At 48.5% G+C, this 54,278-nt stretch carries 51 protein-coding genes and 1 pseudogene; 25 read left to right on the top strand and 27 right to left on the bottom strand.

Annotated features, from left to right (window positions below; all coding sequences use genetic code 11):
- The first annotated feature begins 441 nt into the window (after window positions 1-441).
- Entirely contained in the window at window positions 442-1,353 is a 912-nt protein-coding gene (locus ACFQ0N_RS36310; RefSeq protein ID WP_379335052.1) for a TIGR01777 family oxidoreductase, read from the top strand.
- A 4-nt stretch (window positions 1,354-1,357) separates the two neighbouring features.
- Here ACFQ0N_RS36310 and ACFQ0N_RS36315 read toward each other — a convergent pair whose 3' ends face one another.
- The 12 genes from ACFQ0N_RS36315 to ACFQ0N_RS36370 form a co-directional block, all read right to left on the bottom strand.
- Window positions 1,358-2,899 carry a DUF6382 and FHA domain-containing protein gene (locus ACFQ0N_RS36315; protein WP_379335054.1) on the bottom strand — a complete coding sequence of 514 codons (1,542 nt, stop codon included), beginning with the start codon at window positions 2,897-2,899 and terminating at the stop codon, window positions 1,358-1,360.
- 30 nt (window positions 2,900-2,929) lie between these two features.
- A complete protein-coding gene (locus ACFQ0N_RS36320; RefSeq protein WP_379335056.1) occupies window positions 2,930-3,442 on the bottom strand; it encodes a prepilin peptidase in 513 nt (170 codons plus the stop codon).
- Between the two features lie 13 nt (window positions 3,443-3,455).
- Entirely contained in the window at window positions 3,456-4,415 is a 960-nt protein-coding gene (locus ACFQ0N_RS36325; protein ID WP_379335058.1) for a TadE/TadG family type IV pilus assembly protein, read from the bottom strand.
- Entirely contained in the window at window positions 4,378-6,597 is a 2,220-nt protein-coding gene (locus ACFQ0N_RS36330; RefSeq protein ID WP_379335060.1) for a hypothetical protein, read from the bottom strand. Before ACFQ0N_RS36330 ends, ACFQ0N_RS36325 begins: the two co-directional genes overlap by 38 nt.
- Complete coding sequence (locus ACFQ0N_RS36335; protein WP_379335062.1) at window positions 6,594-7,325, bottom strand: TadE/TadG family type IV pilus assembly protein; 732 nt, start codon at window positions 7,323-7,325, stop codon at window positions 6,594-6,596. Before ACFQ0N_RS36335 ends, ACFQ0N_RS36330 begins: the two co-directional genes overlap by 4 nt.
- A complete protein-coding gene (locus ACFQ0N_RS36340; RefSeq protein ID WP_379335064.1) occupies window positions 7,297-7,482 on the bottom strand; it encodes a Flp1 family type IVb pilin in 186 nt (61 codons plus the stop codon). Before ACFQ0N_RS36340 ends, ACFQ0N_RS36335 begins: the two co-directional genes overlap by 29 nt.
- Window positions 7,483-7,551: 69 nt before the next feature.
- Window positions 7,552-8,451: a type II secretion system F family protein gene (locus ACFQ0N_RS36345; RefSeq protein WP_379335066.1), complete on the bottom strand. Its 900-nt coding sequence runs from the start codon at window positions 8,449-8,451 to the stop codon at window positions 7,552-7,554.
- Window positions 8,452-8,472: 21 nt separating this feature from the next.
- On the bottom strand, window positions 8,473-9,291 hold the full coding sequence (locus ACFQ0N_RS36350; RefSeq protein ID WP_379335147.1) for a type II secretion system F family protein: 819 nt from the start codon (window positions 9,289-9,291) through the stop codon (window positions 8,473-8,475).
- A gap of 2 nt (window positions 9,292-9,293) precedes the next feature.
- The gene (locus ACFQ0N_RS36355; RefSeq protein ID WP_379335068.1) at window positions 9,294-10,532 is read right to left on the bottom strand and encodes a TadA family conjugal transfer-associated ATPase; all 1,239 of its coding nucleotides are present in this window, start codon (window positions 10,530-10,532) and stop codon (window positions 9,294-9,296) included.
- Complete coding sequence (locus ACFQ0N_RS36360) at window positions 10,471-11,661, bottom strand: P-loop NTPase family protein (RefSeq protein WP_379335070.1); 1,191 nt, start codon at window positions 11,659-11,661, stop codon at window positions 10,471-10,473. The genes ACFQ0N_RS36355 and ACFQ0N_RS36360 overlap by 62 nt, the downstream gene beginning before the upstream one ends.
- A 233-nt stretch (window positions 11,662-11,894) precedes the next feature.
- Window positions 11,895-12,368 (bottom strand): nucleoside-diphosphate kinase, encoded by a 474-nt coding sequence (gene ndk, locus ACFQ0N_RS36365; RefSeq protein WP_379335149.1) that lies wholly within the window; start codon window positions 12,366-12,368, stop codon window positions 11,895-11,897.
- 93 nt (window positions 12,369-12,461) lie between these two features.
- Entirely contained in the window at window positions 12,462-14,261 is a 1,800-nt protein-coding gene (locus tag ACFQ0N_RS36370; RefSeq protein WP_379335072.1) for a M3 family oligoendopeptidase, read from the bottom strand.
- Window positions 14,262-14,408: 147 nt separating this feature from the next.
- Between ACFQ0N_RS36370 and ACFQ0N_RS36375 the strand changes: the two genes are divergently transcribed.
- A complete protein-coding gene (locus ACFQ0N_RS36375) occupies window positions 14,409-14,603 on the top strand; it encodes a YycC family protein (protein WP_379335074.1) in 195 nt (64 codons plus the stop codon).
- Window positions 14,600-14,833, top strand: coding sequence for a hypothetical protein (locus tag ACFQ0N_RS36380; RefSeq protein ID WP_379335076.1), 234 nt, complete (start codon window positions 14,600-14,602; stop codon window positions 14,831-14,833). The genes ACFQ0N_RS36375 and ACFQ0N_RS36380 overlap by 4 nt, the downstream gene beginning before the upstream one ends.
- A 93-nt stretch (window positions 14,834-14,926) precedes the next feature.
- On the opposite strand, the gene ACFQ0N_RS36385 is transcribed toward ACFQ0N_RS36380, so the two are convergent.
- From ACFQ0N_RS36385 to rfbH, 6 genes are all read right to left on the bottom strand, one after another.
- Entirely contained in the window at window positions 14,927-16,009 is a 1,083-nt protein-coding gene (locus tag ACFQ0N_RS36385) for a glycosyltransferase (protein ID WP_379335078.1), read from the bottom strand.
- A complete protein-coding gene (locus ACFQ0N_RS36390) occupies window positions 16,006-17,157 on the bottom strand; it encodes a glycosyltransferase family 2 protein (protein WP_379335080.1) in 1,152 nt (383 codons plus the stop codon). The genes ACFQ0N_RS36385 and ACFQ0N_RS36390 overlap by 4 nt, the downstream gene beginning before the upstream one ends.
- 97 nt (window positions 17,158-17,254) lie before the next feature.
- Window positions 17,255-19,039: a thiamine pyrophosphate-binding protein gene (locus tag ACFQ0N_RS36395; protein ID WP_379335082.1), complete on the bottom strand. Its 1,785-nt coding sequence runs from the start codon at window positions 19,037-19,039 to the stop codon at window positions 17,255-17,257.
- A gap of 18 nt (window positions 19,040-19,057) precedes the next feature.
- A complete protein-coding gene (rfbG, locus tag ACFQ0N_RS36400; RefSeq protein ID WP_379335084.1) occupies window positions 19,058-20,158 on the bottom strand; it encodes a CDP-glucose 4,6-dehydratase in 1,101 nt (366 codons plus the stop codon).
- Window positions 20,159-20,164: 6 nt separating this feature from the next.
- Complete coding sequence (gene rfbF, locus ACFQ0N_RS36405) at window positions 20,165-20,944, bottom strand: glucose-1-phosphate cytidylyltransferase (protein WP_379335086.1); 780 nt, start codon at window positions 20,942-20,944, stop codon at window positions 20,165-20,167.
- The gene (gene rfbH / locus ACFQ0N_RS36410) at window positions 20,941-22,266 is read right to left on the bottom strand and encodes a lipopolysaccharide biosynthesis protein RfbH (protein WP_379335088.1); all 1,326 of its coding nucleotides are present in this window, start codon (window positions 22,264-22,266) and stop codon (window positions 20,941-20,943) included. The genes rfbF and rfbH overlap by 4 nt, the downstream gene beginning before the upstream one ends.
- Before the next feature lie 213 nt (window positions 22,267-22,479).
- Here rfbH and ACFQ0N_RS36415 point away from each other — a divergent pair, with 213 nt between their 5' ends.
- Both ACFQ0N_RS36415 and ACFQ0N_RS36420 read left to right on the top strand, forming a co-directional pair.
- Window positions 22,480-23,958, top strand: a complete 1,479-nt coding sequence (locus ACFQ0N_RS36415; protein WP_379335090.1) for a glycosyltransferase — start codon at window positions 22,480-22,482, stop codon at window positions 23,956-23,958.
- A gap of 21 nt (window positions 23,959-23,979) precedes the next feature.
- Window positions 23,980-25,473: a glycosyltransferase gene (locus tag ACFQ0N_RS36420; RefSeq protein WP_379335092.1), complete on the top strand. Its 1,494-nt coding sequence runs from the start codon at window positions 23,980-23,982 to the stop codon at window positions 25,471-25,473.
- Window positions 25,474-25,547: 74 nt separating this feature from the next.
- Here ACFQ0N_RS36420 and ACFQ0N_RS38315 read toward each other — a convergent pair whose 3' ends face one another.
- Window positions 25,548-25,685 (bottom strand): alpha-helical endospore appendage domain-containing protein, encoded by a 138-nt coding sequence (locus tag ACFQ0N_RS38315; protein WP_483874993.1) that lies wholly within the window; start codon window positions 25,683-25,685, stop codon window positions 25,548-25,550.
- Window positions 25,686-26,368: 683 nt separating this feature from the next.
- Here ACFQ0N_RS38315 and ACFQ0N_RS36425 point away from each other — a divergent pair.
- Window positions 26,369-27,289 carry an alpha-helical endospore appendage domain-containing protein gene (locus ACFQ0N_RS36425; protein ID WP_379335094.1) on the top strand — a complete coding sequence of 307 codons (921 nt, stop codon included), beginning with the start codon at window positions 26,369-26,371 and terminating at the stop codon, window positions 27,287-27,289.
- A 348-nt stretch (window positions 27,290-27,637) separates the two neighbouring features.
- Here ACFQ0N_RS36425 and ACFQ0N_RS36430 read toward each other — a convergent pair whose 3' ends face one another.
- Complete coding sequence (locus tag ACFQ0N_RS36430) at window positions 27,638-28,531, bottom strand: alpha-helical endospore appendage domain-containing protein (protein ID WP_379335096.1); 894 nt, start codon at window positions 28,529-28,531, stop codon at window positions 27,638-27,640.
- Window positions 28,532-29,339: 808 nt separating this feature from the next.
- Here ACFQ0N_RS36430 and ACFQ0N_RS36435 point away from each other — a divergent pair.
- The 9 genes from ACFQ0N_RS36435 (at window position 29,340) to ACFQ0N_RS36475 (ending at window position 37,516) form a co-directional block, all read left to right on the top strand.
- Window positions 29,340-30,485 (top strand): glycosyltransferase, encoded by a 1,146-nt coding sequence (locus ACFQ0N_RS36435; protein ID WP_379335098.1) that lies wholly within the window; start codon window positions 29,340-29,342, stop codon window positions 30,483-30,485.
- Window positions 30,486-30,493: 8 nt separating this feature from the next.
- The gene (locus ACFQ0N_RS36440) at window positions 30,494-31,594 is read left to right on the top strand and encodes a glycosyltransferase (protein ID WP_379335100.1); all 1,101 of its coding nucleotides are present in this window, start codon (window positions 30,494-30,496) and stop codon (window positions 31,592-31,594) included.
- A 275-nt stretch (window positions 31,595-31,869) separates the two neighbouring features.
- Window positions 31,870-32,181 (top strand): alpha-helical endospore appendage domain-containing protein, encoded by a 312-nt coding sequence (locus tag ACFQ0N_RS36445; RefSeq protein ID WP_379335102.1) that lies wholly within the window; start codon window positions 31,870-31,872, stop codon window positions 32,179-32,181.
- 234 nt (window positions 32,182-32,415) lie between these two features.
- Window positions 32,416-32,739 (top strand): alpha-helical endospore appendage domain-containing protein, encoded by a 324-nt coding sequence (locus tag ACFQ0N_RS36450; RefSeq protein WP_379335104.1) that lies wholly within the window; start codon window positions 32,416-32,418, stop codon window positions 32,737-32,739.
- Between the two features lie 43 nt (window positions 32,740-32,782).
- Window positions 32,783-33,160 (top strand): alpha-helical endospore appendage domain-containing protein, encoded by a 378-nt coding sequence (locus ACFQ0N_RS36455; protein WP_379335106.1) that lies wholly within the window; start codon window positions 32,783-32,785, stop codon window positions 33,158-33,160.
- Between the two features lie 18 nt (window positions 33,161-33,178).
- Window positions 33,179-33,781 carry a hypothetical protein gene (locus tag ACFQ0N_RS36460; RefSeq protein ID WP_379335108.1) on the top strand — a complete coding sequence of 201 codons (603 nt, stop codon included), beginning with the start codon at window positions 33,179-33,181 and terminating at the stop codon, window positions 33,779-33,781.
- Between the two features lie 43 nt (window positions 33,782-33,824).
- Window positions 33,825-34,754, top strand: coding sequence for an MBL fold metallo-hydrolase (locus tag ACFQ0N_RS36465; protein ID WP_379335110.1), 930 nt, complete (start codon window positions 33,825-33,827; stop codon window positions 34,752-34,754).
- Between the two features lie 711 nt (window positions 34,755-35,465).
- Window positions 35,466-36,611 carry an exosporium glycoprotein BclB-related protein gene (locus ACFQ0N_RS36470; RefSeq protein WP_379335112.1) on the top strand — a complete coding sequence of 382 codons (1,146 nt, stop codon included), beginning with the start codon at window positions 35,466-35,468 and terminating at the stop codon, window positions 36,609-36,611.
- A 281-nt stretch (window positions 36,612-36,892) separates the two neighbouring features.
- Complete coding sequence (locus tag ACFQ0N_RS36475) at window positions 36,893-37,516, top strand: prolyl hydroxylase family protein (protein WP_379335114.1); 624 nt, start codon at window positions 36,893-36,895, stop codon at window positions 37,514-37,516.
- A gap of 53 nt (window positions 37,517-37,569) precedes the next feature.
- On the opposite strand, the pseudogene ACFQ0N_RS36480 reads toward ACFQ0N_RS36475, so the two are convergent.
- The 3 genes and pseudogenes from ACFQ0N_RS36480 to ACFQ0N_RS36490 all read right to left on the bottom strand — a co-directional run.
- Window positions 37,570-38,028, bottom strand: a pseudogene (locus ACFQ0N_RS36480) (FAD-dependent oxidoreductase); the annotation flags it as partial.
- A gap of 573 nt (window positions 38,029-38,601) precedes the next feature.
- On the bottom strand, window positions 38,602-39,276 hold the full coding sequence (locus tag ACFQ0N_RS36485; RefSeq protein ID WP_379335116.1) for a DUF2225 domain-containing protein: 675 nt from the start codon (window positions 39,274-39,276) through the stop codon (window positions 38,602-38,604).
- A 7-nt stretch (window positions 39,277-39,283) separates the two neighbouring features.
- Window positions 39,284-39,676 (bottom strand): globin domain-containing protein, encoded by a 393-nt coding sequence (locus ACFQ0N_RS36490; RefSeq protein ID WP_379335118.1) that lies wholly within the window; start codon window positions 39,674-39,676, stop codon window positions 39,284-39,286.
- A 510-nt stretch (window positions 39,677-40,186) separates the two neighbouring features.
- Here ACFQ0N_RS36490 and ylbJ point away from each other — a divergent pair.
- The 3 genes from ylbJ to ACFQ0N_RS36505 all read left to right on the top strand — a co-directional run bounded on the left by ylbJ (window position 40,187) and on the right by ACFQ0N_RS36505 (window position 43,868).
- Window positions 40,187-41,266, top strand: a complete 1,080-nt coding sequence (ylbJ, locus tag ACFQ0N_RS36495) for a sporulation integral membrane protein YlbJ (protein WP_379335120.1) — start codon at window positions 40,187-40,189, stop codon at window positions 41,264-41,266.
- Window positions 41,267-41,331: 65 nt separating this feature from the next.
- On the top strand, window positions 41,332-42,129 hold the full coding sequence (locus ACFQ0N_RS36500) for an NAD kinase (RefSeq protein WP_379335121.1): 798 nt from the start codon (window positions 41,332-41,334) through the stop codon (window positions 42,127-42,129).
- The gene (locus ACFQ0N_RS36505; protein ID WP_379335123.1) at window positions 42,129-43,868 is read left to right on the top strand and encodes an ABC transporter ATP-binding protein; all 1,740 of its coding nucleotides are present in this window, start codon (window positions 42,129-42,131) and stop codon (window positions 43,866-43,868) included. Before ACFQ0N_RS36500 ends, ACFQ0N_RS36505 begins: the two co-directional genes overlap by 1 nt.
- 642 nt (window positions 43,869-44,510) lie before the next feature.
- Here the strand turns inward: ACFQ0N_RS36505 and ACFQ0N_RS36510 are convergent.
- Together ACFQ0N_RS36510 and lipA are read right to left on the bottom strand one after the other, a co-directional pair.
- Window positions 44,511-45,275: a YutD family protein gene (locus ACFQ0N_RS36510; protein ID WP_379335125.1), complete on the bottom strand. Its 765-nt coding sequence runs from the start codon at window positions 45,273-45,275 to the stop codon at window positions 44,511-44,513.
- A 16-nt stretch (window positions 45,276-45,291) separates the two neighbouring features.
- Window positions 45,292-46,185, bottom strand: a complete 894-nt coding sequence (gene lipA / locus ACFQ0N_RS36515) for a lipoyl synthase (protein ID WP_379335127.1) — start codon at window positions 46,183-46,185, stop codon at window positions 45,292-45,294.
- Between the two features lie 115 nt (window positions 46,186-46,300).
- On the opposite strand from lipA, the gene ACFQ0N_RS36520 reads away from it, so the two are divergent.
- The 6 genes from ACFQ0N_RS36520 (at window position 46,301) to ACFQ0N_RS36545 (ending at window position 50,553) form a co-directional block, all read left to right on the top strand.
- Window positions 46,301-47,338 (top strand): M23 family metallopeptidase, encoded by a 1,038-nt coding sequence (locus tag ACFQ0N_RS36520; RefSeq protein ID WP_379335129.1) that lies wholly within the window; start codon window positions 46,301-46,303, stop codon window positions 47,336-47,338.
- 176 nt (window positions 47,339-47,514) lie between these two features.
- The gene (locus ACFQ0N_RS36525) at window positions 47,515-48,546 is read left to right on the top strand and encodes a hypothetical protein (protein WP_379335131.1); all 1,032 of its coding nucleotides are present in this window, start codon (window positions 47,515-47,517) and stop codon (window positions 48,544-48,546) included.
- 131 nt (window positions 48,547-48,677) lie between these two features.
- Complete coding sequence (locus ACFQ0N_RS36530; RefSeq protein WP_379335133.1) at window positions 48,678-49,223, top strand: P-loop nucleotide/nucleoside kinase family protein; 546 nt, start codon at window positions 48,678-48,680, stop codon at window positions 49,221-49,223.
- A gap of 236 nt (window positions 49,224-49,459) precedes the next feature.
- The gene (locus ACFQ0N_RS36535; protein ID WP_379335135.1) at window positions 49,460-49,936 is read left to right on the top strand and encodes a hypothetical protein; all 477 of its coding nucleotides are present in this window, start codon (window positions 49,460-49,462) and stop codon (window positions 49,934-49,936) included.
- Window positions 49,911-50,231 (top strand): hypothetical protein, encoded by a 321-nt coding sequence (locus ACFQ0N_RS36540; protein ID WP_379335137.1) that lies wholly within the window; start codon window positions 49,911-49,913, stop codon window positions 50,229-50,231. Before ACFQ0N_RS36535 ends, ACFQ0N_RS36540 begins: the two co-directional genes overlap by 26 nt.
- Window positions 50,203-50,553, top strand: a complete 351-nt coding sequence (locus tag ACFQ0N_RS36545) for an IS200/IS605 family accessory protein TnpB-related protein (RefSeq protein ID WP_379335139.1) — start codon at window positions 50,203-50,205, stop codon at window positions 50,551-50,553. The genes ACFQ0N_RS36540 and ACFQ0N_RS36545 overlap by 29 nt, the downstream gene beginning before the upstream one ends.
- A gap of 340 nt (window positions 50,554-50,893) precedes the next feature.
- Here the strand turns inward: ACFQ0N_RS36545 and ACFQ0N_RS36550 are convergent, their stop codons facing one another.
- On the bottom strand, window positions 50,894-52,141 hold the full coding sequence (locus ACFQ0N_RS36550) for a TraB/GumN family protein (protein WP_379335141.1): 1,248 nt from the start codon (window positions 52,139-52,141) through the stop codon (window positions 50,894-50,896).
- A gap of 212 nt (window positions 52,142-52,353) precedes the next feature.
- Here ACFQ0N_RS36550 and ACFQ0N_RS36555 point away from each other — a divergent pair, with 212 nt between their 5' ends.
- On the top strand, window positions 52,354-53,634 hold the full coding sequence (locus tag ACFQ0N_RS36555; RefSeq protein ID WP_379335143.1) for a S8 family peptidase: 1,281 nt from the start codon (window positions 52,354-52,356) through the stop codon (window positions 53,632-53,634).
- Between the two features lie 293 nt (window positions 53,635-53,927).
- On the opposite strand, the gene ACFQ0N_RS36560 is transcribed toward ACFQ0N_RS36555, so the two are convergent.
- The coding region (locus ACFQ0N_RS36560) for a hypothetical protein (RefSeq protein WP_379335145.1) at window positions 53,928-54,278 on the bottom strand (351 nt) is incomplete at its 5' end.

Raw genomic sequence — 54,278 nt, forward strand, 5'->3', positions numbered from 1 at the left:
GCGAAGTTAACTTTTGCCGAATTTGATCGGTTATTTGAGCTGGACAAATTACCATCGGAATGGCTAGTTTTGCTTACCAGTTTCTTGAAAATGCGACCCTAAATATTGGATAATCAACAGGCCTGTACTAAATGCAACAATCAGCTCCTCGGATCGTGCTAACCGAAGATGATTGTTGCAGAACGCGCAACATTTTGGGGAATACGGCAGAATCCTGGTTCAAATGTTGTATTCTGTGCAACATTGCGCCTCACTTAGCCTCATCGTCCCTGCCCCGCCACCGTCCGGCAAGGCAATACATAAAGTAAAAATGCCCGGTTGTTGAATCCTGCAGCAGCTGGGTTATTTTTATGTCCGCAGCAGCAAGAGTTCAAACCAGGCAGTAACCCATCAGATATCATTGGCTTTTCCCATTATTAAGTATTCGGGAGGGATGCAAAAATGCATATCGCAGTAACAGGAGGAACCGGCTTTGTCGGCCGCAATCTGATCGAGGCTTTAATACAACGCGGAGACCGTGTAACACTAATTTCACGTTCAGCGGCAAACAAGTCGATACATGCCGGTTTGCAGCATGCAGTAACATGGAAAGAACTGGAGCAGGACCCCAGCATGCTGGAAGGGGTAGATGCAATCGTAAATTTGGCCGGTGAGTCCATTAATCAGCGCTGGACCGCCGCCGCCAAACAACGTATTTTGCAATCGCGGCTGGATGCCGCCGCAAGTATTGCCGCTCTCGTAGACCGGCTGAGGCGAAAACCGGAAGTCGTTATTAATGCTTCCGGCATTTCGATCTATGGCGCTTCAGACAATGCTGCGGTTGATGAGAGCAGCCCGCACCGACTGACTGACTTTCTCGGGACTGTAGTTGAGCAATGGGAAGATGCAGCGGACCGCATTCAGGCTTCGCGATTGATCAAGCTGCGAATCAGCGTAGTGCTGGGCAATAACGGCGGCGCCTTCCCATTAATGGCGCTCCCTTATCGCTTATTTGCCGGAGGCAGGGTCGGCAGCGGACGCCAGTGGTTATCATGGATTCATATCGAGGATATCGTTTGTCTTATTATGTTTTGTATAGATAACAAAGACATTCAAGGTCCGGTCAATGCCAGTTCGCCTGAGCCTGTCACTAATGAAGAATTCGGAAAAACGATCGGAAAAGCTATGGGACGTCCACACTGGATACCGGTTCCAGCATTTGCTATGAAGCTATTATTTGGCGAAATGTCCGTCTTACTGTTGGAAGGACAACAGGCCTTGCCTAATCAAGCTGTGAAGCATGGCTTTCATTTTCTTTATCCCACTCTTGCCGCAGCGGCTAAGGATCTGGTTGGATCACCTGCCAAATCATAGCCCGTTACCCTGCCCGGAAAGCATATTTCGGACCATTCTCCCCTGCAAGCTGAACAATATCTCCATTTTGCAACCGGTATTGCTTGTAGGGGATCATCGCTTCTCCATTGAGTGAGCTGCCATTCCGCGAGCCTATATCCTTAGCCAGCCATTCCTTGTTTTCATATAACAGCTCCAGATGGGCGCGCGAAACGCCGGAAGCATGATCTACATATTGCGCGCTATCCTCAGAACGCCCGATTACAAATAGTTTGCCATTCATCTCAATCCGCTCATGCTTGCCCTTTTCTTCCCTTTCGAGCCATGGCGTCGCATTGCCATCCATTTCCGGCCTTATGCTTGTACTGTCCGTTGAATCTGCAAGCAAGACTGTGGCATCATCGGCAGGCGGCGGAACCGCTTCCTCCCTTGATTTCCCGGCAGCAACAATTGGAGCTCCTCCTTTCTCCTCAAATCCGCTATAGTGATGATGATACACAGCAAAACGCGGCTCAGACTGCCGCTCCCTTTCCACTCCTTCACCTTGCAACGGCACTCCTTGCACGATCTCGGCATTGCTCTCCTGCACCTGTTCCGCCAGATCGGCTAATTTGGCCTTTTTCCAAAACAGAAGCAGCGCGGCAGTCGCAAGCAATGTAAGTCCTGCACTAATAAGCAGCATATGGTCTGCTGTATGCTCCATATATGTAAAACGCCAAATAACTGCCACCGCAATCACGTATCCTAACAGTAAATAAATAGACTTGCGCTCCACCGGCCGCTTTTGCGCCATTAATGGACTATCTCTTAATTCCTCCATCAGGAGCTGCGACATTGCCTCTTCGCCTGGTCGGTAACCGTCATTCATGAATGAGTCCAGCAATGAAGAACGCGACTCGTCTAATAGCGGCTTAGGAACAGGAGGTCGCGCTTCATCCGCATTGGTCTGTTTGTACAACTGCGCAGCACTGCTTTCAGCACTGTTTTCGGCACTTCTCCCGCTAAGGCCCACTAGTGTTTGACGTAGCTGCTCCCATGGGTTCTCCTTCCCATGCAGCTGGCGAATAATCGTTTGCAGGCCCCTGCCGTCCGGAGTGTCTACATAGCTTATCCACTGCACGATCAAATTTTGCAAAGCAGAGGCCACATTCTCTCTGCCATGCAGCTCTTTATTATGCAAGGGTAAATAAGTTAGTGAAATATCCTCAATTCTCTCCCCGATATAAATCGTTTGCTCTTGCAAAATAAATCCTTCCGGCTGCAGCATATAATGTTTGCAGGCATGCAAGATTTCAACAACAGCCAGCAGTAGAGCATAAAAATCAGTCATCTTCAGCGGATTTGTCCGCAGCCAGCTGGATAGCATCCGCCTGCCGGCCAGATGATAGTAAAACCGCACATTCCCGTCAATATCAAGCCATTCTACTGGCAGCAGACCTGTAATTTGTTGAGCTTGAAGCATATGAAGTTCAATTTCATCCAGCTCAGAGCGCATTATCCCTTCTTCTTGCTCGATCACCATCTCATGCCCACGGCGGACAGCAAAATCGATTCGCAGAGCTCTCATGCCTTTCCCCCCTTCATCAAGATGGATGAATTAGCTGCCGGCCATCATCCACACTGTAACAGCCCCAGGCACGGCAGCAATCATAAAAGGAAACTTCAGCCCGGATAATGACAGCTGCTTCATTTGCCCCAATTTATCGCTCCACCTTGAAGGTATAAACAGCATCAGCATCCAGGAGATAAAACGCCGGGCAAACCTGCCTCTCATCGCCAGCAGCGCTAGCCCTACTGCTCCGGCATATAAAATGGCATACATCAGCATCTCTAAAATCCAGGCCGCTCCCATCCACGCTCCTAAAGCGGCAAAAAGCTTAACATCTCCAGCCCCAATGCCTCCCAGCATATAAACAATCAGCAGCGGCCCCGCTCCTGCAATCGCGCCCAGCAGCGCCTGGCCTCCTCCAGCTATACCGTCTATTGCCAGATGATAGAGCAGACCCGCCAGCAAAGCTGGGAGCGTCAGCTTATTCGGTATAAGCATCGTTCGCAAATCTGTGATTAAAGCATAAGCGAGTATAACAGCCGCACATACTGTCGTCAGCATCCGTTAAACCTCCTTACTTTTCGGCAAGCTTCTCCACTACAAAATGTCTTCCGACTGAAGCTCCGTTTTCAGCAGTAATTAGCAGCTCCCATATTCCAGGCGTTGTGTTGCCGGATACGAGCCAGCTCCATTCCGCGTAGCCATGCTCGTCAGCAACCGTTTCTCCCAAATGCTTGGCTTTGCTCGTCCCGCTTTTGTACTGAACAGCCAGTGATACTTTCTGTCCTGGTGTTGTCCGCAGCACCAGGATGGCCTTCCTGCCTGGCCGAAGCGGATCGGGAACAAGCGATACAATCTGCAGCGGAGTTCCATCCCCCTGCTCTAGTCCCCCGCCTCGCTTCGCGGGTACCGTATCCTCCAGCCATACACGTTCTTCTGCCTGCTCGCGAAGCAGAATCTCCGACCGCGTAAAGGGCAGCGCAAGCGGAAACGTATATTCTACTTCTATCCGCACATAAGCATCGCTGTGCCCCGGCAAATCCGGGAGCGTTAGCCTGTGCAGCTTGAGCCGCTCCGGATCGAGCACCTGATCGTCGGCAGAACGACGCAGCAGCGGCTCCAATACGACACGCCCCGCTTCCGCTGCCGTTATACTGCCAATCTCCTGCCAATCCCCTTGAAGCGCAGCTGCGAAAAGCGGACCGGCCGGCTCAGGCATCCATCGTTCAAGCGCTTCTGCTATAGCATCAACTCCAGGCAGAGGCAGCGACGATGCATTAGAAACTCCACTCTTATGCACCTTGCCTGCCGCAAGCGCCACGGGGTACATATGTGATGCAGTTTGCCGAACTACTTGGGAAGCGGCGCCATGCAGTGCCATTTGTACAGTCGTTAAGCGAATCATCGAAATAAAAAAGATGATGACAAGCATTACAATCGGCAATATTAATGCCGCTTCTACTACAATGCTTCCTGCTTCCCTTCGCCAACGGCGGCTAGCTGTATGACAATCCGATTGTTCTTGTCGCCTCATAACGATTGCCGGTCACCTTCCCGCTTAATAATCCGAAGCCGGCCGCCGCACGAATAAGGCCTGGTACAAACCAAAGCTTAATTGAAGCGGTCACTTCGGCACTTAAACCAGTCTCTACAGCAGTCAGATTCATACCGGTATTATGCTCAATGACCGCAATGATCCGCGATATGCGCTGGCTGCCGCCGCTGCCGTGCAGCAATAGAAACAAACGAAGATATTCCTGATAAGTAATGTTGATCTTTGCATATTTGGAAAGCGGCGTTGATCCTGTATGTACCAGAGACAGCAAATCTGCCAGCGCCTGTTCCAGCCCGTATACCAGCGCCCCGGCCAATATAAGCAATGGATGGCCCATTTTTTGGCATTCGATGAGCCCTTCCATCGTGCGAATCGCCAGTCGTACAGCGAATAACTCTCCGTAGGCAGCCGCAATATTGGCAGAGGGCGAGTGAAAGCCGTATAAGATATACTCAGCCTCCTGATTATTTAGACTAAGCGCATGGCTAAATTCGGCACTATCTTTATTTTGCAGGACAGCTCCCAGTTTTCGCGGATCAAACGTTGTGAAGCGCTGAATTACATATTCATTTGTATATAGCCGGTCGCGGGCTCCTGCAAGCATGTCCGCCATGCCATCAAACATCTTTCCCATCGAGGCTATCGCTTCGCCCGCGGCATCTCCCGGTTCTTCAGCATTGTCAGTCCGCTGTGCGGCTTCATCAGACAGCTGATTAAACCTCAAGTTATCCGTAAAGCGGTTCTGCACAGCGTCAAACATCTGCTGATGCTCCTCTAGCTGCGGGATACTCGTAATATTATGCAGTATTGCCCGCACTTCGCCCCATTTGGATTTCGCCTTTTTCTCCTGCCGCTTGCGCTCCTCATCATGGCTAATACGCGCTTCCCTCTCCTGCACACGCCTGCCTATGACTGTCCCATTATTGGCATATTGCCGGTCATACTGCTCATAAGCGATGCGCAGCTGCGCTGCGCGCTGAACAAGCAGCGCCTCGGAGCCGTACCCGCCTAGCGCAGCATTAATGCCATTCTGGAATCCTGCCGCCTCGGAGCTGTAGGAAGCTGTATCTTTCACTTGAGCCTGCCATTCCTCGCTGTATGTGGCAAACCACCCTGCAGGCAGCAACAGCTGTTCCGCCGACTGAGCTGCTTGCCGAATTTGCGCGGCATCATCTGCCGACAATGCATCCGGACTGCCTCCCGGTATATTCTGGCCGCTGACCCGGTCAAAGCCTCCTCCCGCCTGTTCGGATCTCAGCTCATGAATGATCTCCCTCATCTGCTCGTTATACATCTCCGCCCGTTCCAGCTCTGCCGCAATTTTTGCCTCCAGCTCACGATGGCGCTGTAAGGCGCCTTCAGCGCTTCTTTGCAGTTCGGATGATATTTTTCGGGCAGACTGTTCATAGTTAAAGATTAGCTGACTATAGAGAGGCTGCTCATCCTTGCCGGGATTGGCGTCATGGGCAACCCATTCCCTATATGCCGCATAGCCTCCGGCGATTGAGGCCGCACTCTCCCCCGACATCGCATCCTGCACACGAAACGGAATAAGCGCCGCCGATTTGCCCGTCGCCTTAGCCGCCTCCTGCTGCCAGCCCAGCACCTTGCTAAGGCTTTGCTCGCGCTTGTCATATACTTTGCGGATTTTTTCCAGCGTATTGACAGCTGCAGACGCTTCCTTCATCGCCGATGCGACGGGTGCAAACTTCGCTGCCACCTCAATCGTGAAATCAATCGGCGCCTTATACTTCATTTCCTCTAGCACCTGACGCATAAATACATCATGCCACCCAAGCGTCTCGTAAGGCTGTACATGAGAATGCTCGTAGTTCATCCGCACAATACTGAAAGCCTGATCAGCATCCGCCGATCTCCGCTTGTCATGCACAGCTTGCTTGAATAGCTCATTGCGATCCGATCCTCCCGCGCCAAACAACGCATAACGACTGTATAATTCGCCATCGAAGGCGGATAATGCCGAACGAAGCCCGGAGTATGCAGACAGCTCAACCTGCTTCTGGAGAGCTGCGATCCTGGCATAATCGATCAACATGGATACAAATAAAAATATTGCGGCCGTTGAAACGGTCAAGTAAATAGATACCGCTCCCTCATCATTGAACATCAGCCTTGTTATCCCGCCGCGCCTAAGCCTCATCCCGCTCCCTCTCCCTTCGGATTGGAGACTTGCTGTTTATTCAGGATCTCTGCTGCCCGCTTGCGATATTTCTTTGCTCCGTTACCCATCTGCTTGAGCTTAGCGCTGTAGTAGCGGACAAGATCGACATTGCGAATAAACTCTGCAGGATCAACTACGACAGCCCTGCTGCCCGTTTCCAGCTTGCCTCCCTGTCCCAACGCCTCCAGCGAACGTACGGACAATGGGTTCTGCAGCTCAACCGCCACTTCTTTCATAAAAAAGCCGAATGAATATTTCATGCTCCCTTCATAAGAAGCTGGAATTCGCGCGGCAATTTGCCTCATCTTGCGCGCTGCCAGTGCATCGTCAGCCGGATCATGGCCTGCCGAGCCAATTGGAATCGTGAAACGCTGCTCCTTGTCCTCCTGATCAAAAAATAATGATTGTATAGCACCGTCACTACTCAAACGCCAATAAAGACTGTCATATTTGCCAAGCGGCGCCATAGCGCTGTGGGCATCGCGATAGCTGTTGTCCCAACGAAATGCGGTCCGTTCTGCAGCAACAGCCGCAACATAATAAAGCGTCGTTTTTTGGTACATGTACATGCCGAACAGCAGCATGAGCAGCAGAACAATGAACAAGAGCGGAAATACTAGCGAGGCTTCGATCGTGAAGCTGCCCTCCTCCCCCTTTAGCGGCCAGCGATCAAGAGATTTATTTAAAAATTTTATCCGCTTGTTCATCCGCTTTGCCCATCAATCTTTTTAACAGCGTCAAAATCCAATCCTTGAATAAAATCGCCAAAATAATGATGACAGCGATAATTAAAATAATTTCCAAAGTTCCGATTCCTTCCTCGGCCTTCCAAAGCTGACGCACAGGCTTCATCCAATTTTTCATCGCAAACCGCTCCTCCATTGCTTATTTTTTTGACTATTAGGACCCGCTGCATAATAAACACCGGCTGCGTTAGCCGGCCATCAAAAGCATTGCAGGCGACGCTACTACAACCATCAAAACAATAAATATGCCAACCAGCGGAAAGACCAGCTTCGAAGAAGCTTCTTCCCCCCGGGTCCGGGCAATCGCCTTCCGTTTTTCCCATAATGTATAAACCAGCTCCTTCAGTGAAAGTGCCAGCTTATCACCGCCTCTACGGTAATTCAGCAGCAATGTTGTCGTAAACAAGGACACCTCCTGCACGGCACAGCGCCGGCTGAAGCTTTCAATCGCCGCTGCAAACGACTCGCCGTTGCGCAGTGCTTCATTCATTCGGCGCATTTCCACCACCAATGGGTGAGGAGTACTGTTTGGATCCGCAGGATCAGCCCCCTCTGTTTGCGTCATACAGCGGATAAGCGCCCGTTGCACGGTTTCACCCGCGCCCAGCAGCAGAAGCAGCTTGCTGAGCAAATCTGGAAGCAGCAACAAAATATCTTGCTTGCGCCGCTCCACCTTTCGGCTTACCTCCCGCAAACGCGCCAGCGGAACGATAATTCCGATAAGTACGCCCATATACAGCACCCCATTTTCGCCGCTTAGCAGAGAAAGAAGGCCTCCTCCCCATAAAGCCGCATAGCCATAACCCACCGCTGTTGAAATATATTGTCTTGTAGCTTCAATGGACCAGGACGAGCCGTTTAGTATCAACAGCTTGCCATGAATCTCCGCCAGAAAGGGCTGCAGCTTATCCCACACCTTCCCGCGCTCCAGCAAGTAACGAAACGGCAAAGTGATCCAGCGCCATTCCTCCGCTCGCTGCCGCATATCCCTCCCGCCATGAGACTGTACCGCGTTCGCTTGCCGCGAGCACGATACTGCCGCCGCTACCCATATTGCTGTTAGTACAACACTCGCAACAATTGCCATAGGCCGCTCACCCTTCACCCCCTAGACTCGAATATTCATCACTTTATGCATCAGCCAGTAACAGCCGGCCAATAAAATCAGCGCCGCTGTAAGCACCAGATATCCGATGCCGCTGCTATATAACGGTTCCATATAGTCAGGGGCGCTAAGACCCAGAAAGGCTAAAAATACAAAAGGCACAGCCATCATAATACGAGCCTCGAACCGCTTCTGTGCAAGCAGCACCGCAATCTCCTGCTGTACATCGAGCTTTTCTCCTATTGTTTGTGAAGTTCGTCTAATCACCTCCACCAAATCTCCGCCCGTTCTTTTGCAAGTGACAAATACATCAACAAATTGTGTAATCTCCTCTACGGAAGCTCTTCTGCCGAAATCAGTCAGCGACTGCTCCAGCGATTCCCCGTACGACAGGCGTGTGCGGATAATCTCCAGCTCAAGCAATATAGCCGTGCGCGGGTCCGGATAAAGCAGTTGCAAATCATCCAATGCAGCTGCGAAGGCGTTCTCTACCGAGCGGCCCGCTGCCAGCGATGAAGTGATGGAGTGCAGCGCCTCCTTAAATTGAAGAGTAAGCGACAGGCGCTGCCGTTTGATTAATGAAGCGCGATAGAGTCTCGGCGTTATCATACCGCCCAAGGCAAGCACCATCGCTGCCGCGAGTGAATGATAGAAAAGATAACTTGCAGTGAACAAAATGACATAGCCAAAAGCAAAGGCAAGCATAAACTGGCGCTGTGTCAACAGGCAGGAAGTATAGTGCGGCAATGCAGCCGTTTGTCTGGCTTCCAGCTGCCGCGGCGGATAGCCGAGCCATTCCAGCAAAGCTGCGCGGGAACTCATTTTCACGAGGCTTCCTCCTCCTCAGCCAAGCTTATGCCGGCCATTTGCAGCTTCCATTTTCGCGTCAGCTCATTGCCCGTTGAACGCAAACTGCCCAGCACACGCCCTTCCTCCTCCCCCCATTCTTCGAACTGGTATAATGGAGTAAGTACAATTACCCCTTCGACAACCCCCTGCATCGCTGCAATCTCCGTCACGCGGCGCGATCTGTCCCTCAGCCTCGATAAATGAACGACGATATCAATCGCCGAGCCGATCTGCTGCCGCACGACGACGACAGGCAAATCGGCGGCACTAAGCACCATCGTTTCCAATCTGGCCATCATATCTCGGGCACTGTTTCCATGGCCGGTAGAAAGACTGCCGTCATGACCGGTATTCATCGCCTGCAGCATATCGAGCGCCTCCGCCCCGCGGACTTCCCCTACAATAATTCTGCTTGGCCGCATCCGCAGCGAAGCGCGGATCAGGCTGCGGATAGTAATCTCGCCTTTCCCCTCCGTATTTGCATTCCGCGTTTCCAGTGAAACCAGATTGGGGATAGAGCGTATTTGCAGTTCTGCCGAATCCTCGATTGTTACGAGCCGTTCATCCTGCGGTATGAATTGCGACAATGCGTTCAGAAACGTCGTCTTGCCTGAGCCGGTACCGCCGCTAATAAAGATATTGTATTTTGCCTCGACAAGCCGTCGCAGCAAATGAGCGGCCTCCTGAGACAACGCTCCGCGCGCAATCAGATCCTCCATCAGCAACGGCTTGACCGGAAATTTGCGAATTGTCATCGCAGGTCCCTTCAGCGCTATTGGCGGTAGGACAATATGAACGCGGGAACCATCCAGCAGCCTGGCGTCAACAATCGGCATTGATTCATTGACCACCCTGTTGACGCTGGCAACGATCGCCTGAATCAGATCCTCCAGCCGCTCTCGATTTTCGAAGGCCAGCTCGAGCTTGCTCATTCGGCCTGTGCGCTCAACAAAAATCTCGTCATGGCTGTTCACCATAATTTCTGTCACCGTATCGTCTTCGAGCAGCGGCTGTAAAATATCCAATCCGCGGAAAGCATGATACAGCCGCCTCACCAGCTTAACCTTCTCGCCGGCTGTCAGCGGATGTTCAAGGCTCCATTGGAACACTTTCTGCTCGATGCAAGTCATAAAGTCTTCGTCGGACATGGCGCTATCTAAATCCAGCTGCTCGCGAATGCTCGCCTTGAGCTGCTGCACAAGCTTCTCCTGCAACCGTCATTCCCTCCTTCTCCCTGCCCGTTAACCGGCAGAGCAATCCATTCAGCAGCCCCTTATAAGCCGCCAGCCCGCCTTCTCCTTGCTCTCCTCTGCCATCGGCCAATTCCGCCACAAAAGGTATTGCCCCGTCTATCCGGATACTTTTGCCGCCAAGTTTCATTCCGTCAACATTCGCTGTAAACATGGCGATAAAGCGAAATTTCCGCCATTGCTCCTTAAACGCTTCTCCCTGTTTCTTCTCCCAAGAATCCATTGCTAATGCTGTTTTAAGCAAGGTCACCGAGTCGCGGGACAACAGCCACAGGATTTGATCAGCTGCAGCAAGCACCGCCTCGTGCACATCGTCTGTCCCGCAATCCATATCAACGATAACGAGGTCATATAATCCGGATTGTGCAATTGCGGCAACAAGCTGCCGGGCATCGCTCCCCGTCATCGCCAGGCGCTCCTCTGTATTCCGGCAAGGGGCAATATAGTCCAGCTTCAACTCCGTATGCCGTCTGCGCAGCTTGGCGAGCATTTTTGCAGCTTTATCAGGATGGGCCTGAATCGTGTACAGCAGCTGGGAGAAATCCTCGCCGCCTCCTTCCCCGCACCACAGCGCTGAAGCGTTCCATCTCTCCAAATTCAAATAAAATACGCGGCGCTCCATCCACCCGGCTTGTCTGGCTAGCTGCAAGGCAAGTGCAGATTTGCCGATTCCCCCTGCAGCCGAATACACCCCGATCACCTGCGCTTTCCCTTTACTTCGATAGGCAGCAAGCCCCCCGCCATCTGCATTAGCCGTAAACGCCGCAGCCAGTTCGTGCAGCAGTTGAGGCAACGGCTGAAATTGCTGCACCTCAATCCACCCCCTCTCCATTGCGGTTCGAGCTCCTGGAGCAAGCAGCGCTACAATCGGGAGCTGTGCCGGAACAGTATTGTCCAGTTCCTCCAAAATCGCAGGCTGGGCGGCTAGCAAGTCAACAGGATAGCCAGCCTTCATAAATTGGCGCAATGCGCTTACCTGGGTAAATGCTGTCAGCTGCCACTGCTTGCCGAAGGCCACTGACTGAATATAATCCGCAAGACGAGTAATGTATGACGCTTCCTTAACCGCTACAATTAACTGCAGCTTATGCATTGTTACCATCCTCCCGGTCGCTCGCATCCATGCGAAGAAACGGCTGACGCCGTCCTTGGCGCCAGGCAAGTTTCTTCCCCTGAAATTTTATAGAATTTATCGAGTGAACTTATAAATTCTATAAAATCAACAAAAAAGCACCGCAAACCACGCAACAATCGTTGCACAGTTTACGGTGCTTCCGTAATCTTTGTCCACAATTTACCATACCCTGCCTCGAACGTCAAGCCCATTTAATGCAATGTCTGAATTTCAGTAGCAAGACGCTCTTGCCGGAAAGGCGGCTGCACTATACTTGGCATCAGCTCCGAGCCAAAAAATAGAGCAATCTCGCGCGCGGCGCTTTCCGGCGAATCCGAGCCATGAACAATATTAGCGGACACGTCCATGGCGAAATCGCCGCGAATTGTACCGGGCGGCGCTTCGGCCGGATTCGTTTTGCCGATCAATGATCTGGCGTTGGCAATGGCATGATCGCCTTTCCACACCATTGCGCACACTTGGCCGGATGTCAAATAGTCGACCAATTCCCCAAAAAACGGCTTATCGCGAAGCTCGCCATAATGCTGTTCAGCCATTGAACGTTCTATCTCCATCAAACGAATAGTCTGCAGCGCAAACCCTTTTTGTTCAAAACGGGCGATGACGGCTCCGATCACTCCGCGCCGGACACCGTCAGGCTTAACCATAACAAACGTGCGTTCCATCATCAAAAAAATGCTCCCTTCAGAATGAAACCATAAGCTGGCATAGTCTAATCTTTGCCCACTTATGGTATTCTCCATTCCTGTACGGGTTCATTATTTATCAGTCATCTGCAAAAAGACCTCGACATCCTCTGCCATTAACGCTACAGCACCGCGCCAAAACTCCGGTTCATCCAGCCGCACGCCCAAATGCTTTTCCGCCAACTCCTCGACAGTCATTATGCCTGTATCCCGCAGCAGCGCATCATAACGTTCGGAAAAACCCGCCCCCTCCCGTTTGGCAATCGCATAAATGCCGCTGCTGAACAAAAAGCCGAACGTATACGGGAAATTATAGAACGGCACATCCGTCAAATAAAAGTGAAGCTTGGATGCCCAGAAATGGGGGTGAATATCCCCAAGCACCCCGCAAAACGCCTCTCGCTGCGCCTCCTCCATCAGCTTGCACAATTGCTCATGATCGACCATGCCGTTTCTCCGCTGCTCATAGAAGCGCCGCTCGAACAAATAGCGGGCATGAATATTCATAAAAAAGGCAGTGGAACGCTGCAGCTTATCTTCCAGCAGCACCAGCCTTTCCTGCGGATCGGCTGCCGCCACCATAGCTGAATCGGACACGATCAATTCGGCGAATGTAGAAGCTGTCTCCGCCACGTTCATGGCATACTCCTGGGCAAAAGGCGGCATTCCGTCCATTACATGCTGATGATAAGCATGGCCGAGCTCATGAGCAAGCGTCGACACATTCGATGCCGTTCCAGAATAGGTCATAAAGATTCGCGTTTGATTGCTAAGCGGAAACGCTGTGCAAAACCCGCCGGGGCGCTTGCCCGGGCGATCTTCCGCTTCAATCCAGCCATCCCGGAAGGCAACAGCTGAAAAATCGGCCAGCTTCGCGCTGAACCTCCGGAACTGCTCCATAATAAACGCAGCGCCTTCGCTGTAGGGGACAGTGCTGGCTGCCGTGCCAATCGGCGCCTCTACGTCGTGCCAATCGAGCTTCTCCACTCCAAGCAGCTGCGCTTTCCGCTCCAAATAGCGGACAAGCGCCGGCTTGCCCTCCTCAACCGCCTTCCACATCGCCGCCAGCGTAGCTTCACTCATGCGGTTCATCTGCAGCGGTTCTTTCATTACCGATGGCCAGCCGCGCTTTTCATACCATTTGAGCCGGAAGCCTGCCAGCCGATTCAACACTTCCGCACACAGCTCGGCTTGCTCGCCCCATTCCCGCTCCCATTCGGCAAAAGCAGCCGCGCGCACCTCACGGTTGCCGTCAGATAGCTTATTATGCATCTGCCCTGCCGACAGCAGCTGCTCTGTACCATCTTCCGCTGTCCAGCGAAACCGCGTCCGCGATACAATCGTGTTATAAAAATCTCCCCACCCATGGTAGCCGTCAACAGCCAATTCGCCCGCCAGCGCCTCCATTGCCGGAGCCAGCTTCTCCTTTGCCGTCGCGCGGCGTTCGCGCAGCACGAAGGCAACAGGGCTGGCCTCTTCAGTTTGCAGCCATTCTTCCCAAGCCCCGTCCGCCGCCTGCATAAGCTGTTCATCAAATAAGGTCAGGGCGCTATTGAACTTGGCCGCTATCGTCTTCACCTTGTCATTTAGTTCAATCGCCGCCGTATCCTTCATCTGCTGGGCCAGTAAGCAGGAAACAAACGACTCCGTCTGCCGCAAACGAATGAGCACGGATTGAATTTGCGCCGTCCATGAACTTAGCTCCTCCTTTGAAGGTGCATCTTGTACCGAAGAAGCCTGCTTCAATTGCTTTGTTACCGCATCAATATCCGTTTCCATTCCGGCAAGCTCGGACGCAAAGGCCGCTGATTTTGATCCGCCGGCGTAAAGGCTATCCAAATTCCATCGTTCCGGGTATACGGTTTGTTCCATATGTATCCATCCTCCATTTACGCTTTGTTGCCAAATAATAAAACGCAGTGTATAACTAAATTATACGTGAACTCGTCCGTCCATTGCCAACTGCGGCTATAATTCGAGCTTAAGCTCTGCTAATTTTATATAAAAGGAGTGCACCGCATGTCCAGACCACTGCAAATTTCACCGGAAACAGCAATCAAGCTGTCCAAGGAATTGAACATTCCGCTTGAGCAATTAATGCATATGCCACAACACATTTTACTGCAAAAGCTGGCCCAGTTGTCAGCCGGTGACGATAATGCCGCCAAACAAGAAGAAGACCGTACTTCCGGCTCAAAGGAGGAACAGTCTTGATCCCTTTCGAACGCGCATGGCCCTATGATATCCAAATGAAAGATGTCTATGTTCCTTCCTGCCCTTTTTGCGGGCAAGATCATGTTCTGCTGCCGCTTAAACCGAAGGAAATCCCGGAAATTAAAGACGGCAAAAAACGTCTGTTAGTGTTTCCTTGCTGTCACAACAAAGTAACGCTCATCGATGCCGATCAGGACTATTTGCTGACCGATACGAAGCTTAGAGGGTAAAACATGCCAATCAGCCGGCTGACAGCGTTTTTCTCGCTTTCGGCCGTCGCTACGCATCTTGGTATGCTTATTCAAAGATCATTAGTTTTACATTTACTTCGTACGTTCAGCGAATAGTTTCTGGAAATATTCTTTATTATACAGCATGCTTGGATGCTGAGGATGATAGGACAAAGCTCTCTCGTTATGCTCATTCGCTTTCTCATATTGCCCTAGTCGATCATAACAAAGGCACAACTGCAAATGCGGCAACCACGTATAAAAATACGGATTATCCATGCCCATGTTACTACTGTCCGGCTTGTAGTTTGTTGCTTCTGTATACCAGTAAATTGCTGATTGATATTGATTATCCTCCAAAAAATAGTTTCCCATCGTGCAGCAAAATTCCGCTCTTGGCTTATCATATAACAAAGTCAGGCATATAGATTCGATCTGCTTATCCTTGTTACCTAGCTTTACATAACAATCCCCCATCTTCAAACACGCCTGGATATTGTCTTCAATCCAACCTTGCTTGCCGTCCAGGAATTGTTCGTAATACAGGATAGCTTTTCTATAGTGAGCATGATCGCGCAGTTCATTAGCAAAATAGTATAAATCCCTTGGTGTAAACGGTTTTCCCTCCTGCTCCCGTTTAAGATAAATTTGCAAGTTACGGTCGGTATACACTTTGTCTTTACTGTGCGTAATGCCGATCTCGCTACTCTGAATATTCCCGTAGACAGCCAAGAATTCATGAACTACACCAATCCATTGGAAGTTGCGATCTCTTCGAACCAGGCGGTTCCGCTTCAAGCGGGAAGTCACATTGCCCGCCTCGTCAACAGCAAGATTATAATGCATGCTCACGCTATCCACATCGAGGGATAGCTTTTTCTTTAATTGAATAAATAGCAGCCGGTCTTTCTCTTTAATAAAATCGTCCGCATCCAGCCATAATATATACTTTTTTGTTGCTTTGCTAAAAGCATAGTTGCGCGCGGCAGCGAAATCATCAATCCATTCGAAATCGAAAACTCGATCCGTAAATTGCGCTGCAATCTCCTTCGTTCGATCAGAGGAGCCTGTATCCACAATGTTAATCTCGTCAGCGATTCCTTTAACGGATGACAAACATTTTGCGAGTGATTTCTCTTCATTCTTAACAATCATGCATAAACTAATCGTGATCAATGTATCCGCTCCCCCTTGTGGCGTGTTGGCATTTTAAATCCAGCCGCTCTTCTAAGTAAGAAGGTATCATCGATGATGTCAACTTTATCCTGATCATCTTCCAGCGTGAATTTCAAGCTGCACAGCTTTTTAATGAACTTACTAGTAAACACTTGACCTTGCTCTTGCCAAATGACATACGGCTCTGTTGCTTGCGCAAACGCATAACGGTATGGAGCTTCTTCATCTTTCTGATCAGGAAAGATAAATACATGTGGAGTATAGTTCTTGGCGATCTCGACCGTATTGTCGGTTGATCCCAAATCAACAATAATGATTTCATCTACCTCGTCAAGAATCGATTCCAATGAGCGACAAAGCATCATCTCGGCATCCTTCGTAATCATACACAGGCTTACCTTCATCAGTGGCTTATAAATAAGCTGATGAATGTCCTTCCCCCACTTCTCCGATGCCCGATGGCGATTTTGCTGCAATAATATGCCCAGATTGGTGCCCTGTAAATGATTCATTGTCGCATGACCAATATGGTGAATATAGGAATCATAGACCACTCTTAGCAGATATCCGCTGCGCAAAGCTCGCAAACAAAGATCATCGTCTTCGAAATTGCCCAGACCGAACACTTCATCAAAACACCCAATTTCATCTAGAACGGATCGCTTGACTAATAAACAAAAACCGACCAAACGTCTTACATCCGTATAACAGCCTGCGTTCTCTTCGCAGTGTCGCCTTGCGAACGAGTCTAGTCCGCTCAAATCAGAGTAAGTTACTGGGATCTGCTGATGGCCACTCGTATAGTTCGTAACAGGTCCGACCATTCCTACTCTCTCATTTTCATACAGAACGGTCAGCATATTTTCCAGCCAATGCTCCGTTACGATCGTATCGTTATTTAGAAAAAGAATCGTCTCCCCCTTTGCTAGTTCGATTCCCTGATTGCAACCTTTGGCAAAACCAAGATTTTCATGATTTACATGAACGATGACATCGGGTTGTGCGTTCAAATAATCAACCGTACCGTCCGTCGATCCATTATCGATAACAATAAGTTCATAATCCTGGGTATGCTCGCGAATGCTTTGCAAACATTTGTAAGTTAAAGGAAGCTGATTATGGGTCAATATTATGATGCTGGTTGTCACTATATCACCTCATTTTTAGTTAGGCTCCAAGCTGCGAACAGACGCTTGCGCCCAAAACTCACTTCATCACAAAGGCCTATTTTCAGCACCGAACCTCTCATTCCACCCCGTCTTTTGTTGGCGCAAGTGGTTGTATAATCATGGCGGCGTGTAATTGTTCCTCTGAGAGGAATGGGAACATATCTTCAATCGGCCTGCCCACAACGAGCTTGGGATTCACTGTTGTCTGAACTTGCAAATTGACTTCCACAAAATAACATCCTTTCGCTTGCAAAGCGATATCGATCTTGGCTGCTGCCTCTTCATTCGTTTCAATTTTTGTGGCTGGAATCCCATAGGCCGCCGCTATGTTTACCAAATCCGGACAACCGTAACCTTGAACCGTGGACTGCTGCCGACCATCAAAATATAAATCCTGAAATTGTCGCACCATGCCCAAATTATGATTATTCATTACGAAAATTTTGATTGGAAGCCCGTGCTGAACAATCGTATGAAACTCTTGTATATTCACCTGGATGCCACCATCACCTGCGACGACAATAACCTGCCGTTCCGGAGCTGACATCGCTGCACCTATTGCTGCTGGGAGTGCGAATCCCATCGCTCCCATGCCACCAGCATTCAAGAGACGCTGACCTTCCCGAAGCCGAAACGATTGGCTAGCCCACATCTGATGTTGACCTACATCCAGTACAATAATGTCGCCTTCGCTGCTGTACGACGATAATAGCTCCATAAAGCCATTCGGATCGATATGCTCTGGATTCGAAGTCGTTCCCCCGCTTGGATAGCTGTCCTTATAACGCTGAATGACTTCGTACCATGGAGAATAATCAGCAGCGGCCAATAGGGTGAGCGCCTTATTCATATCGCGGAGAAATTGCTTTACATCGGCATGAATCGTTAAGTCCGCATGTACCTTGCCGTATCGCCCTACCTCCTCGACATCCACATGAATCTTCTTTGCCGCTCTTGCGAACGTTTCCGGCCGTGTCCCCGTCTGACGCGTATCGAGCCGCGAGCCCAGAATAAGCAGGAAATCACAGTTGGCCAAAGCAAGATTACTGAACCTATTTCCGTAGGAGCCAATTAGTCCCGTGCTCATCGGGTGCGCCCAAGGCAGCGTATCGAGCCCCATTAATGAGCTTACAACCGGTATGCGTGTATGCGCGACCAACTCGTGCAGCTCCTTTACCGCATCCGCGGCTCGGACACCGCCTCCGACGAGAATAATCGGTCTCTCCGAGTTTTCGAGCAGTCGAATCACTTCCGCGATGTCTCTAGCCGCACAAGGCTTAGCAAAATCTGTATAGCCGTGAAATTCCTCGCTGTCGAAGAAGCTGTCCAGCGTATCCGGCTCGATCTGAGCACGTTGAATATTCATAGGGATATCCAATAATACTGGACCGGGACGCCCGTGCTGCGCAATAAATACAGATTTCTCCAAGCTATAGCGGATTTGCTCTGCATCCGTAATCATTTCCGCAAATTTCACAATCGGCTTTACGATGCTTACGATGTCGGTTTCCTGAAAACCAATTTGCCGAACGGGCCTATCAAATTTGTATTCATACGTATTCACCTGCCCTGTAATGAACAGGCATGGAACCGAATCGAAATAGCAGCTGCCGACACCCGTCAGCATATTAAGCGCCCCGGGTCCGCTCGTACCCATTGCAACGCCAAGCCTGCCATTGATCCGACTGTATCCTTCCGCAGCGAATGCCGCCGCCTGCTCGTGATGAACAGATACAGAGTCGATATCCTTTCTGTCATAGGTGGAGTCAAGCAAATGAACGATAGCTCCTCCTGTCAGCTCGAATATATGAGCCACTCCCTGCTTTCTAATGAAATCGATCACATAGTCAGATAGTTTCACATTTATCCCCCTCTACGGCTAGTAATCCCGAGATGCCTGTGCAATGGTATATGCCTTCAATTGCTGCAAGCATACAGATTTCATATCCTCTTCCTTCTGGTAGGCCTTAAACCACTCCACTGTTTTTTCGAGCGCCTGCTCCACGTTCCATACCGGCTGCCAGCCTAGAGCATGCCTTGCTTTCGAGCTGTCCAGCCCGAGATTGTCCGTTTCGTGGGGATGCTCTCCTGTTGCCAGCTCATAGAAGTCATCATTTCCATACATCTTCCCGATCTTTTTCACCAGCCATTCAACACTCTTCGCGCCGTCGTCCATGGGCCCGAAATTCCATGCTTCCGCAACTTCCGCTCCACGCTCCACCATCCTTTGCACGAGCAGCAAATAGCCTTGCAACGGTTCAAGCACATGCTGCCATGGCCGTGTTGCTGCTGGGTTGCGTATAAGCAACTTTCTTCCCGCAAGTATGGCCCGTACACAATCCGGAACAATTCGATCCTTCGCCCCATCTCCTCCGCCGATCACATTGCCGGCTCTTGCCGTGGCGATACTGACACCGTGAGAATCATAGTCCTTCCTGTTAAAATAGCTGTTCCGATACGATGCTGTTACGAACTCAGCACATGCTTTACTGCTGGAGTAAGGGTCATACCCACCCAGTTTGTCAATTTCGCGATATCCCCATAACCATTCTTGATTCTCGTAGCATTTATCCGACGTAACATTAAGCACCGCTTTAATCGGTGTTCCGACAGCTGCAGCGGTTCTGACCGCTTCGAGCAGAAGAACGGTCCCGAGGACATTCACCTCATAAGTTTGGACAGGATTCAGGTAAGAATATCGAACTAGCGGTTGAGCGGCCATATGGATGATAACTTCAGGCTGCACCTCTAGAACGGTATGAAGCAGAGCTTCGCGCTCCCTGATATCCGCTATGACGGAGCGAATCGAATGCTTAAGTCCGCTCAAAGCAAATAAATTCGGCTCGCCGGAAGGAAGCAGCGCATAACCCGTCACATCAGCTCCCAACGTTTGAAGCCATAAAGCAAGCCAGGTTCCTTTGAATCCGGTATGCCCTGTAATCAAGACTTTTCTATTCGACCAGAATGAAGTGTTTCCCATCGCCTCTCATCCGTTCCTTTTCCAAGGGGCTTCGCCCGTTTTCCAAAGCTCCTCCAAATAGTTTTTGTCCCGAAGTGTATCCATAGGATGCCAAAAGCCTCTGTGCCTGTAAGCCATCAACTGACCCGATTTGGCCAATGATTCCAGCGGCTCTTTCTCCCAAGCCGTTGAATCCCCTTCAACAAAGGCAAACACCTCCGGCTGCAAAACAAAAAAACCGCTGTTGACCCAACCGCCATCACCTGGGGGTTTTTCTTTGAAGCCAAGCACCTGATGATCGTCTATAATCTGCAAAGCCCCAAACCTCCCAATCGGCTGTGTTGCCGTTATCGTCGCCCATTTCCCGTGGGAAATATGAAATTCGAGCAGCTTACCGATATCCAAATCAGCAAGCCCATCGCCATAAGTGAGCATGAATGGTTCCTCATCCAAGTATTTCTGAATTCTCTTCAATCTCCCGCCTGTCATCGTATCTTGACCTGTATCCACTAAAGTCACTTTCCAGGGGTCTAGATACCGATTATGGATGATGACCTCATTCGATTTACTGCCGAAATCGAATGTCACATCCGAACCGAACATATAATAATGAGCAAAATACTCCTTAATCACATTTCCCTTATATCCCAAGCAAATGATAAATTCGTGAAATCCGTAGTTCGAAAAAATATTCATAATATGCCACAAGATCGGTTTGTCACCAATCTCTATCATCGGTTTCGGCTTCAAATGCGTTTCCTCGCTAATCCTCGTTCCGTAACCCCCTGCCAAGATGACCACTTTCATGATAGACAACTCCCCTTTAAAAGCTTATGAAGCACATTAGAGACATGTTGCAGCATTTCTTCGGTAAGTCCTGGATACACACCAATCCAAAAGGTTTGGTTCATAATCCGATCCGTATTATGCAGCTCGCCAACGATCCGGCAGTTCATGTTAAGGTAAGCCGGTTGACGCAACAAGTTCCCTGCGAATAACAACCGGGTACCGATACGATTTTGCTCCAACGCCTGAACTAGCTCGCTACGGGATAAAGGCGCCTCTTCACGTAAAGTAATCGGAAAACCGAACCAGCTCGGATCGCTTCCTTCGGTAGCCTCGGGTAATATGAGCATATCCTCCAAAGGTTCCAACACCTTTTTCAGAAAAGCGAAGTTTTGCTTTCGTTTGGCAATGAACCCTGGCAGCTTTTTCAATTGTGCGACTCCAATCGCCGCTTGCATGTCCGTAACCTTTAAGTTGTAGCCAATATGGCTGTACGTATATTTATGATCGTAGCCCTCCGGGAGATCCCCAAGCTTCCAATCGAATCGTTTGCCGCAAGTGTTATCTTTTCCGGGCTCACACCAGCAATCTCTTCCCCAATCGCGGAATGATTCAACAATTTTCTTCAGTCTCGGAGAAGAGGTCAACACAGCTCCCCCCTCGCCCATCGTAATATGATGCGCCGGATAGAAGCTGACGGTCGCCAAATCCCCGAATGATCCAACCGGTTTCCCGTTATACATGGTACCAACGGCATCGCATGTATCTTCTATCAACCACAAGCCAAGCGTATCTGCGATCCGTTTAACTTCATCGAGACGAAATGAATTGCCAAGCGTATGCGCGATGACAATGGCCTTGGTTTTACTGCTAATCGCTGCTTCTAGAAGCGTCGTATCCAAATTGTACGTAGGAATGTGCACATCCAAAAAAACCGGTATCAAACCATATTGAAGAATCGGATTCACCGTTGTAGGAAATCCGGCAGCTACCGTAATGACCTCATCTCCAGGCCTGAGCCGACGTTCGCCAAGCTGGGGAGAAGTAAGCGAAGCCAAGGCCAGCAGATTGCTACTAGAGCCCGAATTCGTCAGCAGCGCATACCTCGAACCCATAAGCTTGGCGAACTCGCGCTCGAACTGCCGCGCATAATGGTCGGCAGTTAAGCAGAAGTCAAGGGAAGCATCAACTAAATGCGTGACCTCTTCATGATCGAATACCTTTCCACTGACGGGAACGTAATCTACACCAGGCTGAAATGATTTCTTTCCCCATTTTTCCGCATGAAAAGCTGCCGATAACTGCAAAATTTGTTCTCTAAGCATATGCTCAGATAGTGTCATCGTTGCAGAACCTCCTACCTTGCTGCTTTGAACTGATCAGCCCACGTCATCACAGGCAATTTCATAATTAAAGATATATGCTAATATTTGATAATCTTTAACCTTTTTTTTGAGAACAAGGATACATATTTGGGATTACGCCTGATATGATGGATATAAGGGTTACAAAAACGTTCAAAGCTTTTCATGATATGAAGAAAGGAGCGCTGAACGATGTTCATCACACCTGAACTGGCCGCTCGATTTCAGCAGTTCGGGAGCCATACGTATGTTCAAAGCGGCGGCATCATCGATTCCCCTGAACGAATGGCTGTGGGACACCATGTTTTTATTCGCCGTCCCTACAAGCTCTATGTTACAGCCAATGCTAACAAATCCCCTGCCATCGTGATCGGGGACGGCTGCCAGATTAACCCCGGGTTGACGATCACCGCCAAGAACAGTGTTACACTGGACCGCAACGTACTTATTGGTCCCTACGTTTATATCAGTGACCAGATCAATTTGGACGTACATCCTGTAGCAGGGGTTCCTATTCCTAATCAGTATGTCTCGGCCCATGAAGGCCGGGCTCATATTTGTGAAGGTGCTTGGATTGGTGCGAATGCCATAGTGCTGGGCGATGTACGCATTGGCTTCGGCAGTGTGGTAAGACCGAATAGCGTTGTCTTGGACGATGTGCCGGACTATTGCGTCGTAGCGGGGAATCCGGCTGTTATCGTGGAAACATATGAAGTGTCTTTAGGCAGTTGGGTCCCTGTCTCGGGGGAGACGCAAGCGCAGGAAATCCTCGCCGCTCGCCGCCGTCATCCGCTGTTATCCATATGTATTCCGACGTATAATCGCGCACCGCATCTCGATAACTGCTTGCAATCGATCTACTCGCAAATCGGGAATAATGAATTAATTGAAGTTATCGTGTCGGATAATGCCTCTACCGATGAGACAGCCGAAGTTGCCTACCGCTATGCTTCGTGCTATTCCAATATGAAGGTTGTACGCAACGACGAGAACATCGGCGCTGATCCCAATATATTTCAGGTTATGAATCTCGCCCAAGGCAAATTTATTAAATTGCAGGGTGATGATGATTTCTATGTAGACGGCACCTTGCTGCCACTGCTTCATGTTCTGCACAGCCATGGAGATTGCGGAATCATTCAAATCTTCGTCAGAAATGGCGACGGAAGGATATGGACGGATGCCGGTATGAGCGCATACCTGGATGCAACATCCATCTATGCCACCTTCATCACCTCCATCATTATGCGTCGTATGGATCTTAACCAGATTGAAGAGCCGGCATTGTTTCTCCACTCCTCGTTCAATCAGCTTTACCTTCAATATGCGATTCTGGAGCAGAATCCGCTATTCTGTATCATGAACTGCAGCATGTTCACATATGCAGGTATTTCTTCGGATGATTATAATTTTGGCGAGGTAGTTTTTCGCAGCTACCAATCTATTCTTCGACATTTCCTAGGTAGGGGATTGACGCTTGATGACATCCGCAAAGAGAAAAGACGAACTCTCTATGAGTATGCGATCCCGTGGTTCAGGCGAATTATCGGGACGAAGATGATCGCGAATACGGATCATTTCGAGGATATTTATACGGAGCATTATCAAGATGAGCCTTATTATGAAGAAGCATTGGCCATCATCTCTTCCATTCGACAACTGCAGCCTTAATTCTCAGAGAGGGGAAATAACATGTCGGTATCCATAGATGCGCAAACCGCTTCTACCTTCTATAGTTATGGGAAGAATTCAAGTCTTGAAGTTGGCGGACAGTTCTACCACCCCGAAGAAATATCGATTGGCAGCGATGTATCGATACGCCGGAATTATTGGTTAAATATTATCTCTCCAGGAGTGGAACGGAAACCGAAAATAATTATTGGCGACGGCTGCAGGTGCGATGAAGGCCTAATTATATCTGCTCTAAACCAGATTGTACTTGAACAGGGCGTAATCATCGGGCCTCGTGTGTTTATATCGGACACCGACCATGAATATCGGCAAGTAGGAAAACCGGTCACAGCACAAGGACTGATCGAAGCAAGAGGCGAGGTTTTTATCGGGGAACGCGTTCGTATTGGCACAGGGTCCGTCATTTCAGGTAATATTCGGATAGGCCGAGACAGTATCGTACAGCCAGGCAGCGTGGTTGAGCATGATGTCCCGGAGCAGTGTGTGGTCGGCGGCGCGCCCGCTCGTATCATGCAGATTTATGAGCCGGCACTGGACAAATGGGTCGATGTAGGCAGCAAGCCCCCTCACAACGAAATGTTAATGATACCGAGGCAACAGCGTCCTCCCCTACTCTCTATTTGCATCCCAACCTATAACCGCGCGTCCGATTTAGACTGCTGTCTGAACTCAATATTGTCCCAATTAACAAAAGATTTACCCGTGGAGGTTATTGTCTCAGATAATGCTTCTACTGACGAGTCACCGCAGGTTATTAGCCGTTATGCCGCTCTCTACCCTTGCTTGAAGTATTCTCGTAATAGCGAGAATATAGGCGCTGACCGGAACATTTACCACGTAATGCGCCAAGCTCAAGGAACGTTCATCAAGCTGCAGGGTGATGACGACTATTGCCTGGAGGGTACGCTGATTCCGCTTATCGAGGTCGTAAACAACCATCGTGATTGTGGAATTATTCATATTCATGTTCATAACAATGATCGCCAAGTGTATACAGGTGAAGGTGCGTCAGCGTTTCTGAATGCATCGTCCATCATGTCAACCTTTATTTCAGGCATGATTGTGCGCAAGGAGGATTTGGACCAGGTTGAGGAGCCGACTAAATTTATCGACTCCTGCTTTAACCAAGCATATTTGCAATATGCGATATTAATGAACAACCCCAAGTTTTGTGTCGTGAATTGGAGCATGTTCAGGTTTGGAAATAACCAGCCGAGCGGTTACAATTTCGGTGAAGTCGTATTTCGCAGCTACCAGTCGATTCTAACGTTTTTTATCGGAAAGGGACTAACAGAGGACGATGTTCGCGCGGAGAGAAGACGGTCGCTCTTCCATTATATTCTCCCTTGGTACAGAGGAATTATGACCTATCGTTACCAGACCGATACAGAACGGTTCGAAGAGATTTTCAGCGAGCACTATCAGGATGAGCCCTATCATGAAGCAGTCTTGAGTGAAATTCGAGCCCTAAAAGCCACTAGAGCAAATTCGTAACGGCCTTTACTAAATAAACAGAGCCGTTGTTAATCTCTTTGAGACGTTCATTGTACCCGCCGATATTGTAAACCTCATCGCTTCGCAGATAATAATGGCTGATTTATCGCCAATTGAATACCAAGCGCGGGAGGGAACGTGCCGATAGCGACCTGCATTTTCTCGGCTTCCGCGTTAATAATATGACTGAGTCCCAGCTCCTCTAGCGCAATGGAAGCACTGCGCTATTTTGACAAATGAAAGTGAAGCAGATCACCTATAGTCAGAGAAAGAATAGCGGTCTGCGAAAGCTGCTCTGTTGAATCAGAATCTCCATCCCAAAATGCTCCTTTCCCTCCCGAACTATTTGAATTGCAAAAAGCCCCAAATTCCCGAGTGCCGTACTAACACTCCCCGTTGTAACCATCATCCGTCCCTTTTTCTAAGAGTTACAGTATATCCTATTCGGAGACAGATATTTTGCTATCATCTGGCTAAAAGAAGGGACAGGGAGAGAGGAGATGGACAGCTTAGACAAGAACATTCCAGAAGTGTCTGTCATCATCCCTGCTGGCGACGAATCCTCATCGATTATACAGACGATCCATTGCTGTAAATATTGATATTATGCAAATTGGGTTGATATTTGCCAATTGCTTATGAAAATCATGTACAACACGAACGATGGTTGAAAGCCCACACCATTAATGAAAAAAAGCATACCCTGCATTATACGACCAAAAAGGATCCATTCCTTCGCAATGGGAAATACTCTGAACCTAAACTGCGATCAGCGTTTATGCGAATATTCGGATTCTGGTGGATCTTCGAATGGTGAACTTCGGCCAAGTCGTTGAAAATCTAAGAATGCGTGAGAAAAAGCGAGAAAACAATAATTCATAGTGGGAGGAAGACAATGTCACAAGCGAATATTCCTAATATAACTCCTAGCATCACTATTACTAGAGATGACGCCTTGAACCTCTTGTTATCTTCTATAGCGATTGAAGAGTTAGGGCTGGGACACATTATTAATGCTGAAGCTGAGAAACTCCAATTCGCTATTGGTACGCTGCCAGGACTATCGGTTCCGGCGACCATCAGTGAGCTGCTGCAGATAAATTCAAGTGTTCAAACTACGATGCAAGGATTAATTAAGAAAGAGCTGCTCCTTCAATCAAAACTGGAAAACATCTTGGCTGCTCCTTCTTTAGTAGGTCCAACCGGCCCGACTGGGGCTACAGGGCCATCTGGCGGACCTCCAGGAGCTACTGGCGCTACTGGCGCTACCGGAGCTACTGGCGCGACCGGAGCTATCGGCCCTACTGGAGCAACCGGGGCAACCGGCCCTACTGGCGCTACCGGCGCTAGAGGAGCAACCGGCGCTACTGGTCCATCAATTAGTTCACTTTCTGGTTTTGGATCTTTTTCCCTTAACACAGCAAATGGTACAGTAACTATACCAGTTGGCGGGGGCATACCGTTTAATCAAAGCCCTGTGCCGCCTGTTGGTATTAGTCATCCAACAGGATCTGACACATTTACTATCACTACCGCCGGCACCTATTTAATCATTTATGGGATACACTATACCGTTGCATCAGCTGCGCAGTTGCCGGTTAATACCATTATATTTTCAGGTGGATTCGGTCGTAGTGATACGACCCTTAAAAGTGGAACTGCTTCCAGTCTTGATGCTTGGATGACTAATAGTTCTATGCTGCCTTTAGCAGTAGGGGATACAGTGAGAATTGTTAACGATGGTCTCAACAGCTTTAATTTAACGCAGGTTGCAGGTGCTGCAGCATATATTACTTTTACCAGAGTGGGGCCATAAGATTTAAAGTGCTGATAATCTAGGATTTAAAATGGGGCTGTCCAATAAGTCCCCAAAATAAAAAGTTGGGCGGAGAAACGTAATCTTTTCCGTCCAACTTTTTTTATTACCTCAATCGGAAAAGTCAAGCGGCTCGTCGAGCGCTTTCTCCGGAGCGGCAAGCATGTACAAGTGGTATCCATTGAAATACTTCTCGCGCGCTATCCCATCCGGGGTCGCAGTCCGGCTGGGAGTATTCTTGGCGAGGAGGCGAAATGGTCTCGTCAGCCCTTTACAGGCAATAGTTGCCCCTACGGCTCCCTCACTCATACTGTCGTTAACGGATGATTCATCATTTTCGACTGATAGTTAACCAATCTGCATAATCGTCAACGAGGCGCCAATCGTACCGTCACTGGCTGTCGTAGTATTTGTATGATCATCATTGAACATCTGAAGGACGTTAGCGCCAGGTCCGGTGTTTAGAATGAATGCACCGGACAACGTCGTTTCAACACCGGCCGCTCCGCCATTGCCGACATGACTTCCAAAGAGAGGAGCACCGTTTAGCCGAAGGGCATAACTGATTCCTGAAGATGGCTCCTCAAACCCTTCCAGGTAACTGGAAATCCAATATATACTGTTAGGACTTAGATTGATATCTGCCGTACCTGGTATGAACGATATTCCGCTCCCATTTTGATTTAATAATGTGTCGAACACGTAAGCGGCTCCTGGCACTACGGTTTCCTGAACAAAGCTTCCCACCTTAATGTTGTTGGCTGTAAACGCACCGCCTGTGGCTCCGGTTGCTCCGGTTGCTCCAGCCGTGCCTGTGGCTCCGGTTGCTCCAGTCATGCCTGTGGCTCCGGTTGCTCCGGTTGCTCCAGCCATGCCTGTGGCTCCGGTTACCCCGGTTGCTCCTGTCGTACCTGTGGCTCCGGTTGCTCCAGTCGTGCCAGTACCTCCAGAAGTAAACGAAAGGATCGTCTCCAACTTTTGTTCAAGCAGCAACTCCTTCTTTATCGTTTCTTGTAGAGTTGAGCGAACACTTGCGTTAATACTTAGCAGATCACTGATTGTGGCCGGAGTACTTAGCCCAGGCAACGTGCCGATAGCGACCTGGATTTTCTCGGCTTCCGCGTTAATAATATGACTGAGTCCCAGCTCCTCTAGCGCAATGGAAGCAAGCAACAAGTTCAATGCATCATCCCGTGTTATGGTAATACTCGGTGTAATGTTCGGAATATTCGCTTGTGACAATGTACATCTACACTCCTTTATTTGGATTTCCTGCTTACCTACGCTATTTTTACAAATGAAAGTGAAGCAGATCTCCTATAGCCAGAGAAAGAATAGCGGTCCGCGAAAGCTGTTCTGTTGAATCAGAATCTCCATCCCAAAATGCTCCGTTTCCCTCCTGAACTATTTGAGTTGTAAAAGCCCCAAATTTCCGAGTGCCGTATTAACACTACTTCCAGAAGCTTGTGATGTTTTCAGTTTAGATTGCAAGAGCAGCTCTTTCTCAATAAAACCTTGCATGGTGGCTTGAACTTGGAATTTGTAATAGAGTGGGAGTGATATTGGGAAGATTCACTTGTAACCATCATCCGTCCCTTTTCTAATAGTTACAGTATATCCTATGCGGGGACAGATATTTTGCTTCTTTCTGATGAAAAGTTGATTGGAATACCTATTCAACCGGCTCGACTGACTTTGATCTCCTGGTATATTATCAATAATATGGATAATATCGTTTTAGTTTGAATTTTGTATTGGAGGTCGTGAACTGCCACGACCTTTGTGTTTGATTTCGGACGCACTCCCATGCCGACAATTCACGAGCCAATTCGGAGTTGGAAAGGATACGTCGTCCCAAACATTGGGTGGTCATTATGCTAAGTTCAACCTCGCAATAAGGGCATATCCTATCCTTCCAATCTTATTATTAGAGTTGCCCCAGATCTATCATATCAAGTGACAGCTCTCTTTTTCATTTGATCATAATGGAATCATTTTCAGAATACATAATGAAATAAACAGCTTTTTTCCCAATAACACATAGAAGGAGATGTTTGGATTGCCTAAGATTTCCCTATGTATGATTGTTAAAAATGAGGAAGAGAACATTGAACGCTGTCTGGCCAGCGTGAAGCCATTCGTAGATGAAATGATTGTCGTTGACACAGGCTCAACAGACCAAACAATTAGCTTGTGTCAAGCGGCAGGGGCCCAAGTGCAAATATTTGAATGGAACAACAATTTTGCCGACGCGCGTAATTATAGTCTCGATCAAGCGACGGGGGATTGGATTCTGTGGATGGATGCAGATGAAGTGCTGGAGGTATCTGCGGAAGCCGACTGGAAAGAACGGTTGGCCGAAGAAACCGATCATGTATTGAACGTTCATCTGGTTAACTATATCGGTGAATTACCCGATCGGAACGAGACATACCATATTGCCCATACTCGGTTATTCCGCAAGGGGCTAGGCCTCAGGTTTCTGTATCATATTCATGAAACGTTGAATGTTGAAGAGATTTTCGCTGGTGAACATGCACTCAACAAAATCAAACAGCATGATGGTCTGACCATCCACCACTACGGCTATCTCCAAGCTCGCACAATCGCCAAGCAAAAGAGTGAACGCAATCTACATATGCTGCTGCACGAGTTAACTCTGGATAACAACAACCCTTGGACGGAATACCATCTGGCTAGCGAATATTACAGACTTGAAAAATATGAACAAGCCTATGAGTTTGTAAATTTATCCATAGCTCGCTTTTTGAAGAAAGACAAACTGCCTCCTTCCTTGTTATACAAGTTGAAGTACTCGTGCCTCATTTCTATGGGGTGTATAGCCGGAATTCCTGCAGCCATCGACAAGGCAATCATGTTGTATCCCGATTATGTCGATCTGTATTTCTATAAAGGGGTAGCGTTATATTTAAGCAATCTGCTTTCATTAGCCCTGGAGGTATTCGAACAATGTCTCCTCATAGGAGAAGACAACATCCAGCACTTGACTTTGAAAGGTGCTGGCAGCTTTCATGTCTGGTATTATAAAGGACTCTGTCTGGATAAGCTCGGCAAAGTTGATGCAGCTGCAGATGCGTACAAGGAAGCATTGCGACTGTATCCGAGTTATTCCCATGCGGGCGAAGCCCTGATGAGGTTAAAAGAATCCAGACAGCACTCGGGTCTGAAGGAGTGAGTAAATCTATGGTTACCATAAGTCTGTGCATGATTGTCAAGGATGAGAAAGATATATTGGACCACTGCTTATCTTCTGTTCAGGGCATCGTAGACGAGATCATTATCGTCGATACAGGATCTACCGACAACACGAAGCAAATTGCGAGCAAGCATACCCAGCATATTTATGATTTCCATTGGATCGACGATTTCGCTGCAGCGCGCAATTTCTCCTTCGATCAAGCGACTCAAGATTACATTCTGTGGATGGACGCCGATGATGTATTGGAAGAGGAAGACCGCCTGAAATTCATTGCTTTTAAACAGCAACTGGATATTGACGTAGACAGCGTAATGATGCCGTATCATCTCGCCCATGACGCAGATGGGAAACCTACTTACACATTCCGCCGCAACAGACTTGTCAGGCGTGATCGCGGGTTCCGTTGGGAAGGAGCTGTTCACGAATTGCTCATCGTCAGCGGAACAATCATCCAGAGCGATATCGCCATCACCCACCGCAAAGAAAAAAAGCTGACCGATCGCAATTTACTCATTTTCCGCAAAAGAAAGCAAGCGAATGCAACATTCAGCCCGCGGGATTTGTTCTATTTTGCCAACGAGCTTAGAGATCACGGCTTCCACGAGGAAGCGGTTACTGTTTATAAGCAATTTCTTGCGACGAAGCAAGGATGGGTCGAGGATTGCTTCCATGCATGCATGAACATGGCGGATTGCTACGGTAGTCAAGGAAAAGAGACGGAGTCTGTAAAGGCTCTGCTCCTCTCCCTCGCGTACGGTCCCCCCAGAGCGGAGATGTGCTGCCGTCTTGGTTCGGTATTCCTGGAATCGAATCGTCTGGAACAAGCATTGTACTGGTACCATACAGCTACTCGGCTTGGCCAGCCGGATCACTATCTAGGTCCCGTTGCTCGTGAATACTGGACATGGCTCCCCCACGTTCAACTAAGCATCTGCTATGATAAGATGGGGCAATGGACGAAAGCCCAACTGCACAATGAAATTGCTTCCTTCCATAACCCCCGTCATCCTTCAATCATTAATAACCGAAAGTATTTTGCACAGAAGATAATCCAATCCGCTCTATCTTCGAGCGACTCCCTTTAAGTGCGTGTTCAATTTGCTCCCGACCCATTTCGCGACCAAAAGCGGACTTTTTTGAACAACCTCTTTAATAGTTTGGTTGCGTTCATCCCCACAATAATTAGTCATAATTGACCTCAATTCCCATATGATTAGATGTGCGCCATGAGTAAAATCGCTGGTAACTGTAACATCCTGTCAAGGGGGGGGGACTACATGCCGTCAAGTTAAGTAGCCTGAATCTTTATTGGATGATTCAACGACTGTGATTAGTTTAAAAAACAGAAGAGGTGATCATCATGTCTCAAGCATCCATCCCTAATATCACACCAACGATTTCCATTACTGTTGGGCAAACCGTGGCCCTATTGCTTGCTTCCATCGCTTTAGAAGAACTCGCTCTATCTCATATCTTGAATTCCGAGGCAGAGAAAATTCAATTCGTTCTGGGAACGCTACCAGGAGTTACCCCTGCAACACCAGTGACCTTATCGAATGTTATTGCTATCAACAACAGTGTCAGAACAACAATGCAGGATGTGATCAAAACTCAAATTCTGCTTCAATTCAAATTAGATAATATTCTTAGTACTCCAGGCGTTACCTTGTAATTTGCTTCTCTCATTAGCGGCAAATTGGAAAGATTTGCCGCCCCCCCCCCCTTTCATCTTAATGCAAACATTGGATAGAGAACAAACTAAGATAGAGATAAACAAACTAATCTACATAATCGTGTCCATCTTAACATAGGATGGAAATAGGAGTAAGCTTACAACCGGGGTTATATTCAGCGAGGGATTTCGTTATTCCAATGAATCTAGTTCCTAAAGAAGAGGTGAACTTTGATGTCCATGCCTAACATTCCCGATATTACACCAGAGATTACTCTTAATCGAAAAGAAGCCATCAACTTGCTCCTTACCTCGATAGCCCTGGAAGAAATCGGATTGTCCCATATTATAAATGCAGAAGGCGAGAAAATTCAACGTTTTGTCAAAGACCACTGTATCGACTTAGATGATGTTTTGGTTATTAACCGCAGCGTTGAAGTCATGCTGCGTAATGTCATTAAGAATCAGATGCTCCTGCAATTTAAACTTGAGGATATTATCAGATTAGAAGAACGCGAGTTAAAAGAACATGAGCACGAAGAATGCTTCGAGGAATAAAGTCCTTTTTAATTAACAAATCTGATCCGTAGGAGGCAGAACGATGCCTTATGAGAAATACCCAAAGAATTCCGACTCCTTGGATGATACGTTGGCTCAATTAGTCAAATCTATTGCGATAGAGGAAGAAGCGCTAGCTACCCTTATGCAAGCAGAAGCAAATAAAACACTTGCTTTTGTAGGGAAAGATCGGAACCTTCCAACGCAACCTTCCAGTATGGAATTTATCCAATTTAATCAAACCGTAACAAAAATACTAGACTCTATACTGATGGCCGAATGGATGTTGGCGAAAAAAATAGACTCTGTCAAACAGTTTCAGTATCTCATCCAACCATCTCTAAATAAAAAAGAAAATACATGGAAAGATATCGCTTTTTCTGACGATGAGCATGATCCCAGTGAAGATATTGATTACTGACTGAGGTGACTATTGATTATGTCCTATGGAGAATTTACTAAAAATAGACAAGGCTTATTGCTGCTTACCGGCGCTGTTGTACAATTAATTCTAACCTCTACAGCATTCCATCAGGATCAACGATTTAAACGAGAAATGGACCTGCTGACGTACCATAGCACCCAACAACTAATATTGTTAGACCAGCTCTATGAAGTGGTTCAGCAACGAATATACGCTTCGCTCGCTTATGGTCAGCTTGCGCCTCCTGCTTCAGAAAAAAAAGAGATGGAAATGTTGGAAGCCTGGATAAGTAAACTACTTACAGAGTTTCTTAACTTGATTGATACGGAAAAATTGCCCAAGCCATCGTATGTCTTATCACTGGAGCGATTGCGGGATAAATTGATTCCTGATTCGGTGAATCCTTGCGAGAATACGTCTACCGTTCCCACCGCAAAATCAGCTTCTGATGTATATGTTAAAACAGGCAGAATGACGAAGAGCGTCGTCAACCCCATTCTGCATTGGACGAAGAACAAATCAAAAACAACTCAAGTCACACCTGAAAAAAAGGCTAACAAAGCTGGTAATCCATTTAAAATCCAAATCGGTACCCAAGTATATAAAGGTTCATTCTGATCGAACAACGATTATGTAATGAAAATACGAAGGAGAAATTCATATGGCAAATGACAGACTTATACACGTTTCAGGCAGTAGTTATGCGTGGTCGGGAAAATATGCTGTAGGAGTTTATCTTCATGAGGAAACCAAACAAGCCTTTTTGTTCGATAGTGGCCCAAATGAAAAAATCGCGGAAATGATCAATCGTAAAATCAGCAATCAAGGATATACAATCGCCGCTATTATTCACTCCCATGGTCATATCTTAAATACGGGTGGCAGCTCTTATTTTAGGGAATATTATCCCGAAATAAAGTGTTATGCCTCCCGTTGGTCTGCACCATATATTAATCATCCGAGCTTTATTGCGCCTATCATCCCTATTTCCCCAACTCGAAAATTGGACATGTCGGAATTACTTGAGCCCTCCGATTCAGCTCCAATCATAACCGACACAATTCCATTTCGGGATGGTGTTTTTGAAATTAATGGCATCCCCTTTACAATTTATGCGCTGCCAGGTCACTTTCCAGGGATGATTGGTGTTCAAACACCAGATCAAGTGTTATACTGCGCCGATGCTTTATTTGGTACATCCACACTATCCCGACAAAAATTACTGTTTTTTACAGAACCTCAAAGAGCCAAAGAATCTTTAGAAAAATTAAAATCAATCCAAGCCAAGCAATATGTTCTTTATCATGGTGGTATTTATAAAAATATTAACGAAATAATTGAAGAAAATGTAACCCGTCTGGAGGATACATATAACGACGTGTTGACGTTGACCGAACAACAATCGCACACTCCAGAAAGCATTACGCAACACATAATGAGTAATTACGAATTGGAGAACAATGAGAAGCAATACTATTTAGCGTACACTGTCACACAGTCTTACATAAGGCTGTTATTGAACGAGGGCAAGATTTCCTCGAAAATTAAAAACGGCCTTCTTTATTATAAAAGTAATGACGTTAGAGATTAAAGGCTGCTACCCAAGCCCATAGGTATGCATCTGCAACATTAAGACGGTACAATTTTAAAGCTCATGAACGGTATTTTTCGGACTGAACAATTTCCCGCAATCTATTTAATTTATGTGGTGACGAGCTCAGCCGTGGATGCAAAGCCTTCTCGGGTTGCTGCCTACGTTCGGAATTTGGAACGATCGGAGCGAGCCCCCCTCCCCTCCGGTACATTCATCTCCTACCCACCGAGCAACAAAAAAAGACCCTCATAGGTCTGGCTTCTCCCCAATATGTTACCAAGTATAAGTCCCGTCGCCTCCGTATCAGTGAATGGCCTATCATTACATCACAAATGGATATTTCTTTTACCTTCAGGAGTCTCAATAGCTTCGTTATCCATCCCAACCAACGTTATGCATTAATCCGAGCGTACACTGCTCCCTGTCAAGTAGACTGTGTAAAGAATTGCCCAGGGACGATCTGCGAGATAGGATTCAAAATGATGCTAACGAAAAGATTGATGATTAGGTTGTTGTAACAGAATATATCCGAATACTTAAGTAAAAAACTAGGATAGCCATAGTTATTTGTGCGATCCTCGTTTTTTTGTTGTCTATTTACATAAACCCACACAATGTAAGAAAAAAAATAAGTTGTTGCCTCGGGAACATTTTCATTTCGAGGGGCATAATCTATATGGGATCTAACACAAGAAAGGAGGAAGGATTTTGTCACAAGCGAATATACCAAATATTACACCGAACATTACCATCAACAGAGATGAAGCTATAAATCTTATTTTGGCTTCTATTGCTATGGAAGAATTGGGATTGGCTCATATCATCAATGCAGAAGGCGAAAAAATCCAATTTGCGCTTGGAACACTTCCTGGATTAACAGGACCAGTTTCATTCAGTGATATACTTGCTGTCAATTCCGATGTACGTAATACTTTGAATACGATTATTAATAAAGAAATTTTATTAAATAATAAACTTGAAACAATTTTAACTGCACCTTCATTAACTGGTCCAACTGGAGCCACTGGAGCCACCGGGGCCACTGGAGCCACCGGAGCCACCGGAGCAACCGGAGTCACTGGAGCGGGAGCCACGGGAGCCACCGGAGCCACCGGAGCAACCGGAACCGGTGTAGGAGTAACAGGCCCGACTGGTCCTACCGGAGCTGCAGGATCCCCTGGTCCTCCTGGAATCCCTGGAGCCCGTGGAGCCACGGGAGCCACCGGTGCAGGAGTAACAGGCCCGACCGGTCCTACCGGAGCTCAAGGCTTCCCTGGAATTCCTGGAGAAAGGGGACTCCCGGGAGCCACGGGAGCCACCGGAGCCACCGGAGCCGGGGGAAGAGATGTTATTATCCCATTTGCATCAGGTACACCAGTTGCCTTAGTAGCAGCTTTGGTAGGGGAAGTTGGAACTCAAGGACTTATTGGATTTGGTACTAATGCTTTGCTTGTAGCCACCTTAGGAGGTATACTTGACCTCACAGGTGGAGTAACTGTACTTCTAAACGAGGCATTCTCCATGCCACGAGATGGTGATCTTACTTCAATATCAGCATATTTTAGTTTAGCAGATGCTGTAACGTTAGAAGGTGTTATTACTATTACTGCAAGGGTGTACACGTCCCCAGTACCAGATAATATCTTTGCCCAAGTCGCTTCTGTCGATTTAGCTCCAACCTTAGGACCTGGAGTAGTTGGTACAGGTACTATTTCTAGTATAACTACAACATTGCCAACTATCCCTGTCACAGCAGGAACCCGTATATTAATCGTATTTACTGCTGAAACAAATGGTTTGGATATTGGTATAGAAGTCAACGGTTATGCGAGTGCAGGGTTAGGTATTAGGTAACTAATGAATAGACTAATAGCTCTCAAGTAAATGGATTGGCTCAGATTATTGACAACCCCCAATTTTAAGAGGGGTTGTTTTTTTATATCAGCCAACGTACTAAAAAAATAAGAAGACCGCCTGTTTATTTACTCTTACTATTCCGCAAAACACGCTAGTTATAAATGATATAAGTGGTGAAAAATATGAACGCGTGGAGGAGCAAGAGTATCACCAAAAAAAGTCCAATGCATATACATAGATTAACTTAACTGAATTTACTTGTTGGGAGATGAATTTCTATGCAAGAACCTGCGCAGCTACTGAATCAACAACCGTTTATCGGTTACTATCCTTCGGTGGTCTCTCCAGAAGCTTGTCAAGCCCTGATTAATTTATCACGCGGCCAGTTAACACAAGCAGTCACGGTTGGTAAATACGGGGCGTCAGAAGTTTCTCATTTTCGGATTTCAGAATTGACTTGGTTCTCCCATAATCACAATGAAGTTGTACAAAGCATATGTAAGAAAATAGCAGAAATTATTGAGCAACCCGTTCATTACGCGCAAGAGTTACAAGTTGCTCAATATCGACCAGGCGGGAAATTTGACGCTCATTTGGATTGTTTTGATTCGCAAGAAGCATTCAAAGCATTTCTCGAGCATTCAGGTCAACGGTTATATACTGCGCTCCTTTATTTGAATGATGTTGTCTCAGGAGGAGAAACCTATTTTCCAAATTTAAATCTCGAAGTTTCTCCTACAACTGGAACGTTATTAGTTTTTGAAAACTGCCAACGAGGTACATCCATTCCTGACCAGCGATCGTTACATGGATCAAAAGTTTTAATGAGTGGAGAAAAGTGGATTGGTACACTTTGGTTTTGTGATCGACCACAATATCAAGATGAACCTCACCTACAATAAAGCTAAGAGGTGAGAGTCTTCTTGTGCTATTCATCGCGTTGTTCCGGCATTCAGCCGAGAGGGGGAAGCCATGAATTCAATGACGGGCTCCTTCCACTCGCGAACCAACTTGATGCGATGTCTTCTGCAGTAAGCTGAATGATCGGAAACATGTAACGAATCGCAGCCATAATATAATCGCGGTCTTCTTTTGTCATGACAGGTTGAATAGGGTCTGCTTTATAGAACGTATCCGTGGTGCCTACATACGTCTTGCCTTCGCGGGAAATTGCAAATACTATCTGTCCGTCCGGCGTGTCGAAGTAAACCACCTGCTCCGATGGAAATTTCGACTGGTCGATGACCAGATGAACCCCTTTGGACAGATGAAGATGCTTCCCGGTCTTGGATCCGTCTTTGCTGCGAAGCTAATCGCCCCAAGGCCCCGCGGCATTAACGATTTTTTTCGCCCGGAATTTAAATCTTTCTCCATCCAGTTGCTCAATCACCCGCACGCCGACGAGCTTTTTATTCATGTAGCGGAAGTTTCCTTGCTAGATAAGGATGTGAAGCCTCCGAAGTTTATGTTTTTCTTATCTCTTAAACAAAAAAACCGCAATAACACCTAAGTCATAGACTAAAGTGCAATTGCGGTTTCAAGATTCTCCAACCGAATTTTATTATTAACTTATTTAAAATGGCTCAAAACCATAATCAGTCCTTGACTTTGGGAGGCTTCCATGACAGATCGTTCTTGGCCCTGGCTAACTAAATGTAATTTCTGTAGTTCGTTCTTGCATGGGTTGGCTATAAAGCCAATCTAAATGGAAAAACTGCCGTTAGAATTGGGGAACGAGATGAAAGGGAACGATTTGGTCTGAATTAGCTGCATCATTTCCAGTTAGATTGCAAAAATCATCTAATCTGGCTTATTTACCTACATAAAATCCAGTTAGTTTGGTATAGAGGAAGTCAACCACTGATTTCAAGGTTGAGCCTTTAAAATTGTAGCATATTTCCTCTTTTATTTAAATACTTAAAAAAATATCAATAAAAAAAGAACTGCCCCTTGCCGGGACAGCTCTGCCACAAAGTCCGTATTCTATTTAATTCGCTGTCGGTGCGCTAGACTCTTGTTCCCGAATGAGCTGCCATTGCGCTCTGCTCGCTTGTATCATCGCAGTATCAACGATCTTTTTATCGTTCACTACACGCGAAAACCAGCGTACCGCTTCGCCGCGCTCGCCTAATCGGCGGTGCAGCTCTCCAATCAAGTACATCAATTTGGCATTGTTGATTGAGCTTCCTTCATTCTCATAGACATTTATGTAACGCTCTAATGCAAACCGTAGAAATTTTGCTTCCTGCTGCTGATCTCCCATCTCCCGGTACAACCAGGCTATATGATGAAGCAGCCCAGCTATCACGCGATCTTTCTCACTGACGATTTGCGCACAATTCAATGCCAGCTTGTAGCATTCCATTGCTTGCCCCACCGTACGCTCTCCGCCGTAATCACGCGAAATCCACTGGCTTCCCGCTTCTGCCACGTATTTGTCGCGCATCGCATCCGTTAATGCAGTCAATCCGTTCTCTGTCGACGCATACCCGCACGCTGGACATACCCGGACAACGTAATAATCCGGATTTATATGATGGTAATGTGCACAAAAATCGCTATCCCTGCCAGCCACACGTTTAAAGCTTGGTCGGATGCGGGAGGTTTGGAAAGCTTTTTCACAGCATACGCATGTCATTACAGTCTGATAGAGCGGCTCCATTCAAAAGTCACGTCTCCTCTTCACTAGGTGTATTGATGAAGTGATGAGCCGGTCCAGACAAACGCTCCAGTACATGGCGCTGTAAATCTTCAGGCAGATCGGTCTCCGCAAGTGATCTTCGCATACAATCAAGCCAAGCCTCCGCATGCTTTTCCGTAATCGGAAAACGCATATGGCGTCCCCTCATCATTGGATGCCCATATTCATCGGAAAATAAGGATGGACCGCCAAAAAACTGCGTTAAAAACTTGTACTGTTTGTCCATCACTGGCTCAATCTCTTCCGGAAACAGCGGCGCAAGGAGCGGATGCTCCTGTACCTTAGGATAAAATCCTTCTACAATTCGTCTGACCCCTTCGGCACTCCCAATCGCTTCATAAGTCGATTTATAAGCTCTCATTGATTTCCATCTCCATTTTATAGGACTTTTGGCGTAAGTCAAATGTTATTTGCTCTATACTTATATATTTATAGTAGACTATGTTCGCGATAAACACAAAAAAATGCCCAGCTTAGCAGGGCATTTTGCGACTATTGATGCACTTCTAGCTTTCATAATCCTCTTCCCCGGGAGCCACGATTGACTCGCGGATGACATACACGAAGGCACAAACGAGGATGCCGGTAACAATACTCACTAGTCATCACCCCGACGTCTGAATGTAGTTCTATTTTAGCATAAGCTTGTCGAAAAATCATTACATTTTGCAAGCGTTTACTATTATTAAATTTTACGCTATCCCTTATTTTTTTATGCATCCCTTATTGCTTGTACTGCTTTTGTTCCCCTGCATCATATAAATAAGTAGTCGGAATAGACTACTTCTAGAGGTTGTTCAAAAAAGTTCTCACTCGACTTTTTGAGCACGCACTTCTATATAGTCATGTCCATTACCAGGGAGGGGAAAACGTGCCACTCGTCCGCTTTTTATTGCGGCCTGCTATTATTCCAGCCTGGGTCGCTGCGCTGCTTGCACTGCTGCTCGTGTTTTTTCCGGCCTCGGCGCTGGAGGCGTCTATACGCGGCTTATCGATTTGGTGGGAAGTGCTCTTCCCCGCATTGTTTCCTTTTTTTGTAATATCCGAGCTGCTGCTGGGGTTTGGCATTGTTCATTTTTTCGGCACGCTGCTTGATCCCCTTATGCGTCCTTTATTCCGCTTTCCAGGCAGCGGCAGCTTTGTTTTTGCTATGGGATATGCCTCCGGCTATCCAGTAGGAGCAAGACTGACAGCCCAGCTTTGGGAACAGCGGCTAATTACCCGTGCGGAGGGCGAGCGTTTAGTTGCAATTACGACAACCTCTGATCCGATTTTTTTAATTGGCGCCGTTTCCGTCGGTTTTTTTCATAATGCCGCACTAGCGCCGCTGCTGGCCGCCGCGCATTACGGCGGCGCCTTCATTATCGGCCTTCTTATGCGTTTTCATGATCGAAAGGCCCCTGATTCTCCAAAAGCCGTTTCCGCATACGCAGGCGGCGCCAAGCGCTCAATTTTGCGCCAAGCCATTACCGCTATGCACCGCGCCCGTCTTATGGACGGACGAACGCTTGGCACCTTGCTTCAGGATGCTGTACAAGCCGCGTTAAGGCTGATGATCGTTGTCGGCGGACTCGTCGTCTTTTTTTCTGTAATCATGGAGCTGCTTACCAATGTCGGGATTATCGAGGCCTTGTCCGGGCTGCTGCGCTTTGTTATGGGCGCGATAGGCATGCCGGATACGCTGGCCAATGCGGTTATAAGCGGCATTTTCGAAGTGACGCTCGGCGCCAAAGGTGCCGGCGCATCGACGGGGAGCGGTCTAGTCCATCAAGCTGCAATCGCCGCCTTCATCCTGTCATGGGGCGGATTGTCCGTGCACGCTCAAGTCGTCAGCCTGCTGAGCCGCACCGATCTGCGGTATCGCCCTTTTTTCATCGCACGGCTATCGCATGCTATCCTGGCCATATTTCTTGTTTATTTGCTGTGGAATATGCTTGGCCCAGTAAGCTGACATTGTGTTTATGGCCAATTTCCGATATGATCGACTTATAATGTGATCGGAAGGGGCTTATCGTTTTGAATTACGTCATTGTGGACAGAGGGGATCCATTGTCCAAGCAACTGGCAGAGCAATTCCATACATTAGCAGCCGCTAATGGCATTCACCGCAATGAGGAGGCGCCGGAAATCATTATTTCAATCGGCGGGGACGGGACGCTGCTTCAGGCCTTTCATACCTATTGCGACCGTATTGAGGACGTAGCTTTTATCGGCGTCCATACCGGCCATCTCGGATTTTACGCCGACTGGAAGGCAGACGAGCTGGAAGAGCTGGTCCAGATGATCGCCGGACAAGAGCCGCGCATCGTTCGTTATCCCCTTGCCCAGATCGAGCTGGAGACGAAAGAAGGCACAAGCACTCATTTGGCGCTTAATGAATTTACGATTAAAGGGGTCGACAATACGCTCGTCGCACAGATCAACATCAATGACGAGCTGTTCGAAATGTTCCGCGGCGACGGAATCGTCGTATCGACGCCATCCGGCAGTACAGCCTATAACAAAAGCCTGGGCGGCGCGCTGATTCATCCATCAATCGAATCATTGCAAATTGCGGAAATCGCTTCGATCAACAACCGTGTCTACCGGACACTAGGCTCATCTGTCGTGCTGCCGCAGCATCATCATTGCGACATTATTTCGCGCAAAGAGCAGCGCCTGCAGCTGGCTTGCGACCATCTGAATATGACGCGCAGCGATATTATAGCGATTCGCTGCCGCGTCTCCGAGCACAAAGTCAGCTTTGCCCGCTATCGCCCATTTACATTTTGGAATCGGGTGCGGGAAGCGTTTCTCGGGTATGACGTGCAGTAATGAAAGCTTTTCGTGTTTATTTAAAAATCGTTAAGCCATACAGATGGCATATTGTGCTCACCCTGTTGATCGGAGCTGTCAAATTTGCTATCCCGCTAACATTGCCGCTCTTTCTCAAATACGTTGTTGACGATGTTTTACTTGCCAGCTTGTCAACGGAGCAAAAGATCGACAAATTAATCTATGCGCTCATCTTTGCCTTCATTTTGTTTGTCATCATTCGCTATCCGATTGAATATTACCGGCAATATTTCGCGCAGAAAACAACTAACCGCATTTTGTATGATTTGCGCAGCAAGCTGTACGCTCATCTTCAGCGGCTGTCGCTGCGTTTTTACCAAAACCGCAAATCAGGCGAGATCATCTCCCGCATGATCAATGATGCCGAACAGACCAAATCCTTGGTCGAGACCGGCCTAATGAACATTTGGCTCGATATGTTCACACTAAGTATCGCGCTTTTTATTATGTTTCAAATGAATGCTGTTCTAACATTGGTTGCGATCGCGATTCTGCCTTTCTATGCATTGGCCGTGAAGAAGCTGTACAAGCGGCTGAGACTTTATTCGCGTTCGCGCTCCCAGTCGCTCGCTGAGATGCAAGGCTATCTTAATGAGCATATTAACGGCATTCCCGTGGTCAAAAGCTTCACGCTCGAAGCTTATGAAGAACGTCAATTCCAAAAGCGCAACGGCACGTTCCTCGAACGCGCGCTTGCCTTAACAAGATGGAATGCATTGACGCAATCGATTATAAATACATTGACCGAAATTGCCCCGCTGCTCGTCATCGCATACGGCGGTTACCTTGTGGCTGTCGGCAATTTGTCAATCGGTGCATTTGTTGCCTTCTATGGGTACTTGGACCGGCTTTATTCGCCGCTGCGGCGGCTCGTTAACGCTTCTACGGAATTGACACAGGCTTCGGCTTCGCTGGAACGGGTCGTCGAGCTGCTGCAGGAGACGCCTGAAATTCAGGATCAGCCTCATGCCGCCCAATTGAAGAACGTCCAGGGTTCTATTTCTTTTCAGCGGGTTTCTTTTCGTTATTTGAAGGATGGGGAATGGGCGCTGAAGCAGATCGATCTGGATATACCTGCCGGTCATACTGTCGCATTAGTGGGGATGAGCGGCGGCGGCAAATCGACGCTTGTTAGCTTGCTCGCCCGTTTTTATGACATTCAGCAGGGCAAAATTACAATTGACGGCAAGGACATTCGCACGGTTACGCAGCAAAGCCTGCGCGCTCAGATCGGTATGGTGCTGCAGGATAACATTTTGTTTAGCGGTTCAGTAAGGGAAAATATTATGATGGGCAACCCGGATGCCGACGAAGCTGCACTTGTTGCCGCTGCCAAGCAAGCGAATGCCCATGAAATTATTTGCTCGCTGCCTAATGGCTATGATACCGAAATCGGGGAGCGCGGCGTCAAGCTGTCCGGAGGCCAGAAGCAAAGGATCGCGATCGCCCGCGTATTTCTAAAAAATCCGTCGATTCTAATTTTGGATGAAGCTACTTCCGCACTGGATCTGGAATCTGAGCATGCCATACAGGAATCGCTCGGCACCTTGACCCAAAACCGGACAACGCTGATCGTCGCCCATCGCTTATCCACCATTACACATGCAGACCGTATTATTGTGATGGAGCATGGCAAAGTAGCCGAGCAGGGCACGCATAACGAATTAATGGCGCGCGACGGTGTTTATGCCCGGCTGTACAACGTACAGCATTTGTAAGATACATGAGAAAAAGTCCAATTAAGGTTGATCAGAAGGCTGTCTATTCATTGTGGACATCTGTAAGGGCGACGAAGTGGGCTGCACGCGGTCCGTGGTTCCGTTATTTGTGAACAAAATCGCTAAAATGGCTGGCTCGCGGACCGTAGATCCGTCCCTCAAAACGTCACTGAACCCCAGCAAAATCGGCAAATAACGGATCGTATGTCCGCGAAACTCTGAATGAGCCGGGTTTCGGCAAAATAACGGATCCTGTGTCCGCATGGTCACAATTGCCCCCGTTTCTGCGGCAAAAATCGTTGTCCACAGAAAATCGACAACCTCCTCCTCATATCCTCCAAAAATTGAGTTATAAATGTAAAAAAGTCCGTAGCCGTTTCACCCTCTATCAGGTGCAAACGGAACGGACTTTTTGGCTGCTCAGATGAATAAATGGATTTTATGCAGCTAGGTTTTGTTTCTTTAAGGCGAAAACGAAAACTAAATGGAAAACCTCCATCTACTGCGATCGAAAAGGGTGATTTCGGCAAAAAGCAACCTTATTAAATGTAGTTTTTCCTGTTAGTTTAGTCCGCTTCTGCAATTCGCTTGAAATTAACTGCAAGAACTACAGTTAGATCAACACAGCAAAGGCTTTTCTCATTACGTATCGCTGCCTGAAACTGCCGGTTCCTTGGCTTTATTTCTTGGATGAGAGGGCTGCTCGGCTGCGGCAGCTACTTGCGCCTTGCCAAGCTCGGCATTAGCCTGTTTCTTATGGCGCTGCTTCTCCTGCTGCTGCACAGATCGCTCACGTTCGACCGATCCTTGCCGATTCCTCTCGCCTTCCTTCTCCTTGAAGGACGTCTTGCGATTATGACTGTGACCGCCGCTTGCATGCTGGCCCGCCGCTGCACTGTCACCACGCTCATGCTCGCGCTGGCTGTCTTTGCGCGGGGGTGCCGGCGAACGGCGCTGAGACGGTTTTGGCACAGCGCGTACATGCTCGCGCAGAGGCGGCTTCTCTTCGGTCTCGATCGCTCTCCCAGCTGCTACAGGCGCCTCGTCTGACTCGCTTTTACTCTGCCCTTCCTCTGCCGGCTCCAGCATGACTAACGTGTCCAGATCGATATCATCGTCACCGATCTCATGCTTGCCTGCATGCTTCTGCAAAACAAAATAGGCACAGCCAAAGTTGCAATATTCGTTAATGTAATCTACAATGCCCGAAATGACGCTTCCTGGCGTCGCTTTCGGATGATTGTCGCGAAAAAATCCTTTAAGCCGCAACTGATTATAGCCCCAGTCGCCGATGATATAGTCATAGCGATCCAGCACATCGCTGTAACGATCGCGGAAGGCAACCGGATTCCATCCATTTTTATGATCTTCGACAAGTTCATAGGATCTTCCGCCAATATGAATCAACCTTGTTAACCCCTTCCTAACGTACGGCAGCTTTGGCTTCTGCTGCTGATTGCACCTGCTCATGGGCATGGTAGGAGCTTCTCACCAGCGGGCCGGACTCTACATGGCTGAAGCCGCGGCGCAGTCCTTCCTCCTTCAGCTGGGCAAACTCATCGGGATGCACATAGCGGTGAATCGGCATATGATTCGGAGTCGGCTGCAAATACTGACCCAATGTCAATATGTCGCAATCTATCGCCCGCAGATCGTCCATCGCTTGCAGCACTTCTTCATTAGTCTCGCCGACACCCAGCATAATGCTTGATTTTGTTGGAATATTCGGCTTCATCAATTTCGCCTGCCTGAGCAATTCAAGCGAACGGCGATACTTCGCCTTGGCCCGCACGCGGTCCGACATGCGCTCTACCGTCTCGATATTATGGTTTAGTATATCCGGTTTTGCATCCATTACCACCTGCAGCGCTTCCCAGTTCCCCATAAAATCGGGAATCAATACTTCAACTGAACATAATGGCAGGCGCGCACGAACCGCCTTGATCGTCGCTGCAAAAATCGAAGCACCGCCATCCTTCAAATCATCGCGCGCAACAGAGGTCACGACGCAATGCCGCAGACCCATCTGCTCTGCCGCCTCAGCAACCCGTTCCGGCTCCTCCAAATCCAGCTCGGTCGGCATTCCTGTCTTAACGGCGCAAAAACGGCACGCGCGCGTGCATAAATCGCCCAGAATCATAAAAGTCGCCGTCCGATTGGCCCAGCATTCATATATATTCGGACAGCGCGCTTCCTCACAAACCGTGTGAAGCTTCTTCGAGCTCATCATATCCTTGATTTCGGCATAATTGCCGCCTGTCGTCAACTTGATCCGAAGCCAGTCCGGTTTGCGATCCGGCTGCTGCTTAGTCCTCATTGTTCATACCCGCTTTCTGTTCTTTCCTGCGTATTATTATAGCATGTTTCGGATAAAAACCAATGATTTGCGGATGATAACAAAGAACATTCCTTCCTGCGGAGGTGAGCTGTTTGTGAAATCGTTGCAAGCATACTGTACATGTCTGTTTATTTGTCTTTTTTCCTTGGTCTGGCTGGTGCCTGATACGGCTCGAGCAGCTCCCGCTTTAAAAAACGAAGCGCCTGCCAAATCAGCCGTTAATCCAATAGAGAAAAGACGGGAGCTTTATGAACAAATTAGTGTACTGTCCGGCATTCCATGGTACAGGCTGGCCGCACTGGATCAGTATGAGCGCGCCTTGACCAAAGCAAATCGAAAAAGCAGGCAGCAGTTGGGGCAGTATATCGGCATTTTTGTAACAGAAAGAGAGTGGGCGGGCTTATTAAATCCCGATGACCAGGATGAGCAGCCGCGATCTATCCGATGGTTCAACGGCTTTGGCCTTGACGGGGATGGCGATGGGGTGGCCAGCCGTACGAGCGACGCCGACCTGCTTTATTCCGCTGCCAAAAAAATAATGCTTTTTGGCACAACGGAAGAAGAGTTTGAAACCGCCCTATGGCATTACTATCACAATCCGCGGGCGGTGAAGCGAGTACAGCAATTCGCAAAATTATACGCCGCATTCGATCGGCTTGATTTATTCGAGCACGCCTTCCCTGTTCCAGTAAGAAGCAGTTTTTCGTACCGGGACACTTGGGGAACCAGCCGAAGCTGGGGCGGCTATCGGATACACGAAGGCACCGATATCTTTGCTCATTATGGCTTGCCTGTGCGCAGCACCTGTTACGGTATCGTTGAGGTAAAGGGCTGGAATCCTTACGGCGGATGGCGCCTCGGGATCCGCGATTTGAACAATGTGTACCATTACTATGCTCATTTGTCCGGCTTCGATAAAAAAATCCAAATCGGAACAATCGTTACACCCGGGCAAACGGTAGGATGGGTCGGCAGCTCCGGATACGGCAAGCCGGGAACGCAAGGAAAATTCCCGCCGCATCTTCATTACGGCGTATACCGCGACCGGGGCTATGTTGAATGGTCTTTCGATCCTTACCCGATGCTCAAGCAGTGGGAAAATGAAGAACGCCGCCGCTTGAAGAAAAAATAAGCATGGAAAAACGGGTTTCTCGCAAGGTCTGCAAAGACCCCAGGGACAACCCGTTTTTTATACCCTGCAGAATGGAGAATACGGAATGCGGAACTCTCTTTCTCATTTAGAGAGGTAAAAAGGCGACGCAGGTCGTATTATATAAATACAAATGATACAAGATTGGAGCGTGAACGATGAACATTCATACTGCACGATCCGCCGCTGCAGAGTGGGTGCTGCAGGAAGCAAGCCGCCAGCCCGATTTCCTCGCTGCCTATTACAGCGGCTCAACCGCTGTATTGCCGGAAGACGCCCTGCTGCCCCCATCGTCCGATGTTGATATTATTGTGGTAACTGTGTCCCCGGCCCCGCCGCTCAAGCTCGGAAAGTTCCGCTACAACGATGTGTTGCTGGAGGTGACGCACCTAGGCTGGGATCAATTGTATCCGGTACAAAAAACGCTCTCTTCTTACCATCTCGCCCACTCATTGCGCATCAACACCATTATTGCCGATCCCAGCGGACAATTGCTGAAGCTGCAGCAGGAGGTAGAGCGCTGCTTTGCCCGGCCCGATCAGATTCGTCTGCGCGTGCAAAGCGTCTTGGGCCGCATCCGCTCCGGTCTCGACAGTATCGATCTCAACGCGCCCTTGCATAATCAAATTATGGCCTGGCTGTTCGCTACCGGAGTAACAACGCATGCCATTCTCGTAGCTGCGCTGTGCAACCCCACGATTCGGCTGCGCTATATGGCTGCGCGCGATGTTCTGAGCCGGCATGGTTTAAACGATTACTATGAGCAGCTGCTCCGGCTGCTCGGATGTGCTGAAATGTCCCCGCAGCGTGCCTTTTACCATTTGGACAATATGACTAGCGCCTTCGATGCTGCAGCCGCTGCTGCTGTAACGCCATTTTTCTTCAGCTCGGATGTCACCGCAGCGGCACGCCCAATTGCCGTCGACGGCAGCCGGCAGCTGATTCGGGATGGCAACCACCGTGAAGCGGTCTTCTGGATGACGGCCACGTTTGCCCGTTGTCACCATATATTGGCTGCAGATGCGCCCGAATCTGTGCGCGAGGCGCACTTGCCGGCCTTCCGCGAGCTCATCGCCGATCTTGGCATCGTGTCGCTGCCGGAAAGCTTGCTTGACCGGGCGGAGGGGGTCAGACGTTCTCTGCCTCAGCTGGCAGAAATAACCGAGCATATTTTGTCGGCCGGCCGCTAACCTTTCACAGAGCCTGCCATGCCTCGCCCTCGTTCCGATCTGGGATATAATTCTTTTAACCAAACTTTCTCTTGCGGCGCGTCATTTCCAGGGCTACAATCGGAGAAAAAGGCAATAAGGAGGGAAACCGAATGTCCGTCAACACCCCCTGCATCATCTTAATAACCGGCATTATGGCGAGCGGCAAATCGACCGTTGCCCAGCTGCTCGCAGAGCGGATGGATCGATCTGTTCATTTGCGGGGAGATCTTTTTCGCCGAATGGTTGTCAGTGACCGCAAAGAGGTCAATCCCGATGCCGATGAGGAAGTGCTTGCCCAACTGCGGCTTCGTTATCGCCTGGCCGCTCAAGCGGCCGACACCTACTGCCAGGCCGGCTTTACAGTTGTCGTACAGGATGTAGTTATTGGCCCGATGCTTCAGGAGTTCGTTTCGTTTGCTGCCAGCCGGCCGTTCTATACCGTTGTGCTGACGCCGAGCATTGAGACGGTCGCTTCAAGAGAAGCCGGGCGGGCCAAGAAGGGATACGGGGCGTGGACGGTTGCCGACCTGGACCGGGTGCTGCAGCAGGAAACGCCGCGCATCGGCATGTGGCTCGATTCCTCCGAGCTGACGCCGGAGCAGACGGTTGACATCATACTGGAGCGGCTGCAAAGTGAGGCGCTTGTGGAAGTATGAACGATGAAAAAGACCCGCAGGAGGAGCTTATGTCCATCCCGCGGGTCTTTTTTTTATCAAATACAGACGAGAAGACTCCTTCCTCAAAGCGGAAGCTTAGGTAGGAGATGAATCGTCTTCGGACAAGGGTGGCAACTTTGCCATCTCGATTGTCCGACATGATTTTAAAGTAGTTCCTTCCCTACTTGAAATCGAACGGGCGTTCTGGTATAATGATAGATATAGGGGGATTGGAAATGAGTCTGAATACGATTACGATCAAACTTCCTTTGTATCGGCCCACATTGGTGAAACAAGACATGTATAGAACCATGCGATCCTACTTTTCACAAGCTAGCAATCAAGCCCTTCTATACCTACAGGAGTCCCCAATACGCAACGCAACAGAGTTGGATCGCCTGCTTCGTTCCATACCTTTACCATCAACGCTTCTTCAAGAAGCTAGAAAACAGGCGGTCAGCCGGTATCAAGATTGGCGGAAGCATGCCAACACCAAAGGTTTTCCTTCCTTTCGAGCAAACATCTCGATCCTGTTTGACAATCAGAACTGGCGGCTCCGTTTCGATCAAGGACACCTGAAAATTGGGATCCCCACCATCGAAGGCCATTTAACCATCGATAAATATGTGCCTGTGAGCACCAACGATTACTCCTTATTTTGGGTGAATTACCTTCTGACCGGGGGAAATGGATCCAAACAGCAAACACTATAAACCTTCTTACGAAGGAATCTCGAAACCGAAAAAAGGGAATGCACAGCTTTTTGAGCGTAAGGGGAAGTGGTATTTTGCTTTCACCCTTTCCTTCGAAGTTCAGGAAACACCGAAGACGAACAAAGCGATTGGTGTTGATCGCGGATTACGCCTCATTGCGGTTGCTGCCGATACCGGCAACTACCTGACCTTTAACGGGAAACGTATTGGCCATATCCGGAGGCGGTATGCCTATTTGCGAAGGGAAAATCCAGCAAGCGAAAAACATGAAAGCGCTAAAACGACTCGCACATAAAGAACGACGCATGATGCAATATTGGAATCATGTCATGGCCAAAACCATCGTGCAATTTGTTAGTGCGAGCGGGGCGTCCATCATCAAGCTGGAAGACCTGAGCCACATTCGTTCGATGAAAAAATATTGGAAGCGTGCAGATCGCAATATTCATGCTTGGGCGTTCTATGATTTGGAACGAAAGATCACCTATAAAGCCGCTTTAGCCGAGCTAACCGTGGAAAAGGTGAATCCCTATAAAACCTCTCAGGAATGCAGTCAATGCGGAATCATTCGGAAGAACCATCGCAGGAAAGATCAATTCTTGCGGCTATCACGATAACGCGGACGTCAATGCCGCCTTCGTCATATCCCTCAGACCATCACTTGTCATATAAGACAAAACGACGGCGTAAAAGCCGTTGTGCAGGGCTAGATACCTTGCATAAGGCACCTGACTGTGCTGAATACCTAACCGAGAAGTTCTATCCGTCACACCAAAGACGTTCAACATGGACGGAACTGAACCCCGGAGTTTGTTCGGGTACAGAAGCGAGCGTACGAACCTCTTCTGTGATCATGAAACAAATTCCTAAGGTAACGGTAACTGAACCTGCTTCACGCTAATGAGGCGAATAAGGGGAATCCCCCGCCTCTAAGCAAAGTGTAGGCGGGGGAGGATGTCAATGACGTTTTACTTTGAAGCCTTCTTTTTCAAGCAATGATACAATGCCGTTCTCGCCAAGGAAATGCGCGGCGCCAACCACGACGAAATAGGTTTTTGGCTCCTTGCCTTGCAAATAGCCTTTCAGCTTGTCTACCATGCCAATATTGCGGTCGATCAGCATCGCTTTGTTCAGTTCCTCATTATCTGCCGTACTCTCTGTAAATGCCAGCAACTGCTTCTCGTCCCCGGACACCCACATTTTCGACAAATCCTCAATACCATACTTCGTTTCTTCTTTATAGAAGTTGGCGATTGATGTTGCCAGCATCTCTTCCTGCAGTTGGCCCGAGAAGCGATCGAACATGTCCAGCTGGAATTCGACGCCTTCCAGCTCCAGAATCGGCTGTTTGTTTTTGTTCGCCCGGCCTAGGAAATATTGATCGATGCCAAGCTCACCGTCATAATCCGAGCTTTGCATTTTCAATACATCCAGCATCAATGAAATATTCCATGGCTTGATCGTATCAAACGACCCGGCCGGCAGTCCTAGCTCCTTGACAAGCCGCTCCACTTGCTTATATGTATCTGCCGAGATATGATCCTGCAGGCTGGAGCCGTCATTGTACATGCTCTTTTGCAGGACGCTTTGCTGCATTTCTTCCGTGTTCGCCTTGGACACATCGGCCTCTACCACCAAATAATCCGCTCCGGCGTAGGCCTTCTCAATCTCGCTTCGCAGTGGGTACATCGCGCCGTTGGCGACATGAATGGAACCAAGCATATAAATCGTGTTCCCGTCATTTTCCGCCTTCCACAAGAAGCCCTTGCTTGCCGGTTTAGGCGTAAGCTTGACGGCTTGCTGCTTGCCGTCCCAAGTCACCTTGTAGCCTGCTGCTTCACCGATAAAACGTACAGACACATAAAGGGCGCCGTCAATGATCTGCGGCGCTGCTGCAAGCGTGCGCGGCGCTTCATTCACCACGGCTGTCTGTGAACCTGTTTTCAGTGAAATCGTCAGAGTTTCCTTCGTGCCCGTTAAAGTTTTGCCGGACTGCTCCCATGCTGTTTTGAAGCCCAGCTGCTTCAGCAGCGGCTCTGCCGCCACAAGTGTCGTCCCTTGCTTCACTAGCGGCTCATGCTTGTTCCATTGTACTTTCCCGCCTTCCACCCACACCGAAATCGGCTTCGCGTCGGCAGCCTGCACCTGGAATGAAAAGGCCAGAAGTAAGGCAAGCGAGAGAAATAATGAGGTTAGCTTTTTCACGTGGATAATTGCTCCTTCCTTGATTATGCCAGTTCTGTCTGGCTCCATGGAATTTTTAGCCTTCTTTCAATTACGCAGCAAAGGCGATCACGTTTCAAAAACCGGCAAGGTAAAATTAACTAATCCATTAACGCCCACTCCTTTTCCCCTACTCTCCCGTAGACTGAAGTGTACGCTTCACCTATACAGCATTCAGAAGGAGATTAGTGACTATGCGGAAGGTTGAACATTTATTGCGCAAATGCCACAGCCGCTCTACTGGAGGACACACGGTCCGGCATTTGATCGTTCTTAAATCTGAGCAGCATTATAAATGCTGTTTGCGGGAGCTGCGAAAACACGGCCTGAAACCGCACAAAAGCATAAAAGGAGAACGTCTCCTCTGCTGCAGCATCGATAGCCGCTTAACTGACCGGCTGTCCGAGCTGGCCAGCCATCCCGCGGTCCGTTACATCGAGCCGGATGTGAAAGTTAAAGCACACGGCATTCCCTTGTCAAAACGAGGTCAGAATACAATAGCCGCAACTAGCCGCGGCTTCCGGCCTGCCCCTCCTCTTATCAAGAGACGTCTGGCCGGCCGTATCAGCATCAATTGCCCGTACGGCACACCTTGGAATATTTGCCGTGTGCAGGCGCCTGCAGCCTGGCGGCGCACGCGCGGGGATAGCGTACGCGTCGCTATCGTCGACACTGGGATTGCCAAGCACCCCGATCTGCGCATTGCAGGAGGCGTAAATATCATTTCAAGAAGAAAATCCTTCCACGACGACAATGGCCATGGCACGCATGTTGCCGGCATAGCCGCCGCACTCGGCAGCAACGGTCAAATTCCGGGTGTGGCGCCTGCCGTCAAGCTTTACGCTGTGAAGGTGCTGGACTCCGGCGGCTCCGGTTATACCTCCGATATTGTGGAAGGCATCGATTGGTGCATCAGGAATCGCATTCAAGTCATTAACATGAGTCTGGGACTGACGGGAGGAACAAGCAAAGCGCTGCTGCAGGCGGTGCGGCGCGCACGTAGGCACGGAATAATCGTCGTCGCCTCCGCCGGAAACGACGGAAAGCTGCCCGGAAAGATAGACGAACCCGCGAGCTATAAAGAGACGATTGCAGTCGCCGCCTCCACTCCCCGCAATACTGTCGCTCCTTACAGCACAAGAGGAAAAGGGATTGATGTAACTGCGCCGGGCAGCGATATAAAATCTACCTGGCTGAACAAAGGTTATCACATATTGGAAGGCACCAGCATGGCCTGTCCGCATGTCACCGGTGCGGCAGCGCTTATCCTTGCCAGCAGGCCCGGAATATCAGTTAACCGTGTAACCCGGAAAATTCGCCAGACCGCCCGCAGGCTTCCCGGCTTTTCTTCTTTGGCTCAAGGGCACGGACTGCTGCAGGCAGCCCGCGCTCTCTCCAGCGCGGGAGCGGGCCGCAAGCTTCGCAGGCGGAGGAGGCAACGCACGCTTAAGCTGAAGCAGCCCGCTTTTCTATAGTCACGCGGACCATAGATCCGTTATCTGTGAACAAATGTGCCCAAACGACTGGTTCGCGGACTGTAGATAAATGTAGATCCGTTATATGCCTCAAATCGCCGCTAAACCCCAGCAGAATCGGCAAATAACGGATCGTGTGTCTGCCCCGGATGCAGGATAAGAGCGATGATAAAAACTTTATCGAAGTCCTTCGAGGATGAGCGACCTAAAGGTTTGCCAGGCAAACCCGCTTCGTAAGCATAAGGTAGTTTTTATCGCCAATAAGAATTTGTTTTTCCGCACAGTTTGGAAACTTATAACTCAACGTTCGCAGCAGAGAGACCGTCATTCGCCCACAAATCCAAAAAGAGGTGTCTCGCCATGCGAAGCCGATACTTGGATGAGTGGAAAAGGCGCTCAAATGTTGCAGTTTGTGCAACAAGTCGATTGGAGGAAGGAGGTATGCTCCAAATTGTTGTATGAAATGCAACAAATCTCTCCTCCAGGGCGCTTAAATAGCGATGATTGTTGCACAACGTATAGGCCTGTTGATTAGCCAAAAAAAGGTATGCAATAAATGGTAAAAAACTAATAAAAAAGACCGTCCAGTCGATGTAATGTTTGTCCCCACAAACTAATCGAAACGAGGCGGTCTCATGAAAAAG

This window comes from Paenibacillus sp. GCM10027626 (genome assembly GCF_042676285.1).
Classification (GTDB): Bacteria; Bacillota; Bacilli; order Paenibacillales; family Paenibacillaceae; genus Paenibacillus_Z.

Coding starts and splice junctions, on each gene's coding strand:
- ACFQ0N_RS36310 (WP_379335052.1), top strand. CDS start 442: ATGCATATCGCAGTAACAGGAGGAACCGGCTTTGTCGGCCGCAATCTG.
- ACFQ0N_RS36315 (WP_379335054.1), bottom strand. CDS start 2,899: ATGAGAGCTCTGCGAATCGATTTTGCTGTCCGCCGTGGGCATGAGATG.
- ACFQ0N_RS36320 (WP_379335056.1), bottom strand. CDS start 3,442: ATGCTGACGACAGTATGTGCGGCTGTTATACTCGCTTATGCTTTAATC.
- ACFQ0N_RS36325 (WP_379335058.1), bottom strand. CDS start 4,415: ATGAGGCGACAAGAACAATCGGATTGTCATACAGCTAGCCGCCGTTGG.
- ACFQ0N_RS36330 (WP_379335060.1), bottom strand. CDS start 6,597: ATGAGGCTTAGGCGCGGCGGGATAACAAGGCTGATGTTCAATGATGAG.
- ACFQ0N_RS36335 (WP_379335062.1), bottom strand. CDS start 7,325: ATGAACAAGCGGATAAAATTTTTAAATAAATCTCTTGATCGCTGGCCG.
- ACFQ0N_RS36340 (WP_379335064.1), bottom strand. CDS start 7,482: ATGAAAAATTGGATGAAGCCTGTGCGTCAGCTTTGGAAGGCCGAGGAA.
- ACFQ0N_RS36345 (WP_379335066.1), bottom strand. CDS start 8,451: ATGGCAATTGTTGCGAGTGTTGTACTAACAGCAATATGGGTAGCGGCG.
- ACFQ0N_RS36350 (WP_379335147.1), bottom strand. CDS start 9,291: ATGAGTTCCCGCGCAGCTTTGCTGGAATGGCTCGGCTATCCGCCGCGG.
- ACFQ0N_RS36360 (WP_379335070.1), bottom strand. CDS start 11,661: ATGCATAAGCTGCAGTTAATTGTAGCGGTTAAGGAAGCGTCATACATT.
- ndk (WP_379335149.1), bottom strand. CDS start 12,368: ATGGAACGCACGTTTGTTATGGTTAAGCCTGACGGTGTCCGGCGCGGA.
- ACFQ0N_RS36370 (WP_379335072.1), bottom strand. CDS start 14,261: ATGGAACAAACCGTATACCCGGAACGATGGAATTTGGATAGCCTTTAC.
- ACFQ0N_RS36375 (WP_379335074.1), top strand. CDS start 14,409: ATGTCCAGACCACTGCAAATTTCACCGGAAACAGCAATCAAGCTGTCC.
- rfbG (WP_379335084.1), bottom strand. CDS start 20,158: ATGGGAAACACTTCATTCTGGTCGAATAGAAAAGTCTTGATTACAGGG.
- rfbF (WP_379335086.1), bottom strand. CDS start 20,944: ATGAAAGTGGTCATCTTGGCAGGGGGTTACGGAACGAGGATTAGCGAG.
- rfbH (WP_379335088.1), bottom strand. CDS start 22,266: ATGACACTATCTGAGCATATGCTTAGAGAACAAATTTTGCAGTTATCG.
- ACFQ0N_RS36415 (WP_379335090.1), top strand. CDS start 22,480: ATGTTCATCACACCTGAACTGGCCGCTCGATTTCAGCAGTTCGGGAGC.
- ACFQ0N_RS36420 (WP_379335092.1), top strand. CDS start 23,980: ATGTCGGTATCCATAGATGCGCAAACCGCTTCTACCTTCTATAGTTAT.
- ACFQ0N_RS36425 (WP_379335094.1), top strand. CDS start 26,369: ATGTCACAAGCGAATATTCCTAATATAACTCCTAGCATCACTATTACT.
- ACFQ0N_RS36435 (WP_379335098.1), top strand. CDS start 29,340: ATGTTTGGATTGCCTAAGATTTCCCTATGTATGATTGTTAAAAATGAG.
- ACFQ0N_RS36440 (WP_379335100.1), top strand. CDS start 30,494: ATGGTTACCATAAGTCTGTGCATGATTGTCAAGGATGAGAAAGATATA.
- ACFQ0N_RS36445 (WP_379335102.1), top strand. CDS start 31,870: ATGTCTCAAGCATCCATCCCTAATATCACACCAACGATTTCCATTACT.
- ACFQ0N_RS36450 (WP_379335104.1), top strand. CDS start 32,416: ATGTCCATGCCTAACATTCCCGATATTACACCAGAGATTACTCTTAAT.
- ACFQ0N_RS36455 (WP_379335106.1), top strand. CDS start 32,783: ATGCCTTATGAGAAATACCCAAAGAATTCCGACTCCTTGGATGATACG.
- ACFQ0N_RS36460 (WP_379335108.1), top strand. CDS start 33,179: ATGTCCTATGGAGAATTTACTAAAAATAGACAAGGCTTATTGCTGCTT.
- ACFQ0N_RS36465 (WP_379335110.1), top strand. CDS start 33,825: ATGGCAAATGACAGACTTATACACGTTTCAGGCAGTAGTTATGCGTGG.
- ACFQ0N_RS36475 (WP_379335114.1), top strand. CDS start 36,893: ATGCAAGAACCTGCGCAGCTACTGAATCAACAACCGTTTATCGGTTAC.
- ACFQ0N_RS36485 (WP_379335116.1), bottom strand. CDS start 39,276: ATGGAGCCGCTCTATCAGACTGTAATGACATGCGTATGCTGTGAAAAA.
- ACFQ0N_RS36490 (WP_379335118.1), bottom strand. CDS start 39,676: ATGAGAGCTTATAAATCGACTTATGAAGCGATTGGGAGTGCCGAAGGG.
- ACFQ0N_RS36505 (WP_379335123.1), top strand. CDS start 42,129: ATGAAAGCTTTTCGTGTTTATTTAAAAATCGTTAAGCCATACAGATGG.
- lipA (WP_379335127.1), bottom strand. CDS start 46,185: ATGAGGACTAAGCAGCAGCCGGATCGCAAACCGGACTGGCTTCGGATC.
- ACFQ0N_RS36525 (WP_379335131.1), top strand. CDS start 47,515: ATGAACATTCATACTGCACGATCCGCCGCTGCAGAGTGGGTGCTGCAG.
- ACFQ0N_RS36530 (WP_379335133.1), top strand. CDS start 48,678: ATGTCCGTCAACACCCCCTGCATCATCTTAATAACCGGCATTATGGCG.
- ACFQ0N_RS36535 (WP_379335135.1), top strand. CDS start 49,460: ATGAGTCTGAATACGATTACGATCAAACTTCCTTTGTATCGGCCCACA.
- ACFQ0N_RS36540 (WP_379335137.1), top strand. CDS start 49,911: ATGGATCCAAACAGCAAACACTATAAACCTTCTTACGAAGGAATCTCG.
- ACFQ0N_RS36545 (WP_379335139.1), top strand. CDS start 50,203: ATGAAAGCGCTAAAACGACTCGCACATAAAGAACGACGCATGATGCAA.
- ACFQ0N_RS36555 (WP_379335143.1), top strand. CDS start 52,354: ATGCGGAAGGTTGAACATTTATTGCGCAAATGCCACAGCCGCTCTACT.